This window comes from Rhodoferax sp. XS2R6 (assembly GCF_056521365.1).
This window is the reverse complement of sequence record NZ_JBWMAY010000002.1, coordinates 1018770-1061131: the sequence shown is the minus strand read 5'-3', so window position 1 is coordinate 1061131 and position 42362 is coordinate 1018770. Positions and strand designations below refer to the sequence as shown.

Here is a 42362-nt window from a genome sequence, read left to right as displayed (position 1 = left end):
GACGCTGGGTTGGTTGACTCCTTTGGAGGTTTACGGCCAGTGGCTGGCCAAGCTTGAGCACTCTCCTGACGTCATCCAATAAACTCCAACTGTGTTGCACTTGGATTTGAGTCCGCCCCACATGGAATATGCGTAAGCAGCTATCAAAAATATAGCATTTCTCGGTTTGAGGAGACCATGCCCATACCGCGAAAAAGGTTCAAAACGCGGGTAGGCCCACAGAAGAATTGCTTGCGTGCGCTCAGTTGCTGCGGGCGTCGTCATTAGCGGGTGCTTGCTCGGTCAGGACCGCTGCAAGCCAAGATTGCACAGCGTCAGAGGCCAACACGCTGGATAGCAGTGATGACCCCAGTGCACTCAGAAAATGGGGCTTGAAAGCCCAACGCCATGGGCGACTCAAAGCCAATGCGGCACCCAGCACCACGGCGCTTGTCACCAGGGCTACAGGGTGGCGTTGCGCGACCGGGCGCAAAAGAGTTTGCACCACACTACTGGCCAGCAAAGCACTGGTATGCAGTGGGTGGCGCCCCCACCATTGTTTCAGGGTCGAGCCCAGCGTGTCTATAACCGCGCTGGCGCCGGGCAGGGTGGCTTTCAGGATGTCTAACAAGCCTGTGCCTGCTGTGGTTGGGCTGGGGCCTGGTGCCGGCGTGGTGTGGGCCAGGGCCACGCGCAAGCGCTCGCGCGACAGGGCCAGGCGCTCAACCGCGGTGAGCTGCGGGGCGCTCATGCTGCCAGCCCGCGCAGCAGGGCCATGTCGGCCTGCAACTGGCGGCGCAGTTCGGCAAAGGCGGGGTCGGTGGCGTTGCTGGGTGCGCGCGCCAGCAGGCCGCACACCGCGGCCAGCACCGCTGGAATGCCGGGCACCAGCCCCAACACCCAGAGAGTGGCCTGCGGCAGTGCGGGTGGCTGTGTAACCCACAGCATCAGGGCCACTCCGGCCAGTACGGTGGCCACACCCAGCAGACATAGCGCCAGTGCACCCAGCAGGGCGCGGTGTTTCATGGCCGCTGCCTGAGCGGCTAGTTCGGTACCAATCAGTTCGCCATAGGCCTGTGCGTGATCGCCCAGCAGTTGCGGCTGGGTGGCAAGCAGGTGAAAGAGCGGGTGCAGCATGTTGGGGCGCCGAATCAATGCGTGCGCGAGCGGCTTAGCAGACTGACCAAACCCATCAGTGCAGCGCCGGTGGCCGCTGCAATCAGCACCGCCTTGACCGGATCGTTCTGGATATAACGCACGGTCACTTCACCCGAGTGGGCGGCTTTTTCACGCAGTTGCAGCGCGCTGTCTTGCACGGCATGCAGGCCACGCTGGGCCAGGGTGTTGGCCTGTTCGGTCGCACAGTCCAGCAGGGGTGCCACTTGGTTGGCAGCGTCGTTGATTTGGGTGGTGATGGTGTCTGTTTTCATGGGGTTCCTTGAAGTGGGGGGCGTGGTGAAGCAGCCGTTGCGGGGGCTTCGGGTTCATTGTGCGCAGGCCCACGCGCCGCCGGAATCGGCCTGTGTGCCGCGGGCCGGTCGGCCCACAGGCCGGTGCGGCGTAGGAGGGCGCTGACAGTGAGGACGGGCGTAGGACTGCGACTACGGCAAGTGGCGGCCTTCGCCGCTTGGCAGGCCGGGGCAGCAGCCCCATGCTTGCACCACAACCCATGCTGCACATGCCAACCGGTATGCCAACGGCTTCGTATGACCTACCGGAACCCCCATGCTGCGACTGAGCTTTTCCATCGTGTTGAACTACAACATCGCCGCGCCCGGGTGTGACTTCATCTTCACCATCCACGCCGCGCAAACGGCCCACCAGACGGTGGTGAACGAGTTGCTCACCACCAGCCAGCAGGTGGTGCCCAAGATGTACACCGACACGGCCACCCACAACCGCTACCTGCGCATCAAAGCGCTGGCCGGGCCGCTGACGGTGCGTTACGAGGCCGTGGTGGACCTGGCCCACCATGTGGCGCAACCGCTGGACATTCCCGAGATGACGGTGGCCCAGCTGCCCGGCTCGGTGTTGCCGTATATCTACCCCAGCCGCTACTGCGAGTCCGACCGTTTGCACCGCCTGGCGGTGAAAGAGTTTGGCCACCTGCCGCAGGGTTACACCCGGGTGCAGGCCATCAGCAACTGGGTCACCCAGCGCGTGGCGTTTCGCTGCAACACGTCCAACGGCAACACCACGGCGCTGGACACCTTGGTGGACGAAGTGGGCGTGTGCCGTGACTTTGCCCACCTGATGATTGCGCTGTGCCGTGGCGTCAACATCCCGGCACGGTTTGCCACCGGCATTGACTACGGCGCCGACCCGGCGCTGGGCCCGACAGACTTCCATGCCTATGTGGAGGCTTTTGTGGGCAACCGCTGGTACCTGTTCGACCCATCGGGCACGGCCATCCCCATGGGGTTTGTGCGTTTTGCCACCGGGCGGGATGCGGCCGATGCCGCGTTTGCAACCATGTTTGGGGGGGTGCAAGGTGCCGCCCCGGTCATGCAGATCCAGGCCATCCCCAACGCCCAAGGCGTGCTGGTGGTGCCCCAACACGTCACCCACGCCCTGTCGACCGACGGGATTGCCAATTACCAATAAAGGGACCACCGGTCCCTGGTTTACCGGAGAGAAGAAGATGAAACACCACCCCATGCCCCGCCTGTTGCTGGTCTGCGCCCTAGTCGTTCTGGCCAGCGCGGGCTGCGCCACCCGCACGCAAACCGACGCCACGGCCAACGTTGCCGTGTCCAAAGAGGCGGTAGACAACGCTGCCGGTGCCGATGGTCTGCAGTTCGCCCCCGTGGAGATGGCGGCGGCACGCGAGAAGCTGACCCTGGCCAACAAGGCCATGGCGGCACGCGACTACAAGGGCGCCACTGATCTGGCCACCCAGGCCCAGGCCGACGCCAAGCTGGCACAAAGCAAGGCCAAGTCGGCCAAAGCGCAGGCGGTGGCCGATGCGCTGCAAGACGACATCCGTGTGCTGCGCGAGGAGCTGGACCGCGCCAACGCGGTTAAGTAACGCGCCGCTGCACACCACTCCACGACTTTCCCCCCCCCCACTTTTTAAGGAACACCCCATGAAACACCTCTACCTGACCCCTGCCGCTCTGGCCATTGCCGTGTTGTTGGGCGCTTGTGCGTCGGCCCCCACCAGCACCACGCTGCTGGAAAGTGCCCGCAACGATTACGCCCAGGCCCAGCGGAACCCCGATGTGGGCAACTACGCCGCGCTGGAAATGAAACTGGCTAGCGACGCCATGCAGCAGGCCAACATTGCAGCAGTGCAGAGCGCCAGCCCCGAGAAGGTGGACCAGCTGGCCTACGTGGCCCAGCAAAAAATCGCCCTCACGCAAGAGGTAGTGAAACAAAAAACCGCCGAGGCCGATATGGCCCGCACCGCCCGGGAGCGCGACCAGATGCAATTGACCCAACGCACCAATGAAGCCAACCATGCCAACGCCAACGCAGAAGCGGCGCAGCGCCAGGCAGCCGATGCCCAACGCACAGCCGATGCATCCCGTCAGGCTACGCTGGATGCACAGCTCCGCGCCGCACGGCTGGAGAGCCAACTGGCGGACCTGTCCGCCAAGAAGACCGAACGTGGCATGGTGATTACCCTGGGCGACGTGCTGTTTGGCAGCGACAAGGCCAGCCTGACCGCCGGCGGTACGCGCAGTGCACAAAAGCTGGCCGATGTATTACAGCAAAACCCCAGCCGCAATGTGCTGGTGGAAGGTTTTACCGACAGCACTGGCGCCGATGCCTACAACCAGCAGCTCTCGGAGCGCCGTGGCATGACGGTGCGTGAGGCGCTGCTGCAGATGGGGATTGGCAGCGAACGCATCAGCGTGCGCGGTTACGGGGAGTCGTACCCGGTGGCGGCCAATGACACCGCATCCAACCGCCAGCTGAACCGCCGCGTGGAGATTGTGCTGTCCGACGATACCGGGAAGACCCAGCAGCGCTGAGTCAGTATGCTATGAATTTAGTAGCTGCTTGCGCAATATCCATGTGCGCGGTGGCTACTTTTCTTGTGTAACCCACCAAATACCCACGCTGACCAGCAGCAAGGCCACGAGGTATTTCCACTCCAGCAGCGATTCGCCCAAAAACAGCGCCGACAGGCAGGCGCCAAACACAGGCACCAGAAAGCTGTACACCGCCACGATGCTGACCCGGTTGTATTTGAGTAACACGCCCCACAGTGCAAACGCCACGGCCGACAGCAGGGCCATATAGACCAGCAGCAGGCTGGGCGCCGAGGTGAACGCAGCAATCTGCCCGCCCGCCACCCAACCGATGAGCACCAAGACCACACCGCCGATACCGAGCTGGTAGCCGGTCATGACCACCGAGTCCATGCCCTGGGAGAGACGTTTGCCATACAGAGACGCCGCCGATAGCACTAGCGCCGCCAGCACAATAAACCCTTCGCCCAGCAGCGTGAACTCACCGTCGATAGCCGCACCGCCCAGCAACCCGCCGAGGTTGACCGCCAGCACCCCCGCAAAACCCAGCGCGCAACCCATCAGCTTGCGCCAGGTCAGGGTGTCGTTGTGGTACACAAAATGCGCCAGCAGCACGCTGAAGAACACGCCCGAGGCATTGAGGATGGACGCCTTGACCCCGGTGGTGTGCGCCAGGCCGATGTAGAAAAAGATGTACTGCAGCGTGGTTTGCAGCACGCCCAGCAGCACCATCTGCCCGGTCTGGGCACGCTGCAGGGCCAGCGATTTGCCCGAGAGCTTGGCAAACACCAGCAGCAACAGCCCGGCGCCGACAAAGCGGTAGCCGGCAAACAGCATTTGTGCGGCCAGGTCACTGCGGCCAATTTCTAGCAGCGCATAGCCCTGTTTGATGGCCGGGTAGGCACTGCCCCAGAGTAGGCAACACAGGCTGGCAAGTAAAAAAACGGTACGCGGACGGGTAAAAAAAGGCACGGCAGATGGGGAGTGGGTACGCGGCTTAGCCGCGCACAGATGACGAGGAGGTGTCGGCTTGGCGCAGGGCCGCCAGTTGGGCATCTTTGGCACGCCAGAGTTCGGCCACCCAGGCCGAGAAGGCGGCGCGGAATTCGGGGTCTTGCCCGTAGTCGCCACCCAGCAATTCAGGAGGCACGGGAATGGCGCGCACACGCACCACCACGCGGGGAACCTTGCCACACAAAAAGCCCCAGAACGTGGGCACGCCTGCGGGGTAATAAATCGTCACATCCAGAATGGACTGGAACTTGTCACCCATGGCCTGCAGCGCCAGCGCCAAACCACCGGCCTTGGGTTTGAGCAGGTATTGGTAGGGCGACTGCTGCTTGGCATGTTTGGCCGCGGTGAAACGGGTGCCTTCCAGAAAGTTCATCACGCTGGTGGGGATGAGCGAAAACTTCTCGCAGGCCTTGCGGGTGGTCTCCTGGTCCTTGCCACGCATCTCGGGGTGTTTCTTCAGGTACGCCTCGCTGTGCCGACGCATGAACGGAAACTCCAGCGCCCACCAGGCCAGGCCCATGATGGGCACCCAGATGAGCTGCTGCTTGAGAAAAAACTTGAGCAGTGGGATGCGGCGGTTCAGCAGGTGCTGCAGCGCAAAGATGTCCACCCAGGACTGGTGGTTGCTGCTCACCATGTACCAGCTGTCGCGGTCCAGCCCGTCCAGGCCCTGCACGTCCCAAGTGGTGCGTTGGGTCAGTGCCATCCAGCCACTGTTGCAGCTGATCCAGCCCTCGGCAATGAACAGCAGTACCGGGTCAATGGCCATGCGTACGGCCTTGAAGGGCAGCACCAGCTTGATGGCAGCAAAACACAGCAGCAGCGGCACCCAGAACAGGATGTTGAGCAGCAACAGGGCAAATGCAAGTGCCCCCAGCAGGGGCGCGGGCAGAAAATTCAACATGGGCTTTTTACGGTTTAAAGAAACACAGGGTGTTTCTGCCATTGGCCTTGGCCTGGTACATGGCGGTGTCGGCTTGTTTCAGGAGCTCATTGGGCGCAATGTCTTCGCCTTTGAACAGTGTAATGCCGATGCTGGGTGTGGTGGCGTGCGGCCGCTGGTTGAGCACATAGGGGTCGTTCAGGCTCGCCAGAATTTTGTGGCCTACGGTCGTGGCGTGCATGCTGGCTTCGTCAATGTCGGCACTCAGGTCCTGGATCAGCACCACAAACTCGTCGCCACCCAGGCGGGCCACGGTATCCACAGCGCGGATGCTTTGTTGCAGGCGCCGCGCCACCTCTTGCAGCAACAGGTCGCCCACGTCGTGGCCGTAGGTGTCGTTGAGCTGTTTGAACTGGTCCAGATCCAGAAACATCAGCGCGCCGTGTTCACCTTTGCGCTGGCTGGTGCCCATGGCCTGCTGCAGGCGGTCGGTCAGCAGGCGGCGGTTGGGCAGGCCCGTCAGCGTGTCGTGAAAAGCCAGGTGGCGAATCGCCTCCTCAGCGCTTTTGCGTTCGCTGATGTCGCGGGCAATGGCAATAAAACGTTCTTCTTCCCCCGGCACCGTGGGCTTGCGTACCACCGAGAGCTCAAACCACAGTTTGCCTGCCGGCAGCTCCAGGCTGTATTGCTGGCCGTTGGAGCGGCCGCTGGCCTGAGCCTCGCGCAGCGCGGCCATGCAGGTGTCCGCGGCTTCCTTGGGCAACATTTCGGTGATCAAGCGACCCAGCAGCACCTGGGGTGGGCGGTCCAGAAGGCCGGTGTTTTGGCTGTGCACCGCACGGTAGTGGCCGTCGGCGCTGAATTCGAACAGCAGGTCGGGCAGGGCCTTGAGGGTGGCCTCCAGCTCCGCTTGGGTGGCGTACAGCTGGGCTTCGGCTTGTTTGCGCCCGGAGATGTCCATCAGCGTGCCCACCATGCGCTGGGGTGCCCCATCTTTGCTGAACTGCACCACTTTGCCCCGGCTGCTGAGCCACATCCAGCGACCATCGGTGTGGCGCGCACGGTACTCGGCCTGGTAGGCGGGTGATGCACCCGTCAGGTGGGCACGCATGGCCTGCATGGCCGAGGGAAGGTCATCGGGGTGGACCAGGTGGCCCCAGGCGCGGGCCAGCTCACTTTCTTGCGGGTTACGCCCCAGCATCTGGCAGGCGCGTTCGTCCAGGTAGTAACCGCGCTCGCTGGTGAGGTCGTGGTCCCAGCGGCCCAAGTCTGCGCCCATGATGGCCAGCTCCAGCTGTTCGGTGGTGTCACGTAACAGGGCTTCTGCCACTTTGCGCTCCTGGATGTTGCGTGACATACCCAACACACCAATGATGTTGCCATCGGAATCCCGCATGGGGGTTTTGGTGACTTCAAACAGCTCGCCCTGGGGATTGATGCTGGTGGGGCTGCTTTCTTCAAAGGTGACGGACTTGCCAGCCTGGATAGCCCAACGGTCGGAAGCCAGAAAACTGGCTGCCACGGACTCTTCCACCCAGTGGGCGTCACGGGTGCCGATGATGTCTCCGGGGCGTATGCCCACCTTGGTGGCGAATGACTCATTACATGTCAGGTACACCCCGTCAATGTCTTTGAGCCAAACCTGATCGGGAATGGTCTGCAGCACGTTGCGTAGCAGGGCTTCGCTCTTGCGCAGTGCGGCGCGCGAGGCGCGCTCAGGCGTGACGTCCTCCACGGTACCTTCGTAAAACAGTACTTCGCCGTGTTCATCGCGCATCACGTGGGCGTGTTCGCGCACCCACATGGGTTGGCCAGTCTTGAGGCGGACCATCTCTGACACAAAGTTGGTCACTTGCCCATGCTCACGCATCAGCTCGGCAAAACGTTCACGCCGCTGAGGCTGGAGATAGGGGTTGCGGTGGGCCGCGGGGTCGGCCTGCATCTCCTCTTGGCTTCGGTAGCCATTGAGCCGCAAAAATGCGGCATTCACCTGCAGCAACTGCCCATTCACCCGCGAGCGGTAGGCCCCAATGGGCAACTGCTCAAACAGGCTGGAGGTTGCGCGGGTGGGCATGGGCGGTGGCCCGTGGTTTACTTTAGGCTGCCCGACAGGAACTGGGCCAGGCGTTCACTCTTGGGGTGGGCCAGTACTTCGGCGGGGTGGCCTTCTTCTTCCACCAAGCCTTTGTGCAAAAACACCAGGTGGTTGGCCACCTCGCGGGCAAAGCCCATTTCGTGGGTCACCACCACCATGGTGCGGCCTTCTTGCGCCAGGTTTTTCATGACCTTGAGCACCTCAGACACCAGTTCGGGGTCCAGCGCGCTGGTGGGTTCGTCAAACAGCATCACCTCCGGCTCCACCGCCAAAGCGCGGGCAATCGCCACGCGCTGTTGCTGGCCACCGCTCATGTGGGCGGGGTAGCGGTCTTCCACGCCAGACAGGCCTACCTTGGTGAGGTACTTGCGTGCGGTGTCCACCGCCAGGTCTTTGGGAATGCCCAGCACATGCACCGGCACTTCGATGATGTTTTGCAGCACCGTCATGTGGGCCCAGAGGTTGAAGTGCTGGAACACCATGGCCAGTTTGGTGCGCAGGCGTTGCAGTTGTTTGGGGTCTTGGGCCGACAGCTCGCCGTTGGAGGCAGCCACCAGTTTCAGCTCTTCACCCGCCACGTGGATACGTCCCTGGTGGGGTTTTTCCAGCATGTTGATGCAGCGCAGAAAAGTGCTTTTGCCGGAGCCGGAGCTGCCGATGATGCTGATCACATCACCCGCATGGGCCGACAACGAAACGCCTTTGAGCACTTCGTTGCTGCCAAAACGTTTGTGGATGTTTTCGACCTGGAGTTTGAGGGGCTTGGTAGTCATGGTGCAGACAGGTGGGCGCGTAAGGGGTGGTGCTGCGGGCTCAGGCGCCCAGCAGCTCTCCGGTTCGGAAGGGGGTGGCTCCGGCAATCTTGCCGATTTCGGCGCCAGAGAGGGCATAACGGTCACGCACGCGGGCGTACAGCACCCCATCCACACTGGCCACCACGCGGTGGGTGGTGTTGGCAATCGGGTCAATCACTTCGGCCACCAGATCGCCCATTTGCAGGCGCTGGCCCACATCGGCGACGTAAACCACCACACCGGGCACCGGGGTGCGCAGGGTCTCGGAGCCCGCCAGAGGCGTGGCCGGGCACAGGGCGGCCGGAATTACGGGAGGCTGCGCGCAGCCCAGGGCCTGGATGTGCTGCAAAAAGGCCCACACGGCCTGCGCGTCTTCTTGCGCGCAGGCATGGGTTACATCGGCCTCACCACGCAGTTCTACGGTGGTGCTGTTGCAGCCCTGCGGCAGGGGGGCGGAGAGTCCCGCCGCTTGCAGGGCCTCCGCCAGTTGCCACCAAGCGCCGGACAGGCATTCGTCAAACGGTCCGCCGCCTGAGTTTTTGGCCAGCAGCACTGCGCGTGCCTTGAGCAAATGCGCCAGCGGCGCGAGTTGCGGCCAGCACGGTTCTTCGGTGTAGAAGTGCAGAACACCTTCGCAGTCGCAGTGCAGGTCGATCACGTAGTCCGCGTCGTGCGCCAGCGTGAGCAGGCTGCGGCGCAGGCTCTGCAGCTCAGTCTCCGGTTGCCATTGACGTAGGTAGTCGCCCATAGCACGGCGCACCGTGGCCACGTTGGCCGCGGGGTCCGGGCCCATTTGGCGTTGTACGTTGGGCAACACGGCCTTGGCTAGATCGGGGTAGTGGCGGTTGAAGTTTTCGCTGCTGGCCAGCTCAAACCGCCCCATGGGTTTGTGATCGACCCGCTGGGCCAGACCAATCGGGTTGGCCACGGGCACCAGGATCACCTCGCCGAGGATCTGACCTGCTGCATCGGCCGTGTCCAGCAGGGCGCGCAGGTGGTGGGCTACCAGCATGCCGGGCAGTTCTTCGGCATGCAGGCTGGCTTGGATGTAAACCTTGGGGCCGTGGCCCGGCGTGCCGTAATGGAAGCTGCTCAGGCTGCGGTGGCTGCCTAGGCTGTTGGAGAGCAGAGGGTGGTCAATGCGTTGCATGGCGGTTCAGTGCTTGCGGGGCGCGAGGTAGGCCAGGAATTGTTTCTCCGCCAACCGGAACATGCCAATCAGGCAGAACGATGCCACCAGGTAAATGGCAGCCGCGGCAATGTAGGCTTCAAAGGGCAGGTAGTAGTCGGAGTAGACGCGGCTGGCCGCCGCCGTGACGTCCAGCATGCTGGGCACGGCACTGGCCAGGCTGGTACTTTGCAGCATCATGACCACCTCGTTGCTGTAGGCTGGCAGGGTGCGGCGCAGTGCGCTGGGCAGCACGATGTGGCGCATGACCTGGAAGCGGCTCATGCCATAGGCCTGGGCCGATTCGATCTCGCCAGCCGAGGTCTCGCGAATCGCACCGGCCAGCATCTCGGCGGTGTAACCCGCGGTGTTGAGGCTGAAGGCCAGCAGCGCGCAGAAGAAGGGTTCCTTGAAATGGGTCCAGGGCCAAACGTCGTCCCAGCGCGCCTGGATCCACTCCAATTGGCCCAGGCCGTAATAAATCAGGTAGACCTGAATCAGCAGCGGCGTGCCGCGGATCACGTAGGTATAGGCCCCGACGATCCAGCGCAGCGGCGCCCAGGGGCCGGTCAGCAGCAGGGCAAAAATTAGCGCCAGCACAGCGCCAATGCCCAAGGATGAGAACAACAGCCCCAGCGTGGTGAGGATGCCGGTGGCGTAAAGCTCCAGGTTCTGGGGCTCAAAAATCACATGCCATTTCATAACTCACCCCGCTTTGCACCCAGGCTGTAGCGCGCATTGAGCTTGCGCAGCGCGTACAGGGAGATGGTGGTGTAAATCAGAAACAAGGCTGCGGTGAACAGGAAAAACGCAAACGGCGAGCGGGTGGCGGCGCTGGCTTGTTTGGAGAGGTAGGTCATTTCCTTGAGGCCAATCAGGCTGACCAGCGCGGTGGACTTGATCAGCACCAGCCAGTTATTGGTGAAGCCGGGCAGGGCGTAGCGCACCATCTGCGGCAAAGTGATGCGCACAAAGGCTTGGAGCGGGTGCATGCCATAGGCCACGGCAGCTTCCATTTGGCCTTTGGGAATGGAGAGGATGGCGCCGCGGAAGGTTTCCGTCATGTAGGCACCATAAATAAAGCCGAGCGTGAGGACGCCGGCCAGAAAAGGGTTGATGTCAACGGTGGCTTTGCTGCCAGCGAGTTCCAGCAGGTGATTCAGTCCGATGGTGCCGCCATAAAAGACCAGCAACATGACCACCAGGTCGGGGACGCCACGGATGACGGTGGTGTAGGTCGCAGCCACGGATCCCAGCACCGGGCGGCCCGAAAGTTTGGCACTTGCACCCAGCAGGCCCAAAATAATGGCGACCAGCAGTGCGCAGAGTGAGACGCCGACTGTGAGGACTGAGCCTTGCAGGATGGCGACGTAATAAGCATTCATGAGAGGCTTGGGCAATTAACACAACGGGGCGCCATCATGCGCCCCGTTGTGTTGAGCTGTTACAAGATTATTCGCCGTAAACGTCGATGCTGTACTTGGCAAAGTACTTGTCGTTCAGGGTCTTGTAAGTACCGTTGGAGCGGATGGTCTTGATGGCTTCGTTCAGCTCGCCTTTGAGTTTGTCTTCGCCTTTGCGCAGTGCAACAGCTGCACCTGCGAAATACTTGACATCGCTCAGCACGGGGCCGACGAATTCGTACTTGGCGCCTTCAGGCTTGCTGAGAAAACCGCCGGTCACTTCCAGGAAGTCTGCCACGGTACCGTCCAGACGGCCGGACTTGATGTCCAGGTAAACCTGGTCTTGCGCTTCGTAGGAGTTCACCACCACGCCAACGGGCTTGAGGTTGTCCATGGCGTATTTTTCTTGGGTGCTGCCCTTGAGAACGCCGATTTTTTTGCCCTTCAAGGAAGCCAGGTCTGTGAACTTGGTGCCCTTTTTCAGCACGATGCGGCTGGGGGTTTGGTAGTACTTGTCGGTAAAGTCAATTTCCTTCTTGCGCTCATCAGTAGCGGACATGGAGGAAATGATGACGTCGTACTTCTTGGCGTTCAGGCCGGGGATCATGCTGTCCCAGACTTGTTCCACAAACTCGCACTTGCGCTTGATCTGCTCGCACAGGGCGTTGGCAACATCCACGTCAAAGCCGGTAGGGGTGCCATCGGCAGACTTGAAGGTGAAGGGTTCGTAAGTCGGGTCAATCGCGACTTTGAGGGGACCCACTTCAGGCGCGGGTGCAGCAGCAGCTGGGGCCGATGCAGGCGCAGCAGGGGCTGCGGGAGCGGCTTCTTCTTTTTTGCCGCAGGCCGCCAAAACGGAGGTCACTGCCAGTGCCAGCAGGAGTTTCTTCATGGATAGATCCTTTGAAATACCGGAGACGCATCCCCGGCGGTTTGAAAATGTAAGAAAAATCATTCTACGGGCTAAGCAGAGCAAATTTGATGCCGCCCCACACCAGTGCATTGGGGTTTTTACCGTGGAAATGTGGGCATTTGGCGCTTTCCGCTGGCGAACGGCGCACAAAATTCCGATTGCGCTTCGGTGCTGGCGCCCCGCTTGTCCCTAAAAGCTGCGCTGACACGCGCAAAACCTTACACTCTAGGGTTACCCCCCGGATCCCCATGAACGCCCCAGTCGACGTCTCCTTTTTCGCGCGCGCCGCCAAGCCGCTGTCCAGCTACCGCAAGTACTGGGCGGCCCGTTTTGGCACGGCCAAGTTTTTGCCGATGAGCCGCAAAGAGATGGATGTGCTGGGCTGGGACAGCTGCGACATCATTCTTGTGACGGGTGACGCCTATGTGGACCACCCCAGCTTCGGCATGGCCGTGATCGGCCGCATGCTCGAAGCCCAAGGCTTCCGCGTCGGCATCATTGCCCAGCCCGACTGGTCTAGCGCCGAGGCCTTCAAGGCCTTGGGTAAGCCCAACCTGTTCTGGGGTGTGACCAGCGGCAACATGGATTCCATGATCAACCGCTACACCGCAGACCGCAAGATCCGCAGTGACGACGCCTACACCCCCGGCGACATAGGCGGTAAGCGCCCCGACCGCGCCGCCATCGTCTACAGCCAGCGCTGCCGCGAAGCGTTTAAAGATGTGCCCATCATCTTGGGTGGCATCGAAGGCTCTTTGCGCCGCATTGCCCATTACGACTACTGGAGCGACAAGGTGCGCCGCAGCGTGGTGGTGGACGCCAAGTGCGACCTGCTGCTGTACGGCAACGCCGAGCGCGCGATTGTGGAAATCGCCCACCGTCTGGCCGCCAAAGAACCGGTGGAGCACATCACCGACGTGCGCGGCACCGCTTTTGTGCGCCGCCCGGACGATGAAAGCGGCAAGGGCTGGTTTGAGATTACGTCCACCACTGTGGACGAGCCCGGCCGCGTGGAGGCCCACGTCAACCCCTACATGACCACCAGCGAGCAGGCGGCAGAGCAGGGTGCAACTTGCGCCAAAGAAGACGAAGCCAAGGCGGTTGCCCAAGCTGCGGAGGCTGGTGGTGCTATTAATTCAGGAGCTGTTCGCGCAGATTCCACGGGGGCTGGAGGCCAAAAGGACTCAAAACCTGAGGTCAACGCGGCCATCGCACCGCTGACTTTCTTTGCCAACCCCGCGTTGGCCAGTACCAAGGGCAAGATCAAGGTGCCGCCGCGTGACCGTTCGGTCATCCGTTTGCCCAGTTACGAACAGGTCAAGAGCGATCCCATCCTCTACGCCCACGCCAACCGCGTGTTGCACCTGGAGACCAACCCTGGTAACGCCCGCGCACTGGTGCAAGCGCACGGCGAAGGCACCACGGCGCGTGACGTCTGGATCAACCCGCCCCCCATCCCGCTGACCACCGCCGAGATGGACCTGGTGTTTGACTTGCCGTACGCGCGCAGTCCGCACCCCAGCTACGCCGATGAAAACGGCAGCCATGACGGAGCGACCAAGATCCCAGCCTGGGAAATGATCCGCTTCTCGGTCAACATCATGCGCGGCTGTTTTGGCGGTTGCACCTTCTGCTCCATCACCGAGCACGAGGGCCGCATCATCCAGAGCCGCTCCGAAGAATCCATCATCAAAGAGGTGGAAGACATCCGCGACAAGGTCAAGGGCTTCACCGGCACCATTTCCGACCTGGGCGGCCCCACGGCCAATATGTACCGCCTGGGCTGCAAAACCCCCGAGATCGAAGCCGCCTGCCGCAAGCCCAGCTGTGTTTACCCCGGCATCTGTTCCAACCTGGGCACCAACCACGACCCGCTGATCAAGATCTACCGCCGCGCGCGCGCGCTCAAGGGCATCAAGAAGATATTGATCGGCTCCGGCCTGCGCTACGACCTGGCCGTCAAGAGCCCCGAGTACGTGAAAGAACTGGTGCAGCACCACGTGGGCGGCTACCTGAAGATTGCGCCCGAGCACACCGAGCAAGGGCCGCTGACCAAGATGATGAAGCCGGGCATCGGTTCTTATGACAAGTTCAAGACCCTGTTCGAGAAGTTCAGTGCCGAAGCAGGCAAGAAGCAGTTCCTGATTCCCTACTTCATCGCCGCCCACCCGGGTACGACCGATGAAGACATGATGAATCTGGCCATCTGGCTCAAGAAGAATGGCTTTCGCGCCGACCAGGTGCAGACTTTCTACCCCAGCCCCATGGCCACGGCCACGGCGATGTACCACTCCGGGCGCAACACGCTCAAACGTGTGCACCGCACGGCGCAGAGTGACGACGAAACGGTGGACATCGTGCGTGGTGAAAAGCGCCGCCGCCTGCACAAGGCGTTTTTGCGTTACCACGACCCTAACAACTGGCCGCTGTTGCGCGAAGCACTCAAGACCATGGGCCGTGCCGATTTGGTCGGCAACGGCAAGCACCACCTGATTCCCACCTTCCAGCCGCTGGGCGATGGGGGTTACCAGAGCGCACGCAAGAAAAATTCGACGGCGGCACCGGTCAAAGCTGCCGAACCGGTGAAGGGGCGCATCTTGACCCAGCACACCGGGCTGCCCCCGCGGGTGACCGGCGCCGCCAAACCCAGCGCCAAGCTGGGCCGCAAGCCGCGCTGAGGGCGGCTCAGGCTGCCCTGTTTATTCCATTACGCGGCTTTCGCCAGCGCCCTGGTCCTTTTTGTCGCGCACATTCTTTTGCACGGTGACGGCGCTGTAGAGTGCCAACACAAAGGACATGGCGTAGTAGCCTTTTTCGGACAACAGCAGCGTGGCGTTCCACAGCCCCGTGGCCAGCAAGAGCAGCGACAGGCCCACGGCGCCGTAGCAGATGCCGTAGTAGGCGCCCGACACCGGAATCCCTTCAAGTTTGTCGCGCACGCATTTTTGCAGCGAGACCGCGGCAAACAGACCAAAGGCCAACAGCGTGAAGTAGTAGCCTTTTTCGTTCAGCTGCATTTCAGCATTCCACAAGCCCAACAAAAAACCGGCGGTGCCCAGGCCCAGGCAGGCAAAGGTCGCGCCCACATAGGCGCCTGAGGAGGATTGTGGAAACTGGATCGATGTTTTCATGGTGGTGTGACAGTAAAGTGCAATGAACAAGAAAGCGAGGGCTGCCGCTGCCGGGAAGGCGCTAAGCTATTGTTATGGAGTGGCAACAAAATGCCGACGCCATTCTCTCAACAAATTGCACGGCTTTATTACAAAAATGATCAGGGTAATCACGCGATTCGCAGTCTTCTTGCTAGTCCATGGTGCTGTGTTTGCACAGCCGCCTGTGCAGTTCAACAACAGCCAACAGGCACTCCAGCAGTACGAAGCCAGCACGCTGGAGAGTTTGATGGAGCGCTGCACGGCCACCAAGACCGAGCACTACCAGGCGCCAGAAGAGGTGCGATCCCTGCGCAACGGCTATGTGGACATTGCTGAGCAGAACCCGCAAACCGGCTTGTACTCCATTTATGTGTTTGACCAGGACAAGCGCAGCTTTACGTTAATTGATGGGCAGGTTTTGAACCGCAGCAGCCGGCTGTTGTTGCGCCTGGCCTTGCCGCGCGACTACGGCCGTTGCCGTTTGGTGCGCGATGCACAGGGCGTGGAGCGTCTCGAAGTCGTGCACCTGGAGCGCAACTACGTGTCAGATGCACAAAGAATGCAGCGCCTGCGCAAGGAGTCGCTGGACTTGGCGGCCTCTGCACCCGCGGCACCGCAGCCATCGATTTGCCAGGACAACAAACCCGCGCAGCGCAGCTTGGCCGGTCGCGTCTGGGTGGATGGCAAGCCGCTGGACACAGCTGCTTGCAATGACGCACAAATAACGTTGCATGAACGCATGCGCAAACTGGCGCGCAAGGTGCATGAGCGTTGATACGCCTGTCACTGTCGCGCGATACCCTCTTGCGCGAATGTCGGTAACTTCCGACAAAACGGGTTACAAATTGACTTCTGGAGTTTGCCCAAGGGTTTTGACTAAATAAACTCCCTTGATAATGTACTAAGCTGTTCGTCAACAAGAGACAAACGCTGGCATCCGGGATGTTGGCGCACCCCATACCATGACGCTTCAAGACCACGATCTGTCCGCCCTGATGCGGGCAGAGCACACCGATCCTTTTAGCGTGCTGGGCATGCATATCCGCCCCGATGGCCTGGCGGTGCATGCGCTGTTGCCCGGTGCTGGGCAGGTGGAGCTGATCGACAGGGCTACGGGTTTGGTCCGCGCCCCGCTGGCGCGCCTTGTGGATACGGATGTGTTTGGTGCCGTGCTGGCCGAGTCCACCGCGTTTGCCTACCAACTGCGCGTGCAGTGGGCCGCAGGCCCCACGCAGTTGCTCGAAGATCCCTACCGTTTTCCCCTGGTGCTGCAAGACCTGGATCTGTGGCTGTTGGCCGAAGGCACGCACCAGCGCCCGTTTGAATGCCTGGGCGCGCACCTGGTCTGCATCAACGGCGTGTCGGGTGCCAGTTTTGCCGTGTGGGCACCGAATGCCCGCCGCGTCTCGGTGGTGGGCTCGTTCAACCAGTGGGACGGCCGGCGCCACCCCATGCGTTTTCGGCGCGAGTGCGGTGTCTGGGAAATCTTTATCCCCGACGTCGCCCAGGGCGACCTCTACAAGTTTGAAATCCTGGGCGCGCAGGGCCAGATCGCCGTCAAGGCCGACCCCTTTGCCTTCCATGCCCAGCTACGGCCCGATACCGCCAGCATGGTCTATCCGTTGCCACCACGCCTGCCCATGCGGGCCGACCGCGCCGCCGCCAACGCGTTCGACAAGCCCATCAGCATTTACGAGGTGCACCTGGGCTCCTGGCGCAAGGCCGAGGGCTGGCGCTGGCTCAGCTACCGCGAGCTGGCCGAAACCCTGGTGCCTTACGCCAAAGAAATGGGCTTCACCCACCTGGAGCTGCTGCCGGTCAGCGAGCACCCGTTTGACGGTTCCTGGGGCTACCAGCCGCTGGGCCTGTTTGCGCCCACCTCGCGCTTTGGCTCGCCCGAAGACTTCAAGTTTTTTGTGGACGCTGCACATGCTGCTGGCCTGGGGGTAATTTTGGATTGGGTGCCCGCGCATTTCCCGAGCGACGCGCACGGCCTGGCCGAGTTTGATGGCACCCACCTGTACGAATACGCGGACCCCAAGGAAGGCTTCCACCAGGACTGGAACACGCTGATCTACAACTTCGGCCGTACCGAGGTGCGCAACTTTCTGGTCGGCAATGCGTTGTACTGGCTGGAGCGCTATGGCATTGACGGCCTGCGCGTGGACGCCGTGGCCTCCATGCTGTACCGCGACTACAGCCGCGAGGAAGGCCAGTGGATTCCCAACAAGCATGGCGGGCGCGAGAACCTGGAGGCGATCGAGTTTCTGCGCCGTATGAACCACACCGTGGGCACCGAGCGGCCCGGCGCCATCACGCTGGCCGAAGAGTCCACCGCCTTCCCCGGCGTGAGCCGCCCGCCCAGCGCAGACCTGCAAAGCGGCGGCCTGGGCTTTCACTACAAGTGGAACATGGGCTGGATGCACGACACGCTGAAGTACGCGTCACTGGATCCGGTGCACCGCCTGCACCACCACAACCAGCTCACCTTCGGGCTGATGTACGCCTTCACCGAAAACTTTGTGCTGCCGCTCTCGCACGACGAGGTGGTGCACGGCAAGGGCTCGCTCTTGGGCAAGATGCCGGGGGACGACTGGCAGCGCTTTGCCAACCTGCGCGCGCTCTACGGCTTCATGTGGGCCTACCCGGGCAAGAAGCTGCTGTTCATGGGCGGTGAGCTGGCCCAGCCGACTGAATGGGCCGATGGGTCCGAACTCTCCTGGTCGCTGGAACAGCAACCCGCCCACCAAGGCGTGCAGCGCCTGGTGCGCGACCTGAACCGCGTGTACAAGGCATTCCCCGCGCTGCACCAGCAGGACGTGCAGAGTGGCGGGTTTGCATGGATTGCCCATGAGGATGCGGCTCAGTCGGTGGTGGCCTTTGTGCGTTATGGCCTGGCGGGCGAATGCGTCGTGGTGGTGTGCAACTTCACGCCCTTGCCGCGCTATGGCTACCGCATTGGCATGCCCGTCATGGGCACCTGGCGGGAGCTGATCAACACCGACAACGTGGTGTACGGTGGCAGCGGTGTGGGCAATGGCGAGGTGAGCACCGATGCGGTGGCGGCCCACCACCATGCGCAGTCGGTGGTGCTGGCCCTGCCGCCATTGGCATGCCTTGTGCTCACCCGCGTGACCCCTTAAACGATCCAGCGAATTCAGTCGGCATGACCTTGCAACCCGGCCAAACGCACACCCTCGGAGCGCAGCTGCGCGACCAGGGGGTGAACTTTTGCCTGGCCGCGCCCAACGCCCAGGCTGTCGAGTTGTGCTTGTTTGACGCCAGCGCCACGCGGGAGGTGCAACGCTTGGTGATGTTGGGTCCGGTCGATGGCCTGTGGCATGGTTTCTTGCCCGGTGCCGAGGTGGGCCTGGTCTATGGCTGGCGTGTGCATGGCCCCTGGAGCCCCGCACAGGGCCAACGTTTCAACCCCGCCAAGTTGCTGCTGGACCCGGCGGCACGTGAGGTGGTGGGGCGCTACGACGGCGACGACATCCATGTGGGCCACGTGCCCGGCAACTCCAACCAATCGGATGCGCGCGACAACGCCGCCACCGCGCTCAAGGCTCGCGTCGTGCGCGACTTGCCGCCGGTGCAGGGCAGGGTGCAGGTGGCCTCCGCCCAGCGGGTGTTGTACGAGCTGCATACCAAAGGATTTACCGCCTTGCACCCTGAAGTGCCTGCGGCGCTGCGCGGCACTTACGCCGGCTTGTCTCACCCGGCCGCCATCGCGCATCTGCAGCGCCTGGGCGTGACCACCGTGAGCCTGATGCCCGTGGCCCACCGCGCCGACGAGGTGCGGCTACTGCGCATGGGCTTGTCCAACTACTGGGGCTACAGCCCGATTGCCTGGAATGCGCCCGAGAACCGCTATTGGAGCGGGACCCCTGGCACCAGCCCGCGCAGCGAATTCCGCGCGCTCGTGGATGCGCTGCATGCGGCCGGGCTGGAGGTGATTCTGGACGTGGTCTACAACCACACGGGCGAGACCGACGAGCTGGGCCCCACGCTGAGCCTGCGTGGCATCGACAACGCCACCTACTACCACCTGGACAGCACCAACCCCGCGCTCTATGCCAACTGGACCGGCTGCGGCAACTGTGTGAACCTGAGCCACCCGCTGGTGCTGCGCACCGTGATGGACAGCCTGCGCGGCTGGGTGCAGGAGTTTGGTGTGGACGGCTTTCGCTTCGACCTCGCACCCGTGCTGGCACGCGCAGGCGCGGACCGCCAGCACCGCTTCGAGGCCAATGCCCCGTTCCTCATGGCGGTGGCGCAAGACCCGGTGTTGCGCGATCGGTTGATGGTGGCAGAGCCGTGGGACATCGGCCCCGGTGGTTACCAGTTGGGCGCGTTTCCGGTGGGGTGGCTGGAATGGAATGACCGGTTTCGTGATGTCCAGCGCAGCGCTTGGCTGCAGCACCACGCCACCCGGGCCGACCTGGCGAACCGCTTGGCGGGTTCGGCCGACGCCTTCAGCCCCACGCTGCGCGCGGCCCACAGCAGCGTGAACCTGGTCACCGCGCACGATGGCTTCACGCTGACCGATCTGGTGAGCTACGCCCAGCGCCACAACGAAGCCAATGGCGAACACAACCGCGATGGCCATGGCCATAACCTGAGCGTGAACAACGGCGTGGAAGGCCACAGTGACGACCCGCTGGTGCAGGCCCAGCGCCTGCGCCAAAAGCGTGTGCTGTTGGCCAGCCTGCTGTGGTCATTGGGCACGCCCTTGTTGCTGGCGGGCGACGAGCTCGGCCACAGCCAGGGCGGCAACAACAATGCTTACTGCCAGGACAACCCGACCACTTGGCTGCACTGGGACCAGGCCGATGCCGCGCTGACGGCCTTTGTGGCCCGGGCCATTGCCCTGCGCCACGAACTGCCAGTGCTGCAAAGTCGGGCCTGGTGGCGCGGGGCCAACGACACGGGGCCTAGCCCAGGCCCGATCGCACAGTGGTGGGGCCCGCTGGGCCAGGCCCTGGTGCATGCCGACTGGCACCACCCGCAAGACAACGCCTTGGCGCTGCAGCTCAGCGCCGGCTCCCCGGGCGCCACCGCCTGTCTGCTGCTGTGCAACCCCACGGCGCAGACGCAGGAGTTTGTTCCACCGCCAGCGCCTACCGGCACTGCCTGGCAGCTGCGCCTGGACACCGATACCGGCAGCAGCCCCGATCTACCTCTGCCCGCGCGGGTGTGGTTGCCGGCCCAAAGCCTCATGCTGGCCAGCGCAGCCAGCCTTTCCACCGCTCTTTAACTACGTCACACACCTATGCCTCTTATCACTCTGCCCACCACGCCGTTTGACGGCCAGCGCCCCGGTACCTCGGGGCTGCGCAAAAAAGTGACTGTGTTCCAGCAGCCGCGCTACCTGGAGAATTTTGTCCAGGCGCTGTTTGACGTGTTGCCCGACGCCGCAGGCCAGACCCTGGTGGTCGGCGGGGATGGCCGTTACCACAACCGCGTCGCCATCCAGACCATTTTGCGCATGGCTGCCGCCAAGGGTTATGCGCGCGTGCTGGTGGGGCAGGGCGGCATCCTGTCCACGCCAGCCGTGAGTGCGGTGATCCGCAAGCACGGCGCCAGCGGCGGCATCGTGCTGTCGGCTAGCCACAACCCCGGCGGGCCCGATGGCGACTTTGGCATTAAGTACAACGTGGCCAATGGCGGCCCTGCACCCGAGAAAGTGACCGATGCGGTCTACGCGCGCACCCTGCAGCTCAGCCAGCTGCACACCACCGACACGCCCGACATCAGCCTGGACGCGCTGGGCACCAGCCGGCTGGAAGGCACCGAGATTGCGGTGATCGACCCGGTGAGTGACTACGCAGAAGTCATGCGCGGCCTGTTTGACTTCGCCGCCATTCGCACATTGTTTGCCGGTGGTTTCCGATTGCGCTATGACGCCATGTGTGCCGTCGGAGGCCCATATGCCAAGGCGCTGCTCGAAGGTGAGCTGGGCGCACCCGCAGGCACGGTGGTGAATGCCGAACCGCTGGAAGACTTTGGTGGCCTGCACCCCGACCCCAACCCGGTGAACGCCGAAGACCTGATCGCTCATCTGTTTGCCGACGATGCGCCCGACATGGGCGCCGCCAGCGATGGCGATGCTGACCGCAACATGGTGGTGGGCCGCAAGTTTGTGGTGTCACCGTCCGACAGTTTGGCGGTGCTGGCTGCACATGCCACCCAGGTACCTGGCTACAAAGCCGGCCTGGCCGGTGTGGCGCGCTCCATGCCCACCAGCACTGCAGTAGACCGTGTGGCCAAGGCACTGGGCATTCCGTGCTTTGAAACGCCTACAGGCTGGAAGTTTTTTGGCAACCTGATGGATGCCGGCAAGGTGACGCTGTGCGGCGAAGAAAGCTACGGCACCGGCTCCAGCCATGTGCGTGAAAAAGATGGCCTGTGGGCCGTGCTGTTCTGGCTCAACCTGGTGGCCACCACGGGCCGGACCGTGGAGGAACTGGTGCGCGCGCTGTGGAAGGAACATGGCCGCTGCGTCTACTCGCGCCACGACTACGAGGCTATTCCCACCGACAAGGCCGACGCACTGATGCGCGAGCTGCGCGCGGCCCTGCCCACGCTGGGTGGCACCACGGTAGCTGGCCTGCCCATTGCGTTTGCCGATGACTTTGCCTACACCGACCCCGTGGACGGCAGCGTGAGCCAGAAGCAGGGCGTGCGCGTGGTGCTGACCGATGGCTCGCGTGTGGTGTTCCGCCTCTCCGGCACCGGCACCGAAGGCGCCACGCTGCGCGTTTACCTAGAGCGCCACGAACCTGACGCCGCCCGCCAGGACTTGCCTGCCCAAGAGGCCTTGCAGCCGCTGGTGGCGCTGGCCGAGGCGGTGGCCAAGGTGCGCGCCTTCACCGGCATGGACCGCCCCACGGTGATGACCTGACCGCAGCCATTTCGAGATTTTTTGCAGAACGACCCCACTAAAAATGAACAGGAGACAAGCATGAACACAACGGAGACCCAACGCAGCCTGGTGCAGCAAGAGCGCCATATGCAGCCCCACATGCTGGTGCGCCGCACCATTGCCTTGGTGCTGGCCGGAGGCCGCGGTTCACGCCTCAAGCAACTGACTGACCGCCGCGCCAAACCCGCGGTGTACTTTGGCGGCAAGTTCCGCATCGTCGACTTTGCGCTGTCCAACTGCGTGAACTCGGGCATTCGCCGCATTGGCGTGATCACGCAGTACAAATCCCACTCGCTGTTGCGCCACTTGCAGCGCGGCTGGAGCTTTTTGCGTGCGGAACTGAACGAGATGGTGGACCTGCTGCCCGCCCAGCAGCGCGTGGACGAAGAACACTGGTACCGCGGAACGGCCGACGCCATCTATCAAAACCTGGACATCATCCAGAGCAGCAAGCCCGAGTACGTGGTGGTGCTGGCCGGCGACCACGTCTACAAGATGGACTACTCGTTGATGCTCAAGGACCACGTGGACAGCGGTGCGGGCTGCACCGTGGGCTGCATCGAAGTGCCACGTGCCGAAGCCAGTGCTTTTGGCGTGATGGCGGTGGACGGTACCCGCAAGATCACCGAGTTTGTGGAGAAGCCGGCCGATCCGCCCCCCATGCCCGGCAACGATGCCGTGTCGCTGGCCAGCATGGGGATTTACATCTTCGATTCCAAGTACCTGTACGATCTGTTGGAAGACGACATTGCCAACCCCAACTCCAGCCACGACTTTGGCAAGGACGTGATCCCGCGCGTGGTGCGCGAGGGGCGGGCGATTGCCCATCCGTTCTCCATGTCCTGCGTGTCGTCCACACCCGATGCCGTCCCTTACTGGCGCGATGTGGGCACGATCGATGCGTTCTGGGAAGCCAATCTGGATCTTGCGTCCGTCACCCCCGAACTCGACATCTACGACACCAACTGGCCCATCTGGACCAGCCAGCGCCAATTGCCGCCGGCCAAGTTTGTGCAGGACGCCGATGGCAAGCACGGCCAGGCCATCAACACCATGGTGTCGGGCGGCTGCATTGTGTCGGGCTCCATCGTGAGCAACTCGGTGCTGTTCAGCAGTGTTCGGGTGCATTCCTTTTGCGTGATTGACCAGGCCGTGCTGCTGCCGGAAGTGACCATTGGCCGCGGCTGCCGCCTGAGCCGTGTGGTGGTGGACCGCGGCTGCACCGTGCCCGAGGGGCTGGTGATCGGCGAAGACCCGGTGGCGGACGCCGCACGCTTTGAGCGCACCGAAAATGGCGTGGTGCTGGTCACCAAGGACATGCTGATGAAATTAAGCACCCCCTGAGCCGCTGCGCGTCTCCCCCTCTCTCGCCTTTGGCGGGAGGGGGGCGCACCCGGTGGCCCGGCAAAGCCGGTTCCACGGGATGCCCTGGGTTGGCGCTTCCTCGCAGCCACTGAAAGAGTAAATGTCATTTTGAAGAAAGAGCCCATGCGCATCTTGCAAGTTAGTGCCGAGATTTTTCCGCTGCTCAAAACCGGAGGGCTGGCCGACATTGCCGGCGCGCTGCCCGCCGCCCTGCAAGAGGCGGGCTGTGATGTGCGCGTGATGCTGCCGGGCTTCCCGGCCATCTGTGCAGGGCTGGAAGGGGCTACGCCCGTGGGCAGCTTTGCCATGCCCTGGGGCGAGCGGGTGGAGGTGGTCTATGGCACGCTGCCAGCGCTGGCGCGGGAGGGGCGCACGCTGGGTGCCTATGTGCTCATCGCCCCCGGCCTGTACGACCGGCCGGGCAACCCCTACGAAGATGCCAACAAGCAGGCCTATGGCGACAACCACCGGCGCTTTGCGGCGCTGGGTCTGGCCGCCGCCCATGTGGCGCACGGGCTGGATGCACAGTGGCGCCCCCAGTTGGTGCACAGCCATGACTGGCATGCCGCGCTGGCCCCGGCCAGCCTGGCGCTGTGGAATGAGGGGCAAGGCCCGCGCGTGCCCTCGGTCTACACCGTGCACAACCTGGCCTACCAGGGCGTGTTTGGCCCTGAGCACTTTGGCGACCTGGGCCTGCCCGGGCGCGCCTTCCACGTGCATGGCATGGAGTTCCACGGCCAGCTCTCGTTCATGAAGGCCGGGCTGTTTTACGCCAACCACATCACCACCGTCAGCCCCACCTATGCGCGGGAGATTCAGGGTCCGGAGCAGGGCTGCGGGCTGGACGGCCTGCTGCGCGCGCGCCACCAGCATCTCAGCGGCATCCTGAATGCGGTGGATGACAGCGTGTGGAACCCGTCCACCGATGCGCTGATTGCGCATGCCTATGACGCCCGCCACATGACCGGCAAGGCGCAGAACAAGGCCGTGCTGCAGGCCGAAATGGGCCTCGCGCTGGAGCCGGATGCGCCGCTGTTTGCCGTGGTGAGCCGCCTGACCGAGCAAAAAGGCTTGCCGCTGGTGCTGGCCGCGGTGGACGAAATCGTCGCGCGCGGTGGTCAGCTGCTGGTGCTGGGCAGTGGCGAGACCGGACTGGAGCAGGCCTTTGTGGCTCAGGCCAAAGCGCACAAGGGCCGCGTGGCCGTGAAGCTGGGCTACGACGAGACCTTTGCCCACCGCATCTTTGCGGGCAGCGACGTGACGCTGGTGCCCTCGCGCTTCGAGCCCTGCGGCCTGACCCAGATGTACGGCCTGAAGTACGGCAGCCTGCCGCTGGTGCGCCGCGTGGGTGGCCTGGCCGACACGGTGGTGGACAGCGACCTGGAAACCCTGGACGACCGCAGTGCCACCGGCTTTGTGTTCGACGACATGGACGAAACCCAGTACCGCCGTGCGGTGCGCCGGGCTTTTGCGCTGTACCACCGCAAGGCCGAATGGAACCGTGTGCGCCAGACCGGCATGAAGCTTGCCTTCGACTGGGCCAGTGCTGCCCAGCACTATGTCGCGCTGTACCAAAACCTGATTGCCCAGGCCTGATGGCCCTTATCGCCACACGCTCACACCATGACCCAAACGACAGCCACCGCCACCGCTCCCAATTTTGAGTTTGACGCCCCTGGGCGCGATCTGGAGTCGCTCAAGCGCTCCATCGCCAACAAGCTGATGTTCGTGGTCGGCAAAGACCCGCAGGCCGCGCGCCCCGAAGACTGGCTGCACGCCGCCGCCTACGCCGTGCGCGACCAATTGGTAGAGCGCTGGATGACCACCACGCGCGCCCAGTACGCGCAGGACGCCAAGCGCGTGTACTACCTCAGCATGGAATTCTTGATTGGCCGCACCTTCAGCAACGCCATGCTGGCCGTGGGCCTGCGTGAGCGCGTGAAGCAGGCCCTGGCCGACTTTGGTGTCGATATGGACGCGGTGACCGAGCTGGAGCCCGATGCGGCGCTGGGCAACGGCGGCCTGGGCCGGCTCGCCGCGTGCTTTCTCGATTCCATGGCCACGCTCAACATTCCGGGTTTCGGCTACGGCATCCGTTACGACTACGGCATGTTCAAGCAAACCATTGTGGACGGTCGCCAGGTGGAAGTGCCTGACTACTGGCTCACCCACGGCAACCCCTGGGAGTTTCCGCGCCCCGAGGTGAATTACCGCGTGCAGTTTGGCGGCCATGTGGTGAAAGAGGGCGACGCCTACAAATGGGTGGACAGCCACGATGTGCAGGCTATGGCCTATGACACCATCATCCCCGGCTACGCCACCAAGGCAACCAACACGCTGCGCCTGTGGTCCGCCAAGGCCACGCAGGAGATTGACCTGGGCGCCTTCAACCGCGGCAACTACTTTGCGGCGGTGGAGACCAAAAACCACTCCGAGAATGTGTCGCGCGTGCTCTACCCAGACGACTCCACGCCCTCGGGCCGCGAGCTGCGCCTGCACCAGGAATACTTCTTCTGCAGTGCCAGCGTGCAAGACTTGCTGCGCCGCTACCTGCGCACGCACACCGGCTTTGAGAACCTGCCCAGCAAGGTCAGCATCCACCTGAACGACACGCACCCTGTGCTGGCCATCCCCGAGCTCATGCGCCTGCTGCTGGACGAGCACCATCTGCCCTGGGCCGATGCCTGGCGCCTGTGCCAGGGCGTGTTCAGCTACACCAACCACACCCTCATGCATGAGGCGCTGGAGACTTGGCCCGTGGAGATGATGGGCCGCATCCTGCCGCGCCATTTGCAGATCATTTACGACATCAACGCCCAGTTCCTGGCGCAGATTTCGCAGCGCGGCGGCAGTGCCGAGCTGCTGCGCAAGGTCAGCCTGGTGGACGAGGGCGGCGAGCGCCGCGTGCGCATGGCCTACCTGGCCGTGGTGACCAGCCATTCGGTCAACGGCGTGTCGGCCCTGCACTCCGAGCTCATGAAGGAAAGCATTTTTCTGGACTTTGCCAAGCTCTGGCCCGAGCGTTTCAACAACAAGACCAACGGCATCACCCCGCGCCGCTGGCTGGCGCAGGCCAACCCGGCCTTGTCGGCCGTGCTGGACAAGCAGGTGGGCACCGGTTGGCGCCGGGACCTCACGCAGCTCAGCGGGCTGAACGGTGTGCTGACCCAGCCCAAGGTCATAGAGGCTTTCCAGGGCGCCAAGCTGGCCAACAAGGAGCGTCTGGCGGCCTGGGTACAGGCCAATATGGGCCTGACCATTCCCACTGACGCGCTGTACGACGTGCAGGTCAAGCGCATCCACGAGTACAAGCGCCAGCTGCTCAATGTGCTGCACGTGGTCACGCGCTATTTGCGCATCATCAACCACCCCGGCTCGGTCACCGTGCCGCGCGTGGTGGTGTTTGCCGGCAAGGCCGCGTCGGCCTACCACATGGCCAAGCAGATCATTCACCTGATCAACAACGTGGCCAGCGTGGTCAACAACGACCCGCGCGTGGGCAACCAGCTCAAGGTGGTGTTCATCCCCAACTACAGCGTGAGCCTGGCGGAGCGCATCATCCCTGCGGCCGACCTGTCCGAACAAATCTCCACTGCTGGCACCGAGGCCTCGGGCACCGGCAACATGAAGTTCGCGCTCAACGGCGCGCTCACCATCGGCACGCTGGACGGTGCCAATGTGGAGATTCTGGAAAGCGTGGGTGCGGACAACATCTTCATCTTTGGCATGACCACGCCGCAGGTGGCCGCCACCCGCGCCGCCGGCTACCAGCCGCGTGCCATTGCCGAGGGCAATGCCGAGCTGACCGCGGTGCTCGAAGCCATCCGCGACGGTGTCTTCAGCCCTGACGAGCCCAGCCGCTTCCAGGCTATTTACGACTTGTTGGTGAACTGGGGCGACCACTACCTGCTGCTGGCCGACTACGCGGCCTACATTGCCGCGCAAGAGCAGGTGGATGCGGCCTACCAAAACCGCGAAGCCTGGGCCATCAAGGCCCTGCGCAACGTGGCCGCCATGGGCCCGTTCTCCGCCGACCGCACGATCGGCGAATACGCCGACAAGATCTGGAAAAGCACGCCGCTGGAACTGGCCAGCTAGGCAGTGGAGGGGCCAGTTTTAGATGAAATTGGCCTCTAGCCCACGTGGAATGTGCGCAAAATGCTATCAAAATATGAGCGACTACGCATTGCTTGAGGTGGCAGCATAGATGCTTCAGTGAAATTCCGTGCAATAAAAATCAGGGTGAATGCGGCTTGTAAGCACGTGTTCGGCTTGGCATTGCAGGAATTGGGGCTGAGACTGCGGGTTGAACACTCAGAGCCCCTACTCACACACTAAATTTGTTTTTTGCGAAAGAGCGGATGCCATGCATATTGACGGGAATTTGCTGTTTACACGATCTCTTTTGATAGCGCTCGTTATATGGAATAGTTCAGCGTTTGCCGAAATCAATCGGGTAAGCTATTTTTATATCAATGCTTACGACATGGTGGTGACAGGATCAACCCCATCGGCGGTGTGTGATGAGACTGCAACTCGAATCGGGGTGTCTTGGGTAAGGCCTTGGATAAAGGGTGAGGTGTATAACAATGGGCTGGCATGCTCCGTGAGTGAGATTGGCACTTTCGCGATACTGTCAGCTTTATCTTGTGTAGAAAACTCAAAGCTATCCGGCAGCACCTGCACCTGCAATACCGACTACTCCGAGAACTCCGACCACAACGCCTGCGTCAAGAACATCCCTGCACAAGCAGAAACGGTTTTGGGCCAACAAACCCAAGCCGGAATGTGCACAGCTGCCCCCATCACCCCCGCCACTGGCGAGAAGTACTACACCCACAGCGACTACACCGACACCGGCCCCCACCCCCTAAGCCTGAGCCGCACCTTCAGAAGCCGCTGGTCCGTCTCTGGAGCCGCAGGCTTTGCAGCCAACCCAGGCCTGGGCCAATCCTGGGCCCACAACCACAGCAGCAGCCTGAGCATTCAAACCAACGCGGGTGCAGCAGGCAACAGCCTGGTCGTCGTCACCTCCCTGCGCCTGACAGAAGGCAGCGGCGGCATCCGCATCTTCGAACCCGTGGCTGGCAGCACCCAATTCAAAGACTCCACCGGCCCCAGCACCATCACCGCAGGCACAGCCGGCAGCAACAGCCTGCCCTCGGGCTACACCCTGAACCTGGCCGACGACGACAGCACCTGGCAATTCGACGCTGCGGGCAAGCTGCTTACCAAGACCGAACGCAACGGCTGGACCACCACCTACAGATACATCGCTTCAGGCAACAGCACAGGCCAACTCGGCAGCATCACCAACGCCTTTGGCCGCAGCATCAGCCTCGCCTACAACACAGCCGGTCAACTCAGCAGCGCCACCATGCCCGACGGCCAGGTGTTCAGCTACACCTTTGGTAGCAGCTCGCGCTTGATCACTGTGGGCTACCTCGGCAATGTGTCTAAAACCTACCTCTATGAAGACAGCCGCTGGCCCAACAGCGTCACCGGCATAGTCGACGAACGCGGCACCCGCCTGGCCACCGTCGTCTACGACACCCAGGGCAGGGCAGTCGAGAGTGGCTACGCCGGAGGTGCCGACTACTACAAGGTCGCCTACCCCAGCACCACCGCCTGGACCAGCGCCCAGGTCACCGACCCATTGGGCACCACCCGCAACTACAGCTACGGCACCACCCTTGGCAAACTCATCGTCACCGGGGCCGACAAACCCAGTGGTTCGGGCGGTTCAGACGCCGCCAGCCGTGTACAAAACGCCAGCGGCCTCATCGACAGTGAGACCGACTTCGCAGGCGTACTCACCATGTACACCTGGGACAGTACCCGCCGGCTCCCCTTAAGCACCACCCAAGCCGCCGGCCGCCCAGAGGCCGTCACCACCAGTACCCAATGGCATGTCACTCTGCGCCTGCCCGTCAAAGTGACCGAGCCCGGCAAGACCACCGACACCACGTACGACACCCGTGGCAACCCCTTGAGCGAAACCACCACCGACACCACCGGCGGCCCCAGCAATGGCCAGACCCGCACCTGGGCCTGGTCGTATCTGACAACGGGTGGTGCCGCCAACAACCTGGTCGCCACCCAAACCGACCCGCTGGGCCAAGTCTGGAGCTTTGCCTACAACGCCCAAGGCCAGCGCACCAGCGCTACCAACCCCCTGAATCACACCACCAGCACCAGCTATGACACCGCAGGCCGCCTGGCCACCCAGACCGAACCCGGTGCGAACGGCACCAACCTGGTCACCAGCTACGCCTACGACCTGCGTGGCCGCCTCACCCAAGTCAGCGCTGGCGGAGAAACCACCGCCTACACCTACACCGCCAGTGGTCAGATCGCCAGCGTCACCCAGCCCAACGGTTACGCCATCAGCTACACCTACGACGCAGCCCAACGCCTCACCGCCGCCAGCGACAACCGTGGCAACCGCAGCAGTTACACCCTGGACGGCATGGGCAACCGCACCCTGGAACAACTCAAAGACCCCAGCGACAACATCGCCTGGGCCACCAGCCGCGTGGTCAATAGCTTGAACCGCGTGAGCAGTATCACCAGCGGGCAGGGCACCACGCAATACGGCTTTGATGCCAACGGCCAGGCCACCAGCCAAACCGACCCCCTGGGCCACACCACCACCCAAATGCTGGACGGACTGCGCCGCCCCACGGCCACCACCTTGCCCGACAACAGCAGCACCAGCACCGCCTGGACCGCGCTGGGGGACCTGGCATCCGCCAAAGACCCCAAAGGCATCACCACCAGCTACGTACGCAACGCTTGGGGCGAAGTGCTGAGCGAAACCAGCCCAGACAGCGGCACCCAAAGCTACAGCCGAGACGCAGCTGGCAACATCACCAGCAAAACCGACGCCCTGGGTAAAACCACCAGCTACCAGCGCGACGCACTGGGCCGCCCCAGCACCATCGCCCTGGCTGATGGCAGCACCCAAACCCTGGCCTACACCGCAGCCGGCAACCTCGCCCAGATCACCGACCCCAGCGGCAGCACCAGCTACACCTACGACCTGCTCAGCCGCCTGCTCAGCAAGACCCAAACCGTCAACGACAACCCGTCCAACCCCAGCACCACCACCACGGCTTACACCTACCACCCCGGTGGCCAGATCGCCAGCATCCGCTACCCCAGCGGGCTCAAGGTGTTCTACCGCCTGGGCACCGGCAGCAATGTGGGGCGCATCGTGCAGGTGGATGTGCAACGCCCGCCGAGTGCAACAGGTGCTTCAGGAGCACAGCCCGTACTTCCGTGGATGGAGCGGCTGGAACACCACCCTCTGGGCAGGCCCAAGTATTGGGCTTGGAACTGCATAGGCGGACAGTCCGGGTGCGCCAAAGCCAGCCGCAACTTTGACGCCAGCGGCCGCATGATCAGCAATGAGTTTGCGAGCTACACCTGGGACGCCGCCTCGCGCATCACCGCAATCAAGCAATACGTAGCGGCCACCCAAGACGCCGTGCTAGCCAGTGGCACCAAGCCTGCGGTGCCTGCCTACACGTATGAAGTATCGATGGTCTGGAACGCAGCCTATGACGCGCGCGACCGCCTGACCGGCTTTAACCGCGCAGCAGCAGAGCAAAGCTTTAGCTACGACCCCAACAGCAACCGCCTCAGCAGTACCAAGAAAACCAGCAGCGATAGCGACCTGGATGGGGACTTCGCCCAAAGCGACACCCTCACATCCAGCTACGCCCAGACCGTGACCCAAACCCCACAGATCGATGCGCAAAGCAACCGACTGCTCGGGTTTACACAGCAAAGCACCTTGCAGCAGACGCTCAACGCAAGCACCACAACCAGCGCCAGCTCTGCCACGGTCAACTACCAACTGGATACCGCTGGCAACCTCACCAGTGACGGACTGCGCCAGTTCCAGCACGACAGCGCCAACCGCCTGGCCTCCGTCCAGATTGGGCAAGGCGACGACGCCAGCAAAGTCGTCTACCTGCACAACGCACTGGGCCAGCGCGTCTTTAAGAGCGAACCCCAAGTGGCCCACACAGCCCCAGACAGCGCGACACTGGGCACAAGCTTTGTGAGCTGGTTGCAGCAAAACTTTGGTTGGTTGTTTGCCCAGGCCCAACAAAACGCCACCCTGGGACAAAGCTATGTGTACGGCGACCCTTCGACAGGCTCAGGACAGGCCGGACTGCAGAGCTACAACCTGCTGGGGGAATACGGCAACGGCAGCAGCCAAGGCCTGGCGCGCACCGAGTACCTGTGGCTACCCACAGAAACCGGGCAGGCCGAACTGGTAGGCCTGTACCAAAACGACCGCTTCTACGCCATCCACACCGACCACCTGGGCACACCGCGCAAGGTGACGGACGATGCGGGCAAGGTTGCATGGCAATGGGCCTACAGTGCGTTTGGAGACAACAAGCCCACGGGCCCCTTGAGGTCGAGCCCCAAAGTGGTGGCGGGCCAAACCATCAACATGCTCAAAGCCACGCAACCCACGGTGATGCTGAACCTGCGGTTCCCGGGGCAGTACTTTGATTCGGAATCGAATCTGAGCTACAACTACTTCCGGAGTTATCAGCCGCCCCAGGGCCGATATACCCAATCTGATCCGATTGGACTAAACGGGGGCTGGAATCGGATGGGGTATGTTGGAGGAAGTCCGATCAGCTACGCCGATCCCTTCGGTCTCGACAATCCAGATATGGGCACTTATGGTCCGGGGCGAAATCAAGGGCAAGGCTTGTCGGCAGCACAGCAACGAAAAGAGGCAATTGCAGATTTCATGCGCAATTACAACGATATGAAGGCTGCGAACACCATCGGTGGGGACAAATATTTCCACTGCAAAGCTAATTGCGAAGCTACAAGGCGAGGGCCTGAGGGGGAAGCGACTGCATGCACAATTTCTGACACGCGAGAGTGGACAGACCAGAAAATTAAAGGTGATCCAGCCACTGCGTCCAGAGCAGATCAAGCTGCAAATGCGATTGGCCGAAGCGGTGCTTTGAGTTCAAGCCAGTCGTGTAGCGCTGTCTGCGCTCCATTCCGTCCAACAGGACTTCCCCCACAATATTGAGAAACAAGCAGGACAAACATGCGCAAAAGAATCTGGGTTACTTTAGCGGTTGTGGCTGCCGTGGGACTTACCTTTTGGGTCAATCGGCAGATATTAATCGATCGATGCTTAGACGGTGGGGGGGCGTGGGATTACGACGTTAGTCGCTGCAATGGTGATCAGCCGAACAAATGAATAAGAGTTGGTGTACCCAGCTACTAAAGTTGGTCTGGCGGCTTCGCTCTTAGAGCTCTTGGAATGATCTGAGCAGCGACGGCCTGCGTGCATTCAACGGCAGCAGCCAAGGCCTGGCGCGCACCGAGTACCTGTGGCTACCCACAGAAACCGGGCAGGCCGAACTGGTAGGCCTGTACCAAAACGACCGCTTCTATGCCATCCACACCGACCACCTGGGCACGCCGCGCAAGGTGACGGACGATGCGGGCAAGGTTGCATGGCAATGGGCCTACAGTGCGTTTGGAGACAACAAGCCCACGGGCCCCTTGAAGTCGAGCCCCAAAGTGGTGGCGGGGCAAACCATCAACATGCTCAAAGCCACGCAACCCACGGTGACGCTGAACCTGCGGTTCCCGGGGCAGTATTGGGATGATGAATCTAAGTTGAGTTACAACTACTTCCGGAGTTACCAGCCTGGACAGGGGCGGTATACAGCCAACATCCCGTTCTGCGACCGCCCGACATGGTTGCGGTCAATCAGCCCAACTTGTAGTTGCACAAGGCCGCAGCAGTCACTGAGTTGAGTCGTAAAACGCCACTCGCCATTCCAGCCACTATGGCTGTGGAGTAGCGGGTGGCTTCTGCCTTTCAGTACTTTGATTCGGAATCGAATCTGAGCTACAACTGAAGCCTCCTTGAGAGCTTGATCCCGTTTAAAGTAGAGAACACTTTTAAATGGGAATGCCTGTACGCCAGTAGCGTAGGCGGACTAGGCGTTTGATGATGCCGATTTCAAGCTAAATTAGCCTGTAGCCCACGTAGGTACTGCGCAAGCAGCTATAAATTCAGTAGCGGCTTGATCCGTTCCCAGAACAAATAACAGCACAGTACGCCCAGGTGCACCCATACCGTCACCCAATACGTCGTCTGAAAACTGGGCTTGATGGTTTTGTGCCGCAGCACCTGCTGTGCCAAGCGCGCAGCGGGCCAGCCGCCAGCCAAAGCCAGCAAGTGCAAGGTGCTTTCCTGGATGCGCCATTGCCTGGCGCTGGCAGCGCGCTTGTCCAGCCAATAAGCGATAAAGGTTGCAACGTTTAGGGCAAGGACTAGCCCCAAAACCAAGGGCGGCAGGCGGTGTTGGAAGATGCCCCAACCCAGCCATGCCGCCCAGAGTGCCGCCAGGGTGGCGGCGGGTAGCTGCTTCAACCCGCCAGCGCCACGTACACGTTCTGCACGTCGTCGTTGCCGTCGATGGCGGCCAGGAAGGATTCGACTTCTTCCAGCGCTTCGGCGCTCAGGGTGCTGGGGTCTACGGGGTTTTTGGCCTTGTAGCCCAGTTTGACGGACAGCACGTTGAAGCCGAAGTTGGGCAGGGCGCGGCTGACCAGGTCCAGGTCGGCGGGGTCGGTGTAGAAAACGGTGTTGCCTTCTTCGTCGCCGGCTTCAAAGTCTTGCGCACCGGCTTCAATGGCGGCCACTTCGGCGTCCGCATCGGCTGCGGTGGGGGCGGCTTCGATCATGCCCAGGTGGTTGAAATCCCAGGCCACCGAGCCACTGGTGCCGAGCTGGCCCTTGCGGAACAGCACGCGCATTTCAGGGGCGGTGCGCTTGACGTTGTCGGTCAGGCATTCCACCATCACGGCCACCTGGTGTGGGGCAAAACCTTCGTAGATGACGTGTTCGTAGTGCACCACTTCACCGGTCAGGCCTGCGCCCTTTTTGATGGCGCGGTCCAGCGTGTCCTTGGGCATGGACACCTTGCGGGCCTGCTCCACCACCAGGCGCAATTTGGAGTTGGCTGCCGGGTCCGCACCGCCGCGGGCGGCCACGGTAATTTCTTTCACCAGCTTGGTAAACAGCTTGCCCTTGGCATCGGCCACCAGTGCTTTGCCTTTTGCTTTCCATTGCGCGCCCATAGCGAGTCTTTCTGAGAGTTGTTCGGGGGGATTTTACTTGGCGGGCTGCGCTGGCAGGGCCGCACTGCGGCTGCGCCATTGTGCGATGCGCAGCTCCACCTGGGTGTGGAAGGCGTAGCTGGCCAATAGGCTCAGCGCCCAGGCCGCGGCGGTGAAGGGCAGGGCCCAGTCGGTGTCGCCGATATCGAGCACCGCCCATAGCGCATTGGCCAGCAGCAGCACCGAGAAGTGCACCAAAAACAGCGCATACGAGCTGTTGCTCAGGTGGCGCACCCAGGTGTCCACGCGGCGTGGCAGGTGCAGCGGCGTGCTGCCAAAACTGGCCAGCACGGTGGATACACCGATGGCCAGCGCAATCCGTTCGCGAAACTCCAATACCAGCGCGCCCAGCCCAGCCGACACGGTGCCCAGGTACAGCACCAGCGCGTAGCCGCTGTGGCGTGCGCGCAGGCCGGCCCACCAGGCCAGTGCGCCCAGGCCGTAGGCGCCAAAGAAGTACAGCGCCCACACGTCGTACTCCGCATCCAGGTTGAACCAGGTGAGCGAGGCTACGGCCATGGCCGCCACCAGTGCACCAGCCACCCAGCGGTTGCCGTGCGACAGCCACAAGAGCAGCGCCATCAGGGCGTAAAGCTGGAAGTCGATGGCCACGTACCAGACGCCGGCCGAGAGTGAATCCACCTCCAGCACGCTGTGCAGCAGGCTGGCGTGGGCTAGCCACTGGCCCAGGTTGGGGGTGGCAGGCACCAGGTCACCGTCCAGGTGCGGGCGGGCCAGGGCCGAGCACAGCATGGTGATCAGCAGCGCCGCCACAAAGGGCAGCACCAGCCGCTCGTAGCGCTGCCACAGCGTGCGCAGCAGGCCCTGGCGGGGCAGGTCGCTCTGGCCCAGGCTGCGTGCGGCCAGGTAACCGGCCACCACCAAAAACACCTGCACCGCCATGCGGGCGTAGTCGTACAACCATGCCATCAGCTCAGGGGCGGCCTGGGCAGCGGCGTCAGACAGGGGACCGTAGAGTGCGAAGTGGTGCAGGACGATGCACTGGGCAGCCACAATTTTGAGCAGGTCGATCAGGCGGTAGGCAGGGCGTTGCGGCAGCATCAATTCAAAAACAAAGCGCGCGCCTGCGCTGTGCAGGCGTCTAGTTCATCGTGTACAGGGGGATGTCCTTGGCGGCGGCCAGGGCGTCCAGTTGTTGGCGGGTTTTGCCGGCCAGGTAGGCGGCGATGGCCGTGTGCGTCTCGGGGGCGAACATGGCCAAGATGTGCGATTGTCGCAGACCCACCTCGGCCGCCAGCGCTGCAGCAAAATGCGGCTCCAGTGCGGCCATCGCCACCCGGCCGTCCTGGCAAGGGTAGACCCGGTAGCCCGCATGGCCGCCGCCTACCGCTGCGCCGGGCGCAGTCAGGCCCCATGTGCGCGGCAGCGCCAGGTAGCCCGCCGCCACCGACAGCGCCACCTCCTGATAGACGCCTTTGCCCTTTTGCAGCTGCAGCAGGCGGGCTTGCAGCACGGCTTCAGACGCCATAAGCGAGCCACCCATGTCGGCGTACAGCGTGGGGGGCAGGTCCAGGCCGCTCACCAGCGCGTTCTCTGCTAGGTAGGTCAGGTCGTGGCCGGGCTCCTCGGCGCGGGCGCCGGGTGCGCCCACAATGGCCACTACGCTGAGCTGGGGGTATTGCTTATGCAGCGCTTTCCATTCCAGCCCCAGTTTCTTGAGGGCTGAGGGGCGGAAGGACGTGAGCAGGATGTCGGTCTTGGCCAGCGCCTTGTGCAGGGCCTTCTGGCCTGCCTCGGTCTTGAGGTCGGCGCTGCTGATCTTCATGCCGGCGTGCATCACGTCGTAGGCCGCGCGGTTGTACAAGCCCATGGGGTCACCGCTGGTGCCCTGGGGGGCGCTGGGGTGGGGCGGGGGCTCCAGCTTGGTGCAGCTGGCGCCCATGTCGCGGCAGCGCATCAGCGCGGCCGGCCCAGGCAGGTTCAGCGCCAGGCTGAGGATGCGCACGCCCTTGAGCGGGCGCAGGGCAGGCGTAGTGGCAGCGGGGGCAGGGGTGGTGCGCATAGATTTGCTATCAAAAGTGAAGCTGTCCGCGCAGATTCTACGTGGGCTAGCGGCCTATTTCTTATGCAACTGTCGCCAGTTGGACTGCCCAGGCCTTGAGCCAGGCCACGGCGTCGTCTTCGGGCTGGCTGGTCTCCATGGCGTCCAGCACGCAGATCTCGCCCACGCGTTGCGCGCCCAGGTCGCGCAGGCGCTCGTCAAACTGTTTGCCGCCGCCCATGAAGCTGTCGCCATAGCTGCTGTCGCACAGCGCCACCAGGCCAAAGCGCACATGGCCCAGGTACTTGGCCTGCGCATCCAGCGAGTGGAACAGGGCCTGGGCGTTGTCCGGCACATCGCCATTGCCGGTGGTGCTGGTGCAAATGATGAAGGTGCCGGGCTGGTCGAACACGGTAATGTCCAGGCCGTCCATGGGTAGCACGTCTATGGTGGCCTGGATATCGTCGGCGCTGAATTGCAGGGCTTGGGCGACGACGCTGGCATTGCCATGCACGGTGCCTACGAGGATGGTGATCTGCATACGAGGAGGGGAAAGAACAGGGAGAAATGAGGATTGCGGCCGATGGTAGCGGCAATAATGGCAGCCTACCCGGCAACGGGATTCCCGTCATTTGCAGGTGCCTCCGTGACCCAACCCCTCGATTCGCAGCTGGGCTTTGCCTTTTTGGCCGAGCTGCCCACTCTGGACCTCGCGCCGCCCAAGCGCGCGGCCCGCGCGCCCAAGGCCGCTGCCAAGTCCACTACCGCCAAGTCCGCGCCCAGCGACACCACCCCTAGCCCCACGCCCCCGCTGGCGCCCGCACCTGTGGCCGCGCCCGCCGCCGCGCTGGATGCCGAAGCCATGGCCCAGGCGCTGGAAGCCCACCCCGACTACCGCGTGCAGCGCCGCCTGGTGCCCCGGCTGGACTGGCCCGGCACGGCGCAGGGCACCATCCAGCGCATTCTGGTGCTGGACACCGAAACCACCGGCCTGGACCAGGCCAAGGAAAAAATCATCGAGCTCGCGCTCTTGCGTGTGGACGTGGACACGGCCACCGGCCTGCCCGTGGGTCCGGTGCAGGTGTACGACGGGCTGGAAGACCCGGGCAAACCGATTCCGGCTGAGGTGGTGAAGATCACCGGCATTACCGACGCCGACGTGCAAGGCCAGGCGCTGGACGAGGCCCGTGTGGCGGAGCTGCTGCAGGGCGTGGACGTGGTGATTGCGCACAACGCCGGCTTTGACCGCCCGTTTGTGGAGAGCCGCCTGCCCGCGTTTGCCAAGGTGGCCTGGGCCTGTTCGTTTGCGGATATCGACTGGAAAGCCCAGGGCCGCAGCTCGGCCAAGCTGGAAAGCCTGGCGCAGGCGCTTGGCCTGTTCTACGACGCCCACCGCGCCGAGATGGACTGCCACGCGCTCTTGGCCGTGCTGGCCGCACCGCTGCCCCAGGGTGCTGGCACCGCGCTGGCCCATTTGCTGGAGGCAGCGCGCAACCCCAGCTACCGCCTGAGCGCGACCAACGCCCCGTTTGACGCCAAAGATCTGCTCAAAGCCCGCGGCTACCGCTGGAACGCTGACCAGCGCGTCTGGGCCACCCGCCTCTCCGACGACGCGGCACTGCACGCAGAATTTGCCTGGCTCAAAGAGCAGGTCTACAGCAATCGCCATGCTGCAGTGCAGATCGAGAAGCTGGATGCGCTGGCCAAGTACTCAGCCCGCACCGGCGTCACCACCCACCAGCAGCTCTAGGCCCCTATGGCATACCGGCTGGACAGTGTGCAGGTGGGCGCGGCGCGCAAGGTGCAGATCAGCGGGCGCAGCATCCTCACCGCCATCCACAAAACCGCGGTGGCTGGCCCGGTGCCCGTGCAGCCCCTGGGCTTGTTGGGGGACGAGCAGGCCGACCTCTCGGTGCACGGCGGGCTGGACAAGGCGGTCTACGCCTACCCCAGCGAGCACTACGCCTTTTGGCAACAGGCCCGGCGCGAGGCCGGTGTGGCTGAGATCGACGATGCACTGTCCTTTGGCAGCATGGGCGAAAACCTGACGCTCAGCGGCCTGCTGGAGGCCGATGTGTGGGTGGGCGATGTGCTGCGCTTTGCCAACTGCGCGCTGCGCGTGGTGCAGCCGCGCGAACCCTGTTTCAAGTTCAACGTCGCCATGGGCTTCAGCACCGCCGTCAAGGCCATGGCCCTGAGCGGGCGCTGCGGCTTCTACCTGGCGGTGAACGAGCCCGGCACCGTGCAGGCCGGCGAATCGTTCACTCTGGAACCCGGCTCGCGCCAGATGGGTATTCCTGAACTTTTCAAGGCCAAACTCTTCAAACATTTGCGCTGAACGGCCCAGGCCCAGCACTCGTAACCCGCAACGAAAGGTCTGACATGGCACTCTTGGGCAGCGCAGCATTGGCCATGTGGTGGGACATGGCCCCCGACATGAATGCCGAGTTTCAGGACTGGCACTCGCACGAGCATTTCCGCGAGCGCCTGGGCATTCCGGGCTTCCAGCGCGCCACGCGCTGGAGCAGTGCGGACGGCGGGGAGGGCGTGTTGCAGGTTTACGAACTCGATGCCCACCGCACGCTGTCGTCGCCCGCTTATTTGGCGCACCTGAATGCGCCGTCGCCCTGGTCCACCAAGATGATGCCGCACCACCGCAACATGGTGCGCAGCCAGTGCCATGTGCTGGAGTCCAGCGGCGGCGCGTTGGCCCGCCATGCGCTGGCCCTGCGCATCTCGCCCGCGGCAGGTGCGGACGAGGCGCTGCGCGCGTCTTTAAAAGCCCTGTTGGCCCGGCTGGTGGACCAACCCGGCTGCGTGGGCGGGCACCTGCTGCGCCACGAAGCCCCGGTGATGGCCCAGACCACGGAGCAAAAAATCCGCGGTGGCGACAGCTATGCCGATTGGGTATTGCTGGTGGTGGGCTACGACCTGGGCGCCCTGACGGCGCTGGCCGCCAGCACGCTCAGCCCCGATGCGCTGGTGGCACTGGGCGCACAGCCGGGGGCCTTCAGCGGGCTCTACACGCTGTCGTTTTCTGCCACGGCGGACGAGCTCGCCTGAGGTTGTGCCCCGATAAGATCCGGGGATGAGTTCTTCTCCGCATTCCCAAGCCGTCAGCACCTTTACCTCTCTCACTCCCTTGTTGTTTGTGGCGCTGTGGAGCACCGGCTTCATTGGCGCCAAGTTTGGTCTGCCCGATGCGGAGCCTCTGACCTTTTTGAGCCTGCGTTATGCCATCGTGCTGGTGCTGATGGGGGCGCTGGCCTGGGCCATGCGTGCCCCCTGGCCGCGCACGGCGCGGGAGTGGCTGCACATCGGCGTGTCGGGGCTGCTGGTGCACGGGGTGTACCTGGGCGGGGTGTTCATCGCCATTGGCCACGGCCTGCCTGCAGGCGTTACGGCGCTGGTGGTGGGGCTGCAACCCGTGCTCACCGCGCTGGGGGCCGGCGTCTTTCTGGGGGAGCGGGTGCGGCCCACGCAGTGGCTGGGCCTGGCGCTGGGTTTTGCCGGGGTGGCGCTGGTGGTAGCCCACAAGGTGGCGGCCAGCACCGATGGGGATGCGCTGCTGGGCATGCTGCTGCCCGCCGTCATTGCACTGCTGGGCATCACCGCCGGCACGCTGTACCAGAAGCGCTACTGCCACGCCTTTGACCTGCGCACCGGTTCGGTCATCCAGTTTCTGCCAAGCCTGCTGGCCACGCTGCTGGTGGCCAGCCAGACCGAGACCTTGCAGGTGCACTGGAGTGGCGCCTTTGTGTTTGCGCTGGCCTGGCTGGTGCTGGTGCTCTCGCTGGGCGCGGTGAGCCTGCTCAATGTGCTGATCCGCAGCGGCAGTGCCGTCAACGTGGCCAGCCTGTTCTACCTCACACCACCGGCCACCGCGCTGATTGCCTGGGCCCTGTTTGGCGAGACCCTGACCGGCCTGTCGCTGCTGGGCATGGCCGTGACTGTGTTTGGCGTGTGGTTGGCACGCAAGTAGTGGAGGTGAGTGGTTTAGTGGTCATATTGGCCTCTAGCCCATGCAGATAGTGCGCAAGCAGCTACTGAATTGATAGCGTTTTAGCTTGTCTCACGCGCCATGCCCTGTGTCAGCGACAGGGCTTGTGCTGCCTGGCGCAGGGACTCGCGCACATCCGCCATGTCGGGGCCTACGTGCCGGTCGATACGGCGGATGTAGGGGCAGGTGAGGGTGGCCAGCGCTGTGTTGTCAGGGCCCAGGATGGGGAAGGAAATGTCGATCACCCCCAGGGTCTGCGCACTGTCGCGCTCCAGGTAGCCACGTTGGCGGATGCTGGCCAGGGTGGTCTGCAGGTCCGTCTCGGTGATGGGCACCTCACCATCCAGCGGTGTGTGTTCGGCCAGCATGCGCCGGTAGCTGCCTGCGTCGGCATAGGCCAGCAGCAGGTGGCCCGAGGCGGTGTCTAGCAGGCCCACGCGCGCACCGCGCTGCACCGCAAAACTCCAGCCGCTGGGGCTGTTGATCTGTGCGCTGATCAGCACATTGCCGCGGTCGTACACCCCCATGTGGCAGGACTGCTCGGCCTTGCGCGCAAAGTCATCCATGATGGGCAGGGCCTGGTTGATCAGCCGGCTCAAGGGCGGGTGCATATTGGCCAGCGCAAACAACTTCAGGCTCAGCGCGTAGCGGTCCCCCGAGGGGTTGCGCATCACGTACTGCCGCGCCACCAGGCGCTCCAGCATTCGGTAGATCTCGCTGGCGCTGCGGTCCATCTCTTTCACGATTTCGGCGCGCGTCAGCCCATGCGGTTGCGTGGCCAGCAGCTCCAGAATGTCCAGTCCCTTGTCCAGTGCGGGCGCGCGGTAGCGGTCTTCTGGCGCCAGTGTGGATTCGTCCTGCTCTTCGGTTTTGGCCGGGCGGCCGCGGGGTTTGGGGGGCGTGGTCATGGTGGTGCGCTTTCGAGGGAGGTTTTTATAGCAGAGCATCCGCAGCCTAGGGAAAGTACTAGGACTTGCGGCAGCCAAGCTGTCTATGATTCTGCTTCATACATGAATTAGTTGTTCATATTTAAATTAATTAAACCGGAGTCAGCAGCATGGGTCAAGGGCGTTTGCAAGGTAAAACAGTGCTCATCACCGCGGCAGCGCAGGGCATTGGCCGGGCCAGCGCGCTGGCCTGCGCAGCCGAGGGTGCCCGTGTGATCGCCACCGACATCAACCAGGCGTTTCTGGACAGCCTGGCCGCCGAGCACTCCAGCATCCAGGTGGAGCTGCTGGACGTGCGCAACGACGCCGCCGTGGCTGCTCTGGCTGCGCGCACGCCGGCGCTGGACGCTTTGTTCAACTGCGCCGGCATGGTGGCCAACGGCAGCTTGCTGGACGGCACCGAGGCCGACTGGGACCTGAGCTTCGATTTGAACGTGAAAAGCATGTTCCGCATGACCCGTGCCTTTCTACCCGCCATGCTGGCCAAGGTCGAAACGCAAGGCGGCAGTGTCTCGGTCATCAACATGGCGTCCATGGCGTCCAGCATCAAGGGCTTTGCCA

Annotated in this window: 36 protein-coding genes (1 of these 36 only partly in view); 18 read left to right on the top strand and 18 right to left on the bottom strand. The window is 63.0% G+C overall.

What is annotated here, in order from left to right; genetic code table 11:
• Window positions 1-241: 241 nt before the first annotated feature.
• From AC097A_RS11520 to AC097A_RS11510, 3 genes are read right to left on the bottom strand one after another with little or no spacing between them, the layout of a single operon-like run.
• On the bottom strand, window positions 242-730 hold the full coding sequence (locus AC097A_RS11520) for a hypothetical protein (RefSeq protein ID WP_479620935.1): 489 nt from the start codon (window positions 728-730) through the stop codon (window positions 242-244).
• A complete protein-coding gene (locus AC097A_RS11515; RefSeq protein WP_479620934.1) occupies window positions 727-1116 on the bottom strand; it encodes a hypothetical protein in 390 nt (129 codons plus the stop codon). Before AC097A_RS11515 ends, AC097A_RS11520 begins: the two co-directional genes overlap by 4 nt.
• Window positions 1117-1130: 14 nt before the next feature.
• Window positions 1131-1409 (bottom strand): hypothetical protein, encoded by a 279-nt coding sequence (locus tag AC097A_RS11510; protein ID WP_479620933.1) that lies wholly within the window; start codon window positions 1407-1409, stop codon window positions 1131-1133.
• Window positions 1410-1704: 295 nt separating this feature from the next.
• Between AC097A_RS11510 and AC097A_RS11505 the strand changes: the two genes are divergently transcribed.
• The 3 genes from AC097A_RS11505 to AC097A_RS11495 are packed head-to-tail and all read left to right on the top strand — an operon-like array spanning window position 1705 to window position 3956.
• Window positions 1705-2583 carry a transglutaminase-like domain-containing protein gene (locus AC097A_RS11505; RefSeq protein WP_479620932.1) on the top strand — a complete coding sequence of 293 codons (879 nt, stop codon included), beginning with the start codon at window positions 1705-1707 and terminating at the stop codon, window positions 2581-2583.
• Window positions 2584-2620: 37 nt separating this feature from the next.
• On the top strand, window positions 2621-3007 hold the full coding sequence (locus AC097A_RS11500; RefSeq protein WP_479620931.1) for a DUF4398 domain-containing protein: 387 nt from the start codon (window positions 2621-2623) through the stop codon (window positions 3005-3007).
• A gap of 58 nt (window positions 3008-3065) precedes the next feature.
• Window positions 3066-3956 (top strand): OmpA family protein, encoded by an 891-nt coding sequence (locus AC097A_RS11495; protein WP_479620930.1) that lies wholly within the window; start codon window positions 3066-3068, stop codon window positions 3954-3956.
• Window positions 3957-4010: 54 nt separating this feature from the next.
• Here AC097A_RS11495 and AC097A_RS11490 read toward each other — a convergent pair whose 3' ends face one another.
• The 8 genes from AC097A_RS11490 to AC097A_RS11455 all read right to left on the bottom strand — a co-directional run bounded on the left by AC097A_RS11490 (window position 4011) and on the right by AC097A_RS11455 (window position 12205).
• Window positions 4011-4928, bottom strand: coding sequence for a DMT family transporter (locus AC097A_RS11490; RefSeq protein WP_479620929.1), 918 nt, complete (start codon window positions 4926-4928; stop codon window positions 4011-4013).
• Between the two features lie 25 nt (window positions 4929-4953).
• Entirely contained in the window at window positions 4954-5874 is a 921-nt protein-coding gene (locus tag AC097A_RS11485) for an acetyltransferase (RefSeq protein WP_315478160.1), read from the bottom strand.
• A 7-nt stretch (window positions 5875-5881) separates the two neighbouring features.
• The gene (locus tag AC097A_RS11480) at window positions 5882-7927 is read right to left on the bottom strand and encodes a diguanylate cyclase domain-containing protein (RefSeq protein WP_479620928.1); all 2046 of its coding nucleotides are present in this window, start codon (window positions 7925-7927) and stop codon (window positions 5882-5884) included.
• 17 nt (window positions 7928-7944) lie between these two features.
• On the bottom strand, window positions 7945-8721 hold the full coding sequence (locus AC097A_RS11475) for an ABC transporter ATP-binding protein (RefSeq protein WP_315849700.1): 777 nt from the start codon (window positions 8719-8721) through the stop codon (window positions 7945-7947).
• 40 nt (window positions 8722-8761) lie between these two features.
• Window positions 8762-9892 carry a succinylglutamate desuccinylase/aspartoacylase family protein gene (locus AC097A_RS11470; protein WP_479620927.1) on the bottom strand — a complete coding sequence of 377 codons (1131 nt, stop codon included), beginning with the start codon at window positions 9890-9892 and terminating at the stop codon, window positions 8762-8764.
• A 6-nt stretch (window positions 9893-9898) separates the two neighbouring features.
• Window positions 9899-10612 carry an ABC transporter permease subunit gene (locus AC097A_RS11465; RefSeq protein ID WP_315478156.1) on the bottom strand — a complete coding sequence of 238 codons (714 nt, stop codon included), beginning with the start codon at window positions 10610-10612 and terminating at the stop codon, window positions 9899-9901.
• A complete protein-coding gene (locus AC097A_RS11460; protein ID WP_479620926.1) occupies window positions 10609-11295 on the bottom strand; it encodes an ABC transporter permease in 687 nt (228 codons plus the stop codon). The genes AC097A_RS11465 and AC097A_RS11460 overlap by 4 nt, the downstream gene beginning before the upstream one ends.
• Before the next feature lie 67 nt (window positions 11296-11362).
• Window positions 11363-12205, bottom strand: a complete 843-nt coding sequence (locus tag AC097A_RS11455) for an ABC transporter substrate-binding protein (RefSeq protein WP_105263030.1) — start codon at window positions 12203-12205, stop codon at window positions 11363-11365.
• A gap of 269 nt (window positions 12206-12474) precedes the next feature.
• Between AC097A_RS11455 and AC097A_RS11450 the strand changes: the two genes are divergently transcribed.
• Window positions 12475-14904: a YgiQ family radical SAM protein gene (locus AC097A_RS11450; RefSeq protein ID WP_479620925.1), complete on the top strand. Its 2430-nt coding sequence runs from the start codon at window positions 12475-12477 to the stop codon at window positions 14902-14904.
• Between the two features lie 21 nt (window positions 14905-14925).
• Here AC097A_RS11450 and yiaA read toward each other — a convergent pair whose 3' ends face one another.
• Entirely contained in the window at window positions 14926-15357 is a 432-nt protein-coding gene (gene yiaA, locus AC097A_RS11445) for an inner membrane protein YiaA (RefSeq protein ID WP_315496447.1), read from the bottom strand.
• A 187-nt stretch (window positions 15358-15544) separates the two neighbouring features.
• On the opposite strand from yiaA, the gene AC097A_RS11440 reads away from it, so the two are divergent.
• The 9 genes from AC097A_RS11440 to AC097A_RS11400 all read left to right on the top strand — a co-directional run bounded on the left by AC097A_RS11440 (window position 15545) and on the right by AC097A_RS11400 (window position 33481).
• Window positions 15545-16153 carry a hypothetical protein gene (locus AC097A_RS11440; protein ID WP_479620924.1) on the top strand — a complete coding sequence of 203 codons (609 nt, stop codon included), beginning with the start codon at window positions 15545-15547 and terminating at the stop codon, window positions 16151-16153.
• A 187-nt stretch (window positions 16154-16340) separates the two neighbouring features.
• Entirely contained in the window at window positions 16341-18521 is a 2181-nt protein-coding gene (gene glgB / locus AC097A_RS11435; RefSeq protein ID WP_479620923.1) for a 1,4-alpha-glucan branching protein GlgB, read from the top strand.
• Between the two features lie 23 nt (window positions 18522-18544).
• The gene (glgX, locus tag AC097A_RS11430) at window positions 18545-20635 is read left to right on the top strand and encodes a glycogen debranching protein GlgX (RefSeq protein ID WP_479620922.1); all 2091 of its coding nucleotides are present in this window, start codon (window positions 18545-18547) and stop codon (window positions 20633-20635) included.
• 15 nt (window positions 20636-20650) lie between these two features.
• Window positions 20651-22282 carry an alpha-D-glucose phosphate-specific phosphoglucomutase gene (locus AC097A_RS11425; RefSeq protein WP_479620921.1) on the top strand — a complete coding sequence of 544 codons (1632 nt, stop codon included), beginning with the start codon at window positions 20651-20653 and terminating at the stop codon, window positions 22280-22282.
• Window positions 22283-22342: 60 nt separating this feature from the next.
• Window positions 22343-23647 (top strand): glucose-1-phosphate adenylyltransferase, encoded by a 1305-nt coding sequence (gene glgC / locus AC097A_RS11420; RefSeq protein WP_479620920.1) that lies wholly within the window; start codon window positions 22343-22345, stop codon window positions 23645-23647.
• A 144-nt stretch (window positions 23648-23791) separates the two neighbouring features.
• Window positions 23792-25264: a glycogen synthase GlgA gene (glgA, locus tag AC097A_RS11415; RefSeq protein ID WP_479620919.1), complete on the top strand. Its 1473-nt coding sequence runs from the start codon at window positions 23792-23794 to the stop codon at window positions 25262-25264.
• Window positions 25265-25291: 27 nt separating this feature from the next.
• Complete coding sequence (locus tag AC097A_RS11410; RefSeq protein WP_479620918.1) at window positions 25292-27766, top strand: glycogen/starch/alpha-glucan phosphorylase; 2475 nt, start codon at window positions 25292-25294, stop codon at window positions 27764-27766.
• Between the two features lie 688 nt (window positions 27767-28454).
• Window positions 28455-32741, top strand: coding sequence for an RHS repeat-associated core domain-containing protein (locus AC097A_RS11405; protein ID WP_479620917.1), 4287 nt, complete (start codon window positions 28455-28457; stop codon window positions 32739-32741).
• Window positions 32742-32983: 242 nt separating this feature from the next.
• Window positions 32984-33481, top strand: coding sequence for an RHS repeat domain-containing protein (locus tag AC097A_RS11400; RefSeq protein ID WP_479620950.1), 498 nt, complete (start codon window positions 32984-32986; stop codon window positions 33479-33481).
• Window positions 33482-33734: 253 nt separating this feature from the next.
• On the opposite strand, the gene AC097A_RS11395 is transcribed toward AC097A_RS11400, so the two are convergent.
• From AC097A_RS11395 to AC097A_RS11375, 5 genes are all read right to left on the bottom strand, one after another.
• The gene (locus AC097A_RS11395; protein ID WP_479620916.1) at window positions 33735-34103 is read right to left on the bottom strand and encodes a DUF1294 domain-containing protein; all 369 of its coding nucleotides are present in this window, start codon (window positions 34101-34103) and stop codon (window positions 33735-33737) included.
• Window positions 34100-34813 carry a YebC/PmpR family DNA-binding transcriptional regulator gene (locus AC097A_RS11390; RefSeq protein WP_479620915.1) on the bottom strand — a complete coding sequence of 238 codons (714 nt, stop codon included), beginning with the start codon at window positions 34811-34813 and terminating at the stop codon, window positions 34100-34102. Before AC097A_RS11390 ends, AC097A_RS11395 begins: the two co-directional genes overlap by 4 nt.
• Before the next feature lie 33 nt (window positions 34814-34846).
• Window positions 34847-35914, bottom strand: coding sequence for an acyltransferase family protein (locus tag AC097A_RS11385; protein WP_479620914.1), 1068 nt, complete (start codon window positions 35912-35914; stop codon window positions 34847-34849).
• Between the two features lie 40 nt (window positions 35915-35954).
• Window positions 35955-36875, bottom strand: coding sequence for a CoA transferase (locus tag AC097A_RS11380; RefSeq protein ID WP_479620913.1), 921 nt, complete (start codon window positions 36873-36875; stop codon window positions 35955-35957).
• Window positions 36876-36936: 61 nt separating this feature from the next.
• On the bottom strand, window positions 36937-37395 hold the full coding sequence (locus AC097A_RS11375) for a flavodoxin domain-containing protein (protein WP_479620912.1): 459 nt from the start codon (window positions 37393-37395) through the stop codon (window positions 36937-36939).
• A gap of 105 nt (window positions 37396-37500) precedes the next feature.
• Here AC097A_RS11375 and AC097A_RS11370 point away from each other — a divergent pair, with 105 nt between their 5' ends.
• The 4 genes from AC097A_RS11370 to AC097A_RS11355 are packed head-to-tail and all read left to right on the top strand — an operon-like array spanning window position 37501 to window position 40836.
• On the top strand, window positions 37501-38604 hold the full coding sequence (locus AC097A_RS11370) for a 3'-5' exonuclease (protein ID WP_479620911.1): 1104 nt from the start codon (window positions 37501-37503) through the stop codon (window positions 38602-38604).
• A 6-nt stretch (window positions 38605-38610) separates the two neighbouring features.
• On the top strand, window positions 38611-39192 hold the full coding sequence (locus AC097A_RS11365; RefSeq protein ID WP_479620910.1) for an MOSC domain-containing protein: 582 nt from the start codon (window positions 38611-38613) through the stop codon (window positions 39190-39192).
• 44 nt (window positions 39193-39236) lie between these two features.
• Window positions 39237-39917 (top strand): hypothetical protein, encoded by a 681-nt coding sequence (locus AC097A_RS11360; RefSeq protein ID WP_479620909.1) that lies wholly within the window; start codon window positions 39237-39239, stop codon window positions 39915-39917.
• A gap of 25 nt (window positions 39918-39942) precedes the next feature.
• The gene (locus AC097A_RS11355; protein ID WP_479620908.1) at window positions 39943-40836 is read left to right on the top strand and encodes a DMT family transporter; all 894 of its coding nucleotides are present in this window, start codon (window positions 39943-39945) and stop codon (window positions 40834-40836) included.
• 80 nt (window positions 40837-40916) lie between these two features.
• On the opposite strand, the gene AC097A_RS11350 is transcribed toward AC097A_RS11355, so the two are convergent.
• On the bottom strand, window positions 40917-41762 hold the full coding sequence (locus AC097A_RS11350) for an IclR family transcriptional regulator (protein WP_479620907.1): 846 nt from the start codon (window positions 41760-41762) through the stop codon (window positions 40917-40919).
• Window positions 41763-41911: 149 nt separating this feature from the next.
• Here AC097A_RS11350 and AC097A_RS11345 point away from each other — a divergent pair, with 149 nt between their 5' ends.
• On the top strand, window positions 41912-42362 hold the 5' portion of the coding sequence (locus AC097A_RS11345; protein ID WP_479620906.1) for an SDR family oxidoreductase. Its footprint extends 311 nt past the window's final position; the window shows 451 of its 762 coding nt (coding positions 1-451); the start codon lies at window positions 41912-41914; its stop codon lies beyond the right edge, outside the window.

Excerpts from the sequence above, each read along its gene's own strand:
- AC097A_RS11520 (WP_479620935.1), bottom strand. The coding sequence starts at position 730 with ATGAGCGCCCCGCAGCTCACCGCGGTTGAGCGCCTGGCCCTGTCGCGC.
- AC097A_RS11515 (WP_479620934.1), bottom strand. The coding sequence starts at position 1,116 with ATGCTGCACCCGCTCTTTCACCTGCTTGCCACCCAGCCGCAACTGCTG.
- AC097A_RS11510 (WP_479620933.1), bottom strand. The coding sequence starts at position 1,409 with ATGAAAACAGACACCATCACCACCCAAATCAACGACGCTGCCAACCAA.
- AC097A_RS11505 (WP_479620932.1), top strand. The coding sequence starts at position 1,705 with ATGCTGCGACTGAGCTTTTCCATCGTGTTGAACTACAACATCGCCGCG.
- AC097A_RS11500 (WP_479620931.1), top strand. The coding sequence starts at position 2,621 with ATGAAACACCACCCCATGCCCCGCCTGTTGCTGGTCTGCGCCCTAGTC.
- AC097A_RS11495 (WP_479620930.1), top strand. The coding sequence starts at position 3,066 with ATGAAACACCTCTACCTGACCCCTGCCGCTCTGGCCATTGCCGTGTTG.
- AC097A_RS11485 (WP_315478160.1), bottom strand. The coding sequence starts at position 5,874 with ATGTTGAATTTTCTGCCCGCGCCCCTGCTGGGGGCACTTGCATTTGCC.
- AC097A_RS11480 (WP_479620928.1), bottom strand. The coding sequence starts at position 7,927 with ATGCCCACCCGCGCAACCTCCAGCCTGTTTGAGCAGTTGCCCATTGGG.
- AC097A_RS11475 (WP_315849700.1), bottom strand. The coding sequence starts at position 8,721 with ATGACTACCAAGCCCCTCAAACTCCAGGTCGAAAACATCCACAAACGT.
- AC097A_RS11470 (WP_479620927.1), bottom strand. The coding sequence starts at position 9,892 with ATGCAACGCATTGACCACCCTCTGCTCTCCAACAGCCTAGGCAGCCAC.
- AC097A_RS11465 (WP_315478156.1), bottom strand. The coding sequence starts at position 10,612 with ATGAAATGGCATGTGATTTTTGAGCCCCAGAACCTGGAGCTTTACGCC.
- AC097A_RS11460 (WP_479620926.1), bottom strand. The coding sequence starts at position 11,295 with ATGAATGCTTATTACGTCGCCATCCTGCAAGGCTCAGTCCTCACAGTC.
- AC097A_RS11455 (WP_105263030.1), bottom strand. The coding sequence starts at position 12,205 with ATGAAGAAACTCCTGCTGGCACTGGCAGTGACCTCCGTTTTGGCGGCC.
- AC097A_RS11450 (WP_479620925.1), top strand. The coding sequence starts at position 12,475 with ATGAACGCCCCAGTCGACGTCTCCTTTTTCGCGCGCGCCGCCAAGCCG.
- yiaA (WP_315496447.1), bottom strand. The coding sequence starts at position 15,357 with ATGAAAACATCGATCCAGTTTCCACAATCCTCCTCAGGCGCCTATGTG.
- glgB (WP_479620923.1), top strand. The coding sequence starts at position 16,341 with ATGACGCTTCAAGACCACGATCTGTCCGCCCTGATGCGGGCAGAGCAC.
- glgX (WP_479620922.1), top strand. The coding sequence starts at position 18,545 with ATGACCTTGCAACCCGGCCAAACGCACACCCTCGGAGCGCAGCTGCGC.
- AC097A_RS11425 (WP_479620921.1), top strand. The coding sequence starts at position 20,651 with ATGCCTCTTATCACTCTGCCCACCACGCCGTTTGACGGCCAGCGCCCC.
- glgC (WP_479620920.1), top strand. The coding sequence starts at position 22,343 with ATGAACACAACGGAGACCCAACGCAGCCTGGTGCAGCAAGAGCGCCAT.
- glgA (WP_479620919.1), top strand. The coding sequence starts at position 23,792 with ATGCGCATCTTGCAAGTTAGTGCCGAGATTTTTCCGCTGCTCAAAACC.
- AC097A_RS11410 (WP_479620918.1), top strand. The coding sequence starts at position 25,292 with ATGACCCAAACGACAGCCACCGCCACCGCTCCCAATTTTGAGTTTGAC.
- AC097A_RS11405 (WP_479620917.1), top strand. The coding sequence starts at position 28,455 with ATGTGCACAGCTGCCCCCATCACCCCCGCCACTGGCGAGAAGTACTAC.
- AC097A_RS11390 (WP_479620915.1), bottom strand. The coding sequence starts at position 34,813 with ATGGGCGCGCAATGGAAAGCAAAAGGCAAAGCACTGGTGGCCGATGCC.
- AC097A_RS11385 (WP_479620914.1), bottom strand. The coding sequence starts at position 35,914 with ATGCTGCCGCAACGCCCTGCCTACCGCCTGATCGACCTGCTCAAAATT.
- AC097A_RS11380 (WP_479620913.1), bottom strand. The coding sequence starts at position 36,875 with ATGCGCACCACCCCTGCCCCCGCTGCCACTACGCCTGCCCTGCGCCCG.
- AC097A_RS11375 (WP_479620912.1), bottom strand. The coding sequence starts at position 37,395 with ATGCAGATCACCATCCTCGTAGGCACCGTGCATGGCAATGCCAGCGTC.
- AC097A_RS11365 (WP_479620910.1), top strand. The coding sequence starts at position 38,611 with ATGGCATACCGGCTGGACAGTGTGCAGGTGGGCGCGGCGCGCAAGGTG.
- AC097A_RS11360 (WP_479620909.1), top strand. The coding sequence starts at position 39,237 with ATGGCACTCTTGGGCAGCGCAGCATTGGCCATGTGGTGGGACATGGCC.
- AC097A_RS11355 (WP_479620908.1), top strand. The coding sequence starts at position 39,943 with ATGAGTTCTTCTCCGCATTCCCAAGCCGTCAGCACCTTTACCTCTCTC.
- AC097A_RS11350 (WP_479620907.1), bottom strand. The coding sequence starts at position 41,762 with ATGACCACGCCCCCCAAACCCCGCGGCCGCCCGGCCAAAACCGAAGAG.